Raw genomic sequence first — 56,715 nt, forward strand, 5'->3', positions numbered from 1 at the left:
GGCGCCGCCCGCACCATCGCCCGCAGCCGCGATCTGCGCCCGCGCCCGCGCGAGCTCGGCTTCGTCACGTGCGCAGATGGCCACCCGCGCGCCGGCCCGGGCCAACTGGCGCGCCAATACCAGGCCCAGGCCGCGCGAGCCGCCGGTCACGAGCGCCACCTTGCCGCGGAAACTGAACCACCGTCGCGCCCGCCGCTCCGCGGCGAATGCGGCACCGGCCGCGCCCGCAAGCACCAGCCCTGCGGCAGCGGCGCCGGCGGCGAGCATCCGTCGGCCGTTCATCGTATCTCTCCCGGTCTGAGGTCCATGCGCACGGTCGCGCAACGTTGAACATGCGTCGGTGACTTCGGTCACGCCCTACCCCGCGCGCCGCATGCGGCCTTATCTTTCGCGTCCGGTTCCCCCAAGCCGCTTCGCCTGTTTCCCCACTGCCGCATCGAGCCGCGCCATGCAGTTCACCGATGAATGGTTGGTGCCGATCGTCGAACCGTTGCTGGCGGCGGACGCGGTGCACGCGCTCCGCCAGGCCGACGGCACCGCACCGGTCTCCCTCTGGGAGCTGCTGCTCACGCGCCGGCTCGTAAGCGACGCAAAGATCCTCGCCGCCGTCGCGGCCCGGTTCCGGTTTCCCGTGGCCGACGTGACCAAGCTCGACCCGGCGCTCAAGACCGCCGTGCCGGAGCAACTGGTCCGCAAGTTCCACGTGCTGCCGGTCCGGATCACCGACGCCGTGCTCGAGGTGGCCACCGCCAACCCCTTCGACCTCGACGCCGAGAAGACGCTGGCGTTCGCCACCGGGCGCGAGGTGCGGCTGCTGCTCGGCTCGCCGCTCACCATCCGCGAGAAGCTCGACGAGCTGTACCGGGCGGAGGACGTGGTGAACAAGCTGCTCGAGGGCATCGGCACCACTTTCGACGTCGCGGAACTCAAGGACGACGACGAGGCGGCGGCCACCGCCGAGGAGGCGAGCCAGCGGCCCATCATCCGCCTGGTGGACATGATGCTCGCCGACGGTGCCACCAGCCGCGCGAGCGACATCCACGTCGAGCCGATCGAGGGCGGCGTCGCCGTGCGCTACCGCATCGACGGCGTGCTGCGCCAGGTCATGAAGCTCCCGCGCTCGGCCGGGCTGCCACTCATCTCGCGCATCAAGATCATGTCCGGCCTCGACATCGCCGACCGGCTGCGGCCCCAGGACGGCCGCGCCCGAATTTCGGTGAACGGCGAAGCGCTCGATCTCCGCATCTCGACCCTCCCGGCCACGCTGGGCGAGAAGGTCGTGATCCGCATCCTGAGCAGCCGCACCACCGTGCTCGCGCTGGATGGCCTCGGCCTCCACCCGGACGAGGCGGAGCAAATCGCGCGGCTCCTGCGCCACAAGGAGGGCATCGTCCTGGTCACCGGACCCACCGGCTCCGGCAAGACGACGACGCTCTATTCGGCGCTCCGGCTGGTGCAGCACGAGGGCGTGAACATCGTGACGGTGGAGGACCCGGTCGAATATCGGCTGGGGCAGAACATCGTCCAGGTGCAGGTGCAGGAGAAGACCGGGCTCACGTTCGCCTCCGCGCTCCGGTCGATCTTGCGGCAGGACCCCGACGTGCTGCTGGTGGGCGAGATCCGCGACCGCGAAACCGCGCAGATCGCGCTGCAGGCGTCGCTGACAGGCCACCTGGTGCTCTCGACGCTGCACACGAATGACGCGGCCAGCTCGGTCACCCGCCTGCTCGACATGGGGCTCGAGGCGTACAAGATCGCCTCCGCGCTACGCGGCGTCGTGGCGCAGCGGCTGCTCCGCCGACTCTGCACCTCGTGTCGGGCGCCGAGCACCGAGCTGCCGCCGGACCGGGTGGCGCGTCTCCTGCCGCCCGGTACCACGCTCTTTCGCGCGGTGGGATGTCCCGAGTGCACTATGACCGGATACAAGGGCCGCTTCGGCGTAGTCGAGGTGCTCACGATGACGCCCGAGCTCGAGCGGGAGATCGGCGCCGGCGCCGGCGCGGACCGCGTCGCGGAGTTGGCCGGGAAGGGGGGGATGCGGAGCCTCTGGGAGAGCGCGCTGCGCCACGTGATATCCGGCGAGACGAGCGTGGACGAGTTGCTCCGGGTCACGGACGTGCCGGAGCCCGACGCTCGCGCGGCCCAAGCTCCCGTGCCGGCAGCACCCCCACGCCCGCGGCGCAACGCGCCGGCTTCGCCCGGCAACGGACCGGCCGCCCCGGTTTCCGCGGCCCCTCCGGCGCCGGCTCCCCCGCTCTCCGGCGTCTCTATGGAGATGGAGCTGCTCGACGAGCCGGTCGAGCCGGCGGAGCAGGCTGACGGGCGTCGGCGCGGCATCTCGGTGTTGCTGGTGGACGACGAGGACCAGTTGCGCCGCGTAATGCGCGATCTGCTCGAGCGCGAGGGCTACACGGTGTACGAGGCGGCGGACGGCGTGCGCGCGCTCGACGAAGTGGATCGCCGCGCCCCGGACATCATCGTGCTCGACCTCAACCTCCCGGGGCTCGACGGCTATGACGTCCTCGCGCGCTTGCGCTCGCGTCCCGCCACCCGCGAGATCCCGGTCGTGGTGCTCACCGCCAAGGGAGACGAGGATAATGAGGTCCGCGTCTTCGACCTGGGCGCCGATGATTTCCTGAGCAAGCCGTTCCGCGCGCGCTCCCTCGCGTCCCGGCTGGAGGCCGTCCTCGGCCGCCGCGGCCGATGAAAGCCCCGCTCACCGACGCCGGCGCCGGTCTCGCGCAGATCAAGGCCGCCGTGCGCGGCCAGGCGGCCTACACGCTCACCGCGCCCGGCTCCCGCCGCAAGCTCAACCAGAACGAAAACCCGTACGACCTGCCGGCCGCGCTCAAGCGCGAGATCCTCGACCGCGCGGCCGCGCTGCCCTGGAACCGCTACCCGGAGTTCGCGCCGACGAGCCTCCTCGCCGCACTCGCCGCGCGCTACGACTGGCCGGCTGACGGCATTCTCACCGGCAACGGCTCGAACGAGCTGATCCAGGCGACGCTCGCGACGGCGCTCGACGCCGGCGACCGCGTCGTGGCTCCGACGCCCACATTCTCCCTCTACCGGCTGCTCACCAACGTGCTCGGCGGGCGCTACGTGCCCGTCGCGTTCGGCCCGGAGTTTCGCTACGGAATCGAGTCGCTGATCGCCGTGGCAGTGCGCGAGCAGGCGCGCGTCATCGTGCTCAACTCGCCCAACAACCCCACCGGCTCCGCGCTCCCCGACGACGGCGTGGAGCGCATCCTCGATGCCACCGACGCGCTCGTCGTCTGCGACGAGGCGTATCAGGATTTCGGCGGCCCCACGGCGCTCGGACTGCTTGCATCGTCGCCGCGCGTCGTCGTGCTGCGCACGTTCTCGAAGGCGTATGGTGCGGCCGGGCTCCGGTTCGGCGTGGCGCTCGCGCACCCGGCCGTCGCGCGCGAGATCGCCAAGGCCAAGCTCCCCTACAACGTGAACACGATCACGCTCGCCGCGGCCGAGGTGCTGCTCCGGCATCCCGAGGTGCGCGAAGCGCAGATCGGTGAGATCGTCGCCACGCGCGACCGGACGGTTGCGCGGCTCCGCGCCATCGGCGGCCTCACCGTGTATCCCTCGGCCGCCAACTTCGTTCTCATCCGCTGCCACGCGGTGCCGGCGGCCGAGGTGTTCCGCCGCCTGGTCGAGGAGCACGGGATCCTCGTGCGCGACGTGTCCGCCGCGGCGGAATTGGCCGAGTGCCTCCGCATCTCGATCGGCACGCCGGACGATATGGACGCCGTGGTCGCGGCGCTCACCGCGGTTTTCGAGGGGGGCCCGTGAGCGCCGCCGCGCCGCGCGTGGCGGACATCACCCGCACCACCAAGGAAACCGATCTCCGCGTGCGGCTCGACCTCGACGGACGTGGCAAGGTCGAGGCGCGCACCGGTATCGGCTTCTTCGACCACATGCTCGAGGCGCTCGGCCGGCACGCGCTGCTCGACCTGAGCATCGTCGCCGAAGGCGATCTACACGTCGATGGGCACCACACCGTCGAGGACACCGGCATCGCGCTGGGCCAGGCCATCGCGCGGGCGCTGGGCTCGCGCGCCGGCATCCGCCGCTACGCCGACGCGCTGGTGCCGCTCGACGAAGCGCTGGTACGGGCGGTGGTCGACGTCTCCGGCCGGCCGTTTCTCTCGTACAACATCGACATCCCCAAGTGGCAGATGCTGGGCGACTACGACGTGTTTCTCACGCCGGAGTTCTTCCGCGCCCTCGTGCTCAACGCCGGGCTCACCTGTCACCTCGACCTCATCCGCGGCGACAACCCGCACCACATCGTCGAGGCCGCGGTCAAGGCGTTCGCGCGCGCGCTCGACGGCGCCACGCAGCTCGATGCGCGCGTCGAGGGCATCCCGTCGACCAAGGGCGTCCTGTGATCGCGGTGGTGGACTACGGGGTGAACAACCTGCGCAGCGTCGTGCGGGCGCTTGCCGCTGGCGGCCATCCGGCCGAGCTCACTACCGACCCGGCCCGGGTGCGTGCCGCGGACCGCGTGGTGATTCCCGGCGTCGGCCACTTCGGCCAGGGCTCGCGCAATCTCCGCGACTCAGGGCTGGGCGACGCGGTGCGCGAGGTGGCGCGCGCCGGACGCCCTGTGTTCGGCATCTGCCTCGGCATGCAGCTTTGCTTCAGCGAAAGCGAGGAGGCGCCGGCCGCGCGCGGCTTGGGACTCCTGCCGGGACGCGTCCGCCGCCTTGCCGTGGATCTGCCGATCCCGCACGTGGGATGGGCCCGGGTGACGCCGACGGATGCCGGGCGAAAGCATGCGCTCGTGTGCGCCGCGCTGCCCGATGGGGAGTTCTACTACCACGTGCACAGCTACCACCCCGCGGAACTGCCTGACGACGAGGTGCTCGCCACGGCGGACTACGACTACGCGTTCCCCACGCTCGTCGGTCGCGACAACGTGCTCGGCGCGCAGTTCCACCCGGAGAAATCGCAGCGCGCCGGCGTCGCCCTCCTCGCCGCGTTCGCCGGATGGACTCCGTGACCACGACCCGCGTGTCGCTGGTCGATGTGTACGTGGTCCGCGCCGCTGCCGCCGGACTCGAGCTGCTGGCACTCCGGCGCGCGCCCGGCGGGCGCTGCCCGGGCTCCTGGGAGACGGTGCACGGCCACATCGAGGCCGGTGAGACCCCGGCCGACGCGGCGCGGCGCGAGCTCACGGAAGAGACCGGCTTCGCGCCGCTCCGGCTCTACAACCTGAGCCGGGTGGAGCTGTTCTATCAGCACCGGATCGACGAGGTGGCGCTGGTGCCGGTGTTCGCCGCGTTCGTCGAGGCGGCCGCCGCCGCGCGGCTCGGGCGCGAGCACGATGCGTCGGCCTGGCTCACGCCCGATGCGGCCCGGCAGCGGTTCACCTGGCCGCGCGAGCGGCGCGCCGTGGACGATGTCCTCGTCCTGCTCGGCGGTGGCGACGCGGGCGCGGTGGAGGACGTGCTCCGCGTGGGCGGCGGCCGGCGCGGCGCGTAAGGTCGCATGCTCGCGCGCCGGATCATCCCCTGCCTCGATGTGGCGGGGGGACGGGTGGTGAAGGGCGTGCACTTCGAGTCGCTGCGTGACGCCGGCGATCCCGTCGCCCAAGCCGCGCGGTACGACGCCGAAGGCGCCGACGAGCTGGTCTTCCTCGACATCTCCGCAAGCCACGAAGACCGTCGCACCACGCTCGACATGGTAAGCCGGGTGGCGGATAGCATCTTCATCCCGTTCACCGTGGGCGGCGGCATCCGGTCGGTGGACGACGCCGGCCGTGCACTCCGCGCCGGCGCCGACAAGATCGCCGTCAACACCGCCGCGGTGCGTGACCCCTCGCTGGTCGACCGGCTCGCCGCGAGCTTCGGCTCGCAGTGCATCGTGGCCGCGGTCGACGTGAAGCGGGTCGACGGAAAGCTCACGGTGATGGTGACGGGCGGCCGGGAACCGACGCCGCGCGAGGCCGTCGAGTGGATCGGCGAGCTGGAGCGCCTCGGCGCCGGCGAAATCCTGCTGACCTCGATGGACCGCGACGGCACGCAGTTGGGCTACGACCTGCCGCTCCTCGAGACTGCGGCCGCCGCGGTGCGGATTCCGGTGATCGCGTCGGGCGGCGCCGGGTCGCTCGCCCATCTGGCAGACGCACTCGAGGCGGGAGCACATGGCGTGCTCGCCGCCTCGATCTTTCACTTCGCGGGCTCGACTATTCCCGAAGCGCGCGCCTATCTCAGGTCGCGCGGGTTCGCCGTCCGCCCGTAGGCGGCGCCGGGCCGCGCCGCGCTCACTCGAGCGGAATCCGCTCCTTGTTCTCGGCGAGCCACTCATCGAGGGTCTGCAACGCGGGATTCAGCGCGCGCGACACGCCGGGGTCGCGCGACGCCATGAACTCCGGCTCGAACTCGGCGTAGTACTGGAACATGTTGCCGAGATCCTCGGCGCCCGGAAACCCGAACCCCCGGTACGTCGCCGGCGACACCGCGTTGTAGCGCACCTCGCGGCCGAGCGCCTTCCCGAGCGACGCCGCCATCTGCGTCCCCGTCAGGAACTCGCCCACGATACCGACGGTCTTGCCGATATACCTGCGGCCGGCCTTGAAAATGCCGTAGGCGCACCGGCCGATGTCCTCCGAAGCGATGCCCGCGAGGCGCTTGTCGGCCATCGGCATCGTGAGCAGCAGCGTCCCATCCGGCCCGGGCTTCGGGCCCGAGCCGAAGTAGATGAAGTTCTCCCAATAGAACGACGTGAGCAGAAAGGTCACCGGCACGCCGAGGTCGGTGAAGTAGTGGTTCGACGCGCCCTTGGCATCAAAGTGCGGCACCTTGTAGTGCTCCATGAGGGTTGGCATCCTGTTGTCACTGAGTGGGACCAGGATCCGGGTGTCCTCGAGCGTCGACCAGATGGCGTGCTGAACCCCGGCATCCCTCGCTGCCGTCGCCATCGTCTTCGCCTCGGCGGCTTCGCGCTCGGGCGAAAAGTGATCCCAGAAAAACGTCACGCAGAACGCGCCGTACGCGCCGTCGAATGCGCGCCGCACGCTGGCGGGATCGTCGACGTCGGCCGCCACCACTTCCGCGCCCAGCTTGGCGAGCGCGCGCGCCTTCTCAGAATCAGTGTTGCGGGTGATGGCCCGCGCCCGGAACCCGCCGCCCGGGTCCGCCTGAATCGCGCGGACCAGTCCGCCGCCCTGCGCGCCCGTCGCACCTATCACCGCGATGATCTTCGGCTCGGCCATGATCGCCTCGTCAAGTCAATGGAAGCTGGATGTAGGGATCCATCCTAGCCCTCCAGGATGCGTCCCGCCAGCGCGCGCAGATCGCGCAGGTTGAACGGCTTGGCCATCCAGTGGATCACGGCAGCCGAATGTGCCCCCGAGGCGCGCGGATCTCCGGTCACGACCAGGCGTTCGCGCCACTCGGGCCGGAGCTCGAGCAGCGCGCGCACGAACGAGCGGCTGCCGTCGGCCGTGAGCTGACCATCGGCGATCACCAGATCGTAGGATTGCGCGCGCGCGAGCCGCAGGGCCTGCTCACCCGTGCGCGCCGCTTCGATGATGTGGCCGTCGGGAGCGAGCAGCGCGCCCACCGTCCGCTGCACGCCAACATCGTCGTCTGCCACGAGGATCCGACGCCGGCCACCCTCGGCGGTCCCCGCGGCACCAGCCGCCTGCGCCCGCTCCAGTGCGCCGCCCTCGTGCGCCGGCAGCGTGACGACGAATTCGGCGCCGCCTTCCGGTGCCGGGCCGTAATCCAGACGTCCGCCGTGCGACTCGATCAATCCGTAGCTCAGCGATAGCCCGAGCCCGGTGCCGTGGCCCGGCGCCTTGGTCGTGAAGAACGGCGTGAAAAGATGCGGCACGTGCGCGGCTGGCACGCCCGGTCCGGTGTCGGCCACGCGCAGCTCCGCGCGGCTGTCGCTGCCGGCGGTGACGAGCGTGATCCGGCGCGCGCGGCCCGGCGCGAGCTCGCTCACGGCCTGCACGGCGTTGGTGAGCAGGTTGAGGAGTACCTGCTGCAGCTCATAGCGGTCGGCCAGCACTAACACGGGCGCCGGCGCGAGGCGCGCGTCCAGCTCGATGCCGCGCAGCTCGAGCTCGTACGCGACGAGCAGCGAGGTGCGCGCGACCACGTCGTTCAAATCGACGGCGGTCTTCTCCGGCGTCCCCTTCCGCGCAAAGGTGAGCAGGTTCCGCACGATGCGGCTCGCCCGCTCGGCCTGCTCGTGGATCACGCGCAGGTGCTCGCGCGGGGCCTCGGGCAGGCGGTTGGGCTCGAGCAGCAGCTCCGCGAGCCCGGCGATCGAGGTGAGCGGGTTGTTGAGCTCGTGCGCCACGCCCGACACGAGCTGGCCCACCAGCGCCATCTTCTCGTTCTGGATCACCTGAGCCTCGAGCGCGCGCTGCTCGGTCACATCTTCGACCAGGATCACGGCCGCGCCCCCCATGGCCGAGCCGGCGATCGGCGCGGCGGTGAGCCGCAACGTGTGCCGGTCGCGCTCGCGCCGCACCTCGACCGGCGCCGGACGCTCGGGGCCGGCGGCACGCTGCAAGAGCCCGTCCTTCAGTTCCGCCGAGCCACCCACGATTTCGAAAAAGTTGCGGCCGACCAGCTCCGCCTCGCCCACGCCGGCAAGCGCGGCAAGGGCGCGATTCGCCCGAATCACCGTGCCGTCGTTGCCCACCACGGCGATCCCCTCGGCGAGGGCGTTGAAGGCCGTTTCCCACGCCTCGGTGCTGCGCCGGACCATCTCGAACAGCCGGCCGTTGGCGGCCACGACCGAGGTCTGCGTCGCCACCGTCGAGAGGAGCCAGAGGTCTTCGGTGGTGAACGGCCCCTCGCGCCGGTCGACCACCGCGAGCGCACCCAGGCTCACGCCCTGCGCCCGGAGCGGGGCGACGGCCGCCGAGCGCACCGTGATCCCGCCGAGCAGGTGGACGTTCGGAGCGGCCACGCCCTGGGCCACTTGGATCCGCTCGAGCGCAATCGCGTGCTGCACGAGCGCCGTGTCGGACGGCTCAGCGAGGCGGCCCTGAAAGCGCGCGAGCGAACCTACGGCAGCCGCAACGCGCAGCCGTCCAGCTTCGGCATCGTCGGCGAGGGCCACGAGCGCGCCGTCAGCTTGCAGGAAGCGCGACGCATAGCGGGCCACCTGGTCGGCGATGCGGTCGAGTTGGATGGATTCGGAGAGGACGAAGCTCAGCTCCTGGAGGGAGAAGAGCTCGCTGATGCGGCGGTCGAGTTGGCTCGCGGCGGCGTCGCGGCGCGCATCGGCCGCCTGAGCGTGGGTCCAGTGCCGGTACGCAAAGGCCGCGGCTCCGCCGGCCACGAGGGCGGCGCCGACGAGTGCGAGCACCACGCGAGCGGCTCCGCCCGTGCCTGACGCAGCGAGCGCGAGCAGCAGGCAGCCGGCGATGGCGCCCGCGGCCGCAAAGGCGAGGGCCGGGGCGGAGGCGGAGGCGGGGCGGGATTGAAATGGGAGCTGCACGCGGCCGGTTCCCAGAAGTGTGTCAGCAATTTCGGCGGGTGGCGAGTTGACAGGCAAGGGAATGGGGAATACGTTGTTAGGGAATATACTTGCAGTTGAGTTTCATTCTCACTCAATCAACTCCAGTCGATGCGCCGACTCGACCGTCTCGCAACGCTCCTCGCCGCCGCAGCGATCACCCTTGCGCGCCCCGCACACTCGCTGGCGCAGCGACCCGCGCAGCAGCCGGCGCCCGGCGCCATCGAGGGCGTGGTGAGCGGTCCGACCGGCGCGGTCAGCGACGCGGAAGTGGTGCTCGACCGCACCGTCGCGGCAGCCCGTACCGACAGCACCGGTCACTTCCGCATCGAAAACGTCGCCCCCGGCTCCTACCGCCTCTCGGTCAATGCCATAGGCTTGGCACCGGTGCAGACGAAGGTTCAGGTGACCGCCGGCGAATCGGCGCACGTCGACGTCGCCCTCGCGCGCGCGGTGCAGCGGCTTGCCGATCTCAGCGTCACGACCGACGCGCCCGCTCGGCGCCGGCCGGAGCACGCGGTCGGCCGAATGGACGACGTGAGCGGCGGCGCGATCTACGCCGGCAAGAAGACCGAGGTGCTGGCACTCGACTCGCTCGACGTGAACGCGGCGCAAAATGTCTCCCGCCAGATCCTGGGCCGCGTGCCCGGGCTCACCGTCGCGGAAACCGAAGGTGCCGGATTCCCGTCGAACGGCATCGGCTTCCGCGGGCTCAACCCGACGCAGTCGGTCGAGGTAAACGTTCGGCAGGACGGCTACAACATCGCGGCCGATCCGTACGGCTATCCCGAGACGTACTTCCTTCCGCCCGCCGAAGCGCTCGACCGGGTCGAGCTCGTGCGCGGCGCGTCGTCGCTCGACTTCGGTTCCCAGTTCGGCGGCATGGTAAACTACGTGATCCGCGACGGCGTGCCCGGGCCGCCTGAGATCCGGACCCGGCTCACCGGCGGCAGCTTCGAGACGCTGAACGGCTTTGCCGATGTCGGCGGTGGCGCCGGGTCGGTCACGTACTACGGCTTTCTCCAGGCGCGGACCCAGGACGGCTGGCGCCCCAACAATTCGACGCGGCAGATCACCGGCTTCGGCCGCATCCGCTGGCGGCCGTCGCATAATTGGAGGCTGGGCGCCGAGTACACGCTGTTCCGCAACCGCATCCGGATGCCGGGCGGGCTCACCAACGCGGAGTTTGCCGCCGACCCGCGCAGCTCCTTCCGCTTCCGCAACTGGCTCGGGAGTCCCTGGAACATCCTCGCGCTCACGGCCGACTACTCGCCCAATCCCAACCTGACCCTGCATACGACGGCGTGGGGCAACCTGAGCCAGCGCTACCTCGTCTGGCGCAACGAAGACGGCGGCGCCGGCGCCGTGGACGCCGTGGACCCAAGCACCGGCCAGTTCGTTCCGCGCGAAGTCGAGCGTGAGCGGTTCACCAACGCGACGCTCGAGTCGCGCCTCGCGTACTCGTTCCCGCTTCTGGGCCGCACCGGCACCTTTGCCGCCGGTGTGCGCGCCTTCACCGGCCGGATGCACCGGCAGAGCGGTGGGCCGGGCTCGACCGGGTCCGACTTCGACCTCGGCCTCTACGGCGGGCCGTTTGAGAAAGACATTCAGTTCTACAACACCAATCTGGCGGCTCACGTCGAGCAGCTCGTGCGCCTGGGCGAACGCGTCACGGTGACGCCGGGTATCCGGTTCGAGTACCTCCGCTCCTCCGCGACCGGCTACACCGACACCACGTTTTCGGGACTTGCCCGGAGCCGGACCTTTGCGCTGCCCGGCGTGGCGGCCGAGGTCCGCACCACGCCCACGACGTCGCTCTACGGGAGCATCTCCCGCTCGTACCGCCCGATCGAGTACTCGTCGCTCACGCCGTTTGCCACGGTGAGCCGCATCGATCCCAACCTGCACGACGCGAGCGGCATGACCGCGGACCTGGGCTGGCGCGGCACGCTCGGCTCGCTGCTCAGGTTCGACGTCGGCCTCTTCCGCATCGAGTACGGCGATCGCATCGGGCTCGTCTCGGCTACCGACCCGGACGGTACGCCGTTCACGCTCCGCACCAACGTGGCGACCAGCGTGCACCGCGGCGTCGAGAGCTACATCGAGCTGAGTCCGATCGCCGAGCTGTCGCTCTTCGACGCGTTCGCCTTCACCGATGCCAGGTATGTCGAAGGCGAATTCGCCGGCAACCGGGTGGAGTACGCGCCGAAGTACGTGAATCGGGTGGGCGCACGCTACGCGCGCGGGTCGGCATCGGGCGCGGTGCAGCTTTCGACGGTGAGCCAGGCGTTCGGGGACGCGAACAACACGATCGGTGGCAACGATGCCAACGTGGGGCTCGTGCCGGCGTACGCGCTGCTCGATGTATCGGGCCAGATGCGCGTGGGCCCCCGCTACACGCTCGGCGCCGGCGTCAACAACCTGACCGACGAACGCTACTTCACCCGCCGCACCGACGAGTATCCGGGGCCGGGCATTCTGCCCTCGCCCGGGCGGAGCTTTTACCTCACCATCGGCGCGGACTTCTAGGGGCGCTCGAGCGGCGTGCGCCCGCTACGCCGCTCTCCGCACCAGCTCCACGATCGCCGATCCCAGCTCACCCAGCCCCTCGCCGAGCCGGGCACTCGTGAGCTGCACCTGGTCGTCGGGCAGGCCGAGATCCCGGGCAAGCGCGCTTGCCCGCGCGCGCTGCGCGCCCCGGCCCAGCTTGTCAGCCTTGGTGAGCGCCGCGAGCACCGGGCGCCCGCTCTCGATGAGCAGCGCCTGCATCGCGAGGTCCTGCGCCGACGGTGCGTGGCGCGCGTCGAGCAGCCAGACCACGCCGGCCAGGCGCGGGCGCTCGCGAAGGTAGCCGTTGACGAGGCGGGCGTAGCCCGCGCGCGCCGCCTTGCTCGCCCGCGCAAAGCCGTAGCCGGGCAAATCCACCAGATAAAACGCGGGCAGTCTGAAGGCGTTGAGCAGAGTGGTCTTGCCCGGCGTTCCGCTCACCCGCGCGAGCCCCGGGCGCCCCACCAGGGCGTTGAGCAGACTCGACTTGCCGACGTTGGATCGCCCGATCAGGGCGACCTCCGGCAGCGGCGGAACGAACGGTGTAAGGGGATCGGGAAAGGAGCCGACGAACTCGATCGGCAGGCCGGCGAGCGGGTTGCTCAAGCCTCCCGCTTGGTGCGCGCGCGCTCGGTGACGATCATCGGGGTGACCGATTCGTTGATCGACTCCCGGGTGATGATGACCTCGCGCACGTCGTCCCGCGTGGGCAGGTCGAACATGATGTCGGTCATCATCGTCTCGAGGATGGAGCGGAGCCCGCGCGCGCCGGTGCCGCGCTTGAGCGCCTTCTGCGCCACGGCGCGGAGCGCCTCGTTGTCGAAGGTGAGCCCCACGTTCTCCAGCTCGAAGAGCTTCCGGTACTGCTTGGTGAGCGCGTTCTTGGGCTCCACCAGGATCCGCATCAGCGCGTTCTCGTCCAACGCCTCGAGCGCCACCACGACCGGCAGCCGGCCCACCAGCTCGGGGATGAGCCCGAACCGGAGGAGGTCGTCCGGCTCGACGTCGGCGTAGGGGTTCTGCTTGTCCGGCTCGTGGCCCCGGCCATTGCCGTCGGTGCTGAAGCCGATCTGCTGCCGGCCGGTACGGGCCTGGATGATCTTCTCCAGCCCGTCGAACGCGCCGCCGCAGATGAACAGGATGTCCTTGGTGTTGATCTGGATGTATTCCTGCTGCGGATGCTTGCGGCCGCCCTGGGGCGGCACCGACGCCACGGTGCCCTCGAGAATCTTGAGCAGCGCCTGCTGCACCCCCTCGCCCGACACATCGCGCGTGATGCTCGGGTTCTCGCTCTTCCGGGCGATCTTATCGATCTCATCGATGTAGACGATGCCGCGCTCGCACTCGGCGACGTTGAAGTCGCCGGCCTGGAGCAGCCGAACCAGGATGTTCTCCACGTCTTCACCCACGTAGCCCGCCTCGGTGAGCGTGGTGGCGTCGGCGATGGTGAAGGGGACGTCGAGAATGCGGGCGAGCGTCTGCGCGAGCAGCGTCTTGCCGACGCCGGTCGGACCCAGCAGCAGGATGTTGGACTTGTCCAGCTCGACCTCGGCCTCCCGGCTGCCCGAGGCGTTGATGCGCTTATAGTGGTTGTACACTGCGACAGCCAGCGTCCGCTTGGCCCGCTCCTGCCCGATCACGTACTGGTCGAGGACGTCCTTGATTTCCTGCGGCGTCGGAACCTGGGTGATGCTGTCGGCGACTTCGCGCTCTTCATCCTCGGCCAGGATCTCATTGCAGAGCGTGATGCACTCGTTGCAGATGTAAACCGACGGGCCGGAGATGAATTTCCGGACCGAGTCCTTGGACTTCCCGCAGAAGGAGCACCGAAGATGCTTGTCGTTCGACATGACGCCGGGTCGTGCTCAGGTGGAAAGGTTCGGAGGGCCGGCCGGAAAACTGGCCGCCGCCCGCGGGAGCGTCAAGTCTCGTGTCCGTTGCCGTCGTGCGGCACCAGCTCCCGCCGCGGCGTGAACACGCTGTCGATGAGGCCGTACGCCTTGGCTTCCTCGGCGCTCATGAAGCGGTCGCGGTCCATGTCGCGCTCGATCGTCTCGACCGACTGGCCGGTGTGCTCGGCGTACAGCTTGTTGAGCTTGGAGCGGAGGTACAGGATCTCGCGGGCCTGGATCTCGATGTCGGCCGCGGTGCCCTGCGCGCCGCCCGACGGCTGGTGGATCATGATCCGCGAGTGGGGCAGGGCGCTCCGCCGACCCTTGGTGCCCGCCGCGAGCAGGAATGAGCCCATCGAAGCCGCCATGCCCATGCAGATCGTGTTCACCGGCGCGCGGAGGTGCTGCATCGTGTCGTAGATCGCCATGCCGGAGGAGACGATGCCGCCCGGCGAATTGATGTACAGGTAGATGTCCTTCTCGGGGTTGTCCGCCTCGAGAAAGAGCAGCTGCGCGATGATGATGTTGGAGACGTCATCGTTGATCGGCGCACCGAGGAAGACGATGCGGTCCATCAGCAGCCGGGAGAAGATGTCGTAGGTCCGCTCTCCGCGGCTCGATCGCTCGATGATGTACGGTGGATACAGCGTGGCCATTCAAGCCCCTGCCTCTTCAACGGTGGACTGCTGGAGGAGAAACTCGAACATCTTCTCCTCGGTGAGGGAGCGCTCGAGCTCGGGCAGCCGGTTGGCCTTCTGCAGGGTCGCGTACAACTCGCCCGCAGGCAGATTCCGTGCCGCCGCCATGCTCGCAATGCGCTGATCGAGGTCGGCCTCGGTGGCCCGCAGGTTCTGCTGCGTGGCGAGCGTCTCGAGCACCAGGTCGCGTTGCACCTGGCTCACGGCAACCGGCCGGAACTGCGCCTCGAACCCCGCGAGCTGGTCGGGCGGAACCTTGTACATGTCCGCGTAAGCATGGAGGAAGCGGTGGACCAGCGATTCCGGCGCCGGGACGTTGTTGGCGTCGACCACCTGCTTGATGAGCTGCTGGCGCACGCTCGCATCGGCTTCATGCTCGGCGGCACGCTCGAGGTCGGCTCGCACGGCGGCACGCAGGCCAGCGAGGTCCTCGAATTCGCCTACCTCGCGCGCGAAGGCGTCGTCGAGCGGAGCAAGCTCCTGGCGCTTCACCTCGTGCAGCGTGACGCGCACCCGCCGGGTCTGTCCCCGCCGGCTCGCGTCCGGATGGTCGTCGGGAAAGCGCACCTCGGCATCCACGCTCTCCCCGGGGAGAAGCGTCATGATCTTCTCTTCGAGATCGGGAATCGCCTGCCCCTGGCCGAGGATTACGGAGTATGGCTGCGAGGTGGCGCTCGGCTCCTGGTCGAGCGGCACGACGTCCACGCGCACGAGCTGGCCCGGCACCGGCTTCATTCCCTCGACCGGAAGCCATGCGGCCTTCTCCTCGCGCAACTGCTCAAGTTGCTCGTCGACCGCTGCATCGGTCACGGTGGCCGCCGGGCGCGTCACCCGGAAGCCGCCGGTGCGCGCGAGGTTGAGCTCGGGCCGCACCTCGACCAGAAGCTCGAACTCGACGGGCCTCCCTTCCTCGAACTTGAGATTCCGGATGGAGGGATCGGCGACGGGCTGGAGCGATTCGCTGTTGCGGGCTGTCTCCCAACTCTCACGAATGATTTCCTCGAGCACCGATTGCCGGATGGCGTCGGTGTATCGCTTGCGCACGACACCCTCCGGCGCCTTGCCCGGCCGGAACCCCGGCAGCCGCGCGCGCCGCGCGAAGTACTGGACCGCCCGGGTCTCCGCCTGGCGCACCCGATCCACCGGCACGGTGACGTGGAGCGACTTGGACGCGGCGTCTTCGGAGGTTTTTTCGACTAAGATGTCCGCCATGGGCAGGAATCTAAGCGGGAAGGGCGGGAAAGCGGAAAGGCGGTAGGGGCGTCCCTAACGCCTCTACCGCTTTACCGTCGTTGCTGCGCGTCCTCCCGAGCCTCTGCCTCGAGCAGCCGGCGGCGGTATGCGGCGAGCGGATCCGCGGGCGCGGCGCGCTCGGTGTTGAGCGCCCCGGCCTTGGCGAGCAGTGCCGCGCGCCGCGCGAGGCGGGTGCTGCGCGCGCGCGCGGCGCGGTCCTGGAACCGCTCGACCCGGTCGTAGATGGCGCGCACCGCGTACAGCAGCCCGAGACGAACCGGGTCCCATGCGGTGGCACCCGAGAACCGCATGGTGCGGCCCTCGTTGGTGAAGCGCCCCGCGCGGAGCTCGTCGAGGGGTTCGGCGTCCGGACGGTCGAGGACGACGCGGGTCTGGCGGTCGTTGCTGCCGTCGTGCTGGTCCAGGCCGGCAAACCCGACCACGTTGGTCCGTTCGCGCCGAATGCGCCTCAAGAGCGCGATGGCCTTGGGGTCGGGGAGGTACCTGGTGTTGTAGGCAGCGTTCCAGACCTCCACCGCATCCACGCCCGTCAGGACCGTCCTTGGCGGCTCGGCCCGGCAGAGCTTGGGGTGGGCCAGCGCAAGGAAGTCGGCGCGCGAGCGGGCGAGCGCCACGAACTCTTCCGGCGTGGCCGGCGCGATCCATTCGCGGAGCCCGAACGCGAGGAGGTGGAGGCCGCGGAACCCGGCAAAGCGGAACTCGAGCCCGGGGATGATCCGCACAGCCGAGTCGGATTGCTCCCTGCATTCGCGGCAGAGCTCGGCAAACCGCTGGGCGTCGAGGTCTTCGGCGTGATCGGTGAGACCGACGAACCCGATGCCTCGCGTGAGCGCCAGCGCGCGCAGCCGGGCGATGGAATCGCGCCCGTCGTGGGAATAGGTGCTGTGGACGTGGAGAATGCCGGTGCGGCGTGCGCCCGGCCGCGGCGAGCGTTGCATCAGGGAAACATCGGCGCGCTGCGTCACGCCGGATTGTTCGGCGTGTATCGCCTGAGTCACCGCCTCGCGCGGGTTGTCCGCGCGGAACGCCGGCTCCGACACCGTTACACCTATCCTGCCCGAAGTCCCAGCGCTCCACTACCGCCCCCGCCCTGGGTGCGTGTGGTGATCAGGCCACGACTAGCGCCGTACTACGACAACAATTGTTCGAGAGAATCAAGGAGTTCGTCCGCGCGACGCCGTTCAGTCATCGCTGCCGGCACCATACGACGCGGACGCAAATACTTTCAGCAGCTTCCATGCCTGCCGGCGCCGGAAAAATGGCGGTAAAGAGGGTACGTCCTTACCGCCTCTACCGCCCTTCGCATGCGAACGCCGGGAGTCGAACCCGGACCCCTTGCGGGACAGGATCCTAAGTCCTGCGCGTCTGCCGATTCCGCCACGTTCGCGCGCGGCGCCCAAAGATAGCTGCGCGTGCGCTGCCTCACCGCGCGGCGGCAGCGTGGCGCATGGCAACCCGGCGGCCCCCGGCTTACCTTGGCGACGTTGGTCGATGCATAAACGCAGGCGCAGGAGAAAAAATATGCGACCCCTCCATGGACTTGCTGCCCTCGCGAGTTTCGCTGCGGTCATGGCCGCCGGCCCGGCATGCGCGCGCAACCCCGATCCGCTCGCCTTCGGCGGCGCCCTCGCCGCCGGGGCGCCGATCCAGGTCGATGTCGCCAATCACGGCTGGGCCGATGCAGCGGTGTACGTGCTGAGCGGCGGTATCTCGCAGCGCATCGGTTTCGTGAACGGCTTTAGCGAGCAGACGTTCAACATTCCCGCAGCCTACCTGAGCGACAGCGGGGACTTTCAGCTCCAGGCCCACCCGATCGGGAGCCCCGGCGGGCTCACGACCGACCGGCTGACGATCCACTCCGGGCAGTTCATCCGCTTCACGATCGAGAATCAATTGGCGAATTCGAGCGCCGGCGTCTATTAGGCCTGGGCGGGCGCGGGATCCGCGCCCGCCGGTCGCTACCGCCTCCGCGCGGGCGCGCCTACAATTCCGCCGACTCGCTTCCGGGTCGGCGTTTTGATGATTTCGACACACGATACGGCGACATACGACCTCATTGTAATCGGCGCCGGGCACAACGGGCTGGTCACCGCTGCTTACGCCGCCCGCGCAGGACTTCGCGTGCTCGTGCTCGAGCGGCGCGAGGTGCTGGGCGGCGCGTGCGTCACGGAAGAACTCTGGCCCGGCTTCAAAGTGTCGACCGGCGCCTACGTCAACAGCCTGCTCCGTCCCGAGGTGATCCGCGATCTTGAGCTCAAGCGGCACGGCTTTGCCATGCTGCCGCGGAATCCCTCGTCGTTCACGCCCTTCCCCGATCAGCGCTACCTCCTGCTCGGCCCCGACAAGGCGCTCACCCGCCGCGAGGTCGCGAAATTCTCGGCCGCCGACGCAGAGGCGTTACCGGCCTACGAGGCGATGCTCGAGCGGGTGGCCGCGTTCATCGAGCCGACGTTGCTTCGGCCGCCCCCCAATCCCTGGTCGTATCACCCCCGCGACCTGGCACAGCTCGCGCGGCTCGCGTGGGGCTTCCGACGCCTCGGGCCCGACGCGCCGCGCGCCGCCGAAATCCTCACCGGCGCCGCGCAGCCCATCCTCGACCGCTGGTTCGAGTCGGAGCAGCTCAAGGTCACTCTCGCCACCGACGCGATCATCGGGGCGATGGCCTCGCCGTCGATGCCGGGCACGGCGTACGTGCTCTTTCACCACGTGATGGGCGAGTGCGACGGCGCGCGCGGCGTATGGGGCTACGTGCGGGGAGGCATGGGCGGGATCAGCCAGGCCATTGCCGCGGCGGCGCGCGAGCACGGCGCGGACATCCGGACGGGGAGCTCGGTGGCGCAGATCGCCGTGCGCGACGGGGTGGCCACGGGCGTCGTGCTTGCCGACGGCAGCAAGATTTCCGCAACGCGGGTGGCGTCCGGGGCCGACGCGCACACCACGTTTCTCCGGCTGCTCGACCCGGCGGAGCTCCCGGCCGATTTCGCCGCGGCGGTGCGCGCCATCGACTATGCGAGCGGGAGCTGCAAGATCAACCTCGCGCTGAGCGAGTTGCCGGACTTCTCATGCCTGCCCGGTGCCGCGCCGGGCCCGCAGCACCGCGGCACCATTCACCTCTGCCCCACGCTCGCCTACATCGAGGAGGCGTACGACGACGCGAAGCACGGCCGGCCCTCGCGCCACCCGGTCATCGAGGCGACGATCCCGTCGGTGCTCGACGACACCGTGGCGCCGCCAGGTCGCCACGTGATGTCGATGTTCACCCAGTATTTCCCGTACGAGGTGCGCGAGGGGTCGCACGACTACTGGAAGGAGCGCTACGCGGACCGCTGCATCGAGATCATGAACGACTACGCGCCGAACTTTGCGCGGAGCGTGACGGCGCGGCAGGTGCTCACGCCGAAGGACCTCGAGGCGCGCTTCGGGCTCACGGGCGGCAACATCATGCAAGGGGCGATGACGCTCTCGAGCCTCTCGTTCCTGCGCCCCGTCCCCGGCTACGCCGATTACCGCACGCCGATCCGGAACCTCTATCTCTGCGGCGCCGCAACTCATCCGGGTGGCGGGGTGATGGGCGCCTGCGGTTACAACGCGGCCCGCGAAATCCTGCGCGATGCGAAGCGCTATTCTGCCACGCGCCCCAGGGCCATGAGCACCTCGCGATCGACGCCGGCCGCGAGCCCCTCGCGCCGAGAGTAGGGCCCCGGACTGTAGGCGCGCGACTGTACCCCGAGCTGCGCGCGCTCGCAGATGTGCCAGTCCTGCCGATTGATCTGATCCCAGAACTCGACCGCGTCATCGGGCGAGAAACGCGCGTCGCCCAGAGTTTCGGGCGCAAACAGCCATTCGCACACCACCCGGGTCCGTCCAGGCGCCTCCGGCCACACCGCGTGGTACATGACATAGTCGGGGTGGAGGCTCAGGAGCAGGTTGGGAAAGAGCGAGTAGTAGTACACCCGGTGCCGGTCCTCCGGGGGGAGCGGTCCGACCGGCAGCCCGGCCGCGCGACCGCTGAGCGAGAGGCTCTCGCAGCCCTCCACGATCTCCATGTAGCCGCCGAGAAAGGGCCCGCTCACGAGGTCATTCTCGCCGCTCGTGGGCGGCGAGAGCTTGACGAGCGGCGGATGGACCGTCGGGCAGTGATAGCACTCGGAGTAGTTCTGGAGGATGAGCTTCCAATTGCAGGCCACATCGTAGGTCGTTCGGCGCGCCGGCACGAGACGCGGCAGGCGGAACCGGCTGAAGCGGGTGAGCACCGGCGCGAACGCGTTTTCGAAGGGCTCCGGGTCGCGGGCGAGATTGATGAAGACGAACCCCTCCCAAGCCGCGCTCGCCACCGGATGCAACGGCCAGTCCCCCGGCTCGAAATTCTCGATCGTTTCGGCCGAGGGCGCCGCCACGAGCCGTCCGTCGAGCGACCAGGTCCAGCCGTGGTAGGGGCACTGGATCGTGGCGCCGAGTCGGCCGCGCGGCGCCTCGCAGAGGCGGGTGCCGCGATGCCGGCAAACGTTGTGGAAGGCTCTGATCGCGCCGGCCCGGTCCCTCAGCACGATCACGCTGTCGGGCCCCACCTCCTGGAGCAGGTACTCACCGGCGGCCTCGAGCTCGGCCGCGCGGCCGACGCAGAGCCAGCGGCGGGCGAAGATCCGCTCTTCCTCCTCCGCAAAAATTTCCGGCGAGCTGAAATACCGGCCCGGCAAGGTGCGCGCGCCGCCCAGCGCCACGTCCGTGCGCTTGACGAACGGCGTCACGCGGCGGTGCTCACCCGAGGTTGATGCGGCCCTCGACGACGATCTCCGCGTCGAGGCCGGCGATCGTCATCGTGGCGCGCGCCGGCAGCGATTCGATGCCGCGGATCGCGCCCGATTTGATTCCGGCGTCGACCGCGCGCTCGACCTCGCGCTGGGCGGTGACCCCGAACTGCTTGAGCAACTTGCGCAGCGATAGGTTGAATGCCTCCTCGTTCATGGGCGGCACTCCTCGGGTTATGGGGTGGTGTCGATCCGGCGCGTCCGGGCTGCTGCCCGTGCGGCTATTGCCAGCTTCGGACGTGCCCGTCCCAGAAGAATACCGAGACCGTGGGATAGAGCCACTGCTCGACCGGCCGCAGGCCGTCGAGCGACGGCACGATGTGGCGCGGCGGCCCGAGCGCCGCCCGGACCTGCGCGGGTGTCATCCACGGGGCCACGCGCCGGCATGCGGCGGCGGAGAGCATCCCGTCGTCCCACTCGGGAAAGGAGTCGAGCAAGGTGTTGATGCGGACCCGCGGCGCATTGCTGCAGTTGTGGGCGAGCGCAGCGGCGCGTTGTCCGCGCAGCGCCGCGAGCTGGCCCGGGGGGGCGCCATCGGCAACCGCGGTGTGGTAGGCGAACCCCACATCCATCGGAGGCAGACCTTCGAAGGGGCGCCCGAAGTTGGGCAGGGATGCGTAGTGGAGCACCACGCCCGCAGCCGTGGCGACGATGGTCGCCGCCACAAACGTCTTCACGATCGAAAATGTCCTGGGTCGCGAACGGCGGGTCCGACCGCTCGGGATGAGCATCGCCGGCATGGCACTGAACTTACGCCGTGCCGGACGCCTCCTCGGTGACTGCGCTCACGCGACGCGTTACTGGGCGTCGCTCAGCTTGATTCGTTCCACCCGCCGAAGATGCGCGCTCGGGCTGTAGACCCGGAGTGAAATCACGCTGCCGGGCTTCTGCGCCTTGACGGCCGCCCGAAGATCGGCCTCCGATTTTACCGGCTTGCCCTCAACCGCAACGATCACGTCGGGCCCACCGGTCTCCTCGTCGAACAGCACGTCCCACGACGGGCCGCCCGGCACGACGTTGGTGACCAGCACGCCGCGCGCGTCCGCCGGAATCTGCAGCTCCTGGGCGATCTGGGGTGTCAGCGCCTGGACGCTCACGCCCATCCGGCGGGTGAGCAGGCTGCCGCCCGCTTCCACGGCCTCGGTGTCGATGGTGGGCGCGTTCATCCGATCCGCGACCTGCGGCTCGTCCTCCAATGCCTCCAGCTTCACATCGAACGTCTTCCGCACGCCGCCCTTCCGCGCCACCTCCACCTTCACGACGTCGCCGGGCTTGCGGAAGCCGACCACCTGCTGGAGCTGGCCGACGTACTCGACCGGTTTCCCATCGATCGCGATGATGATGTCCCCCGCCTCGATGCCCGCCTTCTTTGCGGGCGAGTCCGCGTTCGGGATGTCCTTCACCACGACGCCGCGGATCTCGGGCAGACCGACGTACTGCGCGTCGTTGAGCGAGACGTTGGCGATCGAGACGCCGAGTGCCGCGCGGTGCACCTTGCCGTCGGTGATGAGCTGATTCATCACGGTGCGCACGAGGTTGATGGGGATCGCGAAGCCGTACCCCGAGTAGAACCCGGTCTGGCTCGCGATCGCCGAGTTGATGCCGATGACCTCGCCGCGCACGCTCACGAGCGGGCCGCCCGAATTGCCCGGGTTGATCGCGGCGTCGGTCTGGATGAAGTCCTGGATGCTCCCGACCCCGCGGTTCGGCAGGCTCTGCAGCGCGCGCCCCTTGGCGCTTACGATGCCGGACGTCACCGTGAAGGTGAGCCCCTCACCGAGCGGATTGCCGATGGCCAGCACCCAGCTCCCCACCCGGGCATCGTCGCTATTGCCGAGCGCCACCGGGGGGAGTCCCTTGGCATCGATCCGGAGAACGGCCACGTCGGTGTTGGGGTCCGTGCCCACGACCTTGGCCTTGAACTCCCGGTGGTCCAGCAGCCGGACGATCACCGTCTCGGCGCCTTCGACCACGTGGTTGTTGGTGAGGATGTATCCGTCGGAGGAGACGATGAAACCCGAGCCACTCCCTTGCTCGAGCTCGGGGTGCTGGGGTTGGCCGAAGTGCGGAAAGAACCGCTCCATGCCGGGCGGCAGCCGTTGCTGAGTCGGCTTTTCGGTGTGCTGCGCCTTGATGTAAACCACGCTCGGCCGCACGTGATCGGCGACGGCGGCAAACGCCTCGCTCAGATCGATGAGCGGCTTGGCGGCCGGAATGCTCGGGGCCTGCACGGTGGGGATGGCGCTGGCGAGCCGGGCCTTCTCCTGGGCGGAAGTGCGGCTGGGTAAATCGAGAAGGCCGGCAAAGAGGAGGCCGAGCGCGAAAGCAAATGCGACCAGACCACCGAACTTGAGCCAGTTGAGGGAGCGAGTGGACATGGAGCCCTGAGGGGAAAGGTGGAACCGCATGGCTATCTAAGATATCGGGGTTTGTGGGCCCTTGGGGTAGAGGAGGGGGTAAAACGGACGGTAAGGGCGGTACAGAACGGGCGGTAAGGGCGGTAAAGGCGGTAAAGGCGGTAAAGGCGGTAAAGTGCTCGCCGGCCGAGTCCTTACCGCCTTTACCGCCCTTACCGCCTACCTATCTCCCCCATTACACACTCTTGCTCACTTCTTCCCCTCATCCACTATCTCGTAGTCTGCATCCACCACATCCCCCTGGGCCGCGGGTTCCTGTGGCTGGCCGCCGGCTTCGGGGCCGGCGCCAGCACCGGCGCCCTGACCTGTGCCCCCACCCTGCGCCTGGTAAAGCGCGGCGCCAGCCGCCGAGTAAGCGGCGTTCAGCTCGTCCAGCGCGCGGCGGATGCCATCGGCCTCACCGGTGCGGAGCGCCTGCTTGCCGGCGTCGAGCGCCGAGTCGAGCCGGGTCTTGGCGTCGGCCGGGAGCCGGTCGACCCACTCCTTGCTGTCCTTCTCGACCCGATACAGCATGCCGTCGAGTTGGTTGCGGGCCTCGATCTGGTCGCGCCGCTGCTGATCCTCCGACGCGTGCTGCTCGGCGGCCTTCACCATCTTGTCGATCTCGGTCTCGCTCAGGCCCGACGAGGCCTCGATCCGGATCTTCTGCTCCTTGTTCGTCGCCTTGTCCTTGGCCGAGACGTGGAGGATGCCGTTGGCATCGATGTCGAACGCCACCTCGACCTGCGGCATGCCGCGGGGTGCCGGCGGGATGCCGGTGAGCTGGAACTTGCCGATGGTGCGGTTATCCGTCGCCATCTGCCGTTCGCCCTGGAGCACGTGGATTTCGACCGTGGTCTGGTTGTCCTCCGCGGTCGAGAAGGTCTCCGACTTCTTGGTCGGGATCGTCGTGTTCCGCGGGATGAGCACGGTGGTGACGCCGCCCAGCGTCTCGATGCCGAGCGAGAGCGGGGTCACGTCGAGCAGGAGCACGTCCTTCACCTCGCCGCCGAGCACGCCGCCCTGGATTGCGGCGCCGATGGCCACGACCTCGTCCGGGTTCACCGAGCGGTTGGGCTCCTTGCCGAAGAAGTCCTTCACGATCTGCTGGATCTTCGGGATGCGGGTCGAGCCGCCGACGAGGATGACTTCGTCGATCTGATTCGGCTTGATGTTGGCATCCTTGAGCGCCTGCTCCATCGGCGGAATGGTCCGCTGGATCAGGTCGTCCACCAGTTGCTCGAACTTGGCCCGGGTGAGCGAGTAGTTGAGGTGCTTGGGCCCGCTCTGGTCCGCCGTGATGAACGGCAGATTGATGTCGGTCTGCTGGGTGCTCGACAGCTCCATCTTGGCCTTTTCCGCCGCCTCCTTGAGGCGCTGGAGGGCCATGGGGTCCTTGGAGAGATCGATGCCCTGGTCGCGGCGAAACTCGGCCACGAGCCAGTCGATCACCCGCTGGTCGAAGTCGTCGCCGCCCAGGTGGGTGTCGCCGTTGGTGCTCTTCACCTCGAAGACACCCTCGGCCAGCTCGAGGACGGAGATATCGTAGGTGCCGCCGCCCAGGTCGAACACCGCGACCTTCTCGTCCTTTTTCTTGTCGAGCCCGTAGGCGAGCGCCGCGGCAGTGGGCTCGTTGATGATGCGCTTCACCTCGAGCCCGGCGATGCGGCCGGCATCCTTGGTGGCCTGGCGCTGGGCGTCGTTGAAGTAGGCCGGCACCGTGATGACGGCGTCGGTGACGGTGCTGCCGAGGTAGTCTTCGGCGGTCTGCTTCATCTTCTGGAGGATCATCGCGGAGATTTCGGGCGGCGTGTAGGTCTTGCCCGCGATCTCGACCGCAGCCATGCCGTTGGGGCCGGCCGCGATCTTGTATGGGACGCGCTTGGTCTCCTCGGTCACCTCATTCATTCGGCGACCCATGAAGCGTTTGATGGAGAAAATGGTCTGCTTGGGATTGGTCACGGCTTGGCGCTTGGCCACCTGGCCCACGAGCCGCTCGCCGTCCTTGGTGAAGGCGACGACCGAAGGTGTGGTCCGTCCGCCCTCGGCGTTCGGGATCACTACCGGGTCGCCGCCCTCCATGACGGCGACAACCGAGTTGGTCGTGCCCAGGTCGATGCCGATGATCTTGGAAGCCATGTTGCTCTAGGTCCTTTCGTTTGAGCGTGCGCCGCGCCGGGCGGCCCGGGGCACGCGACGCGGGGCCCACGGGCAAGTGCCGTACCCCCAATCGCTGCCACATTGGCAGCTGAGAGGCATATCTCTGATGGCTGGCAACGTCAAAGTGAGGGTGACGCACCCGGAGCGGGTGCTCTTTCCGGCTGACGGGATCACCAAGGGCAATGTGGTTTCCTACTACCTCGCCGTGGCACCGGCGATGGTGCCGCACCTGCGCGATCGGCCGGCCAACCTGCAGCGATTTCCCGGGGGGATCGACGAGCCCGGATTTTTCCAGCAGGCGCGGCCGGACTATTTCCCCTCGTGGGTGCCCGGTGCGGTGGTGAAAAAGGAAGGTGGCCGGATTGAGCATCCGCTGATTCAGACGGCGGCGGCCCTGGCGTACGTGGCCAATCAGGGGTGCATCACGCCGCACGTCTGGCTGAGCCGAGTGGACCGGATCGATCGGCCCGATCAGCTCATCTTCGATCTCGATCCGTCGGAGAAGACCCTGGCGCGGGTGGGCGAGGCGGCGCGGCGGGTGCGCGAGCTGTTGGCGGAGCTCGGGCTCACCGCGTTCCTCAAGACCACGGGCTCGCGGGGCTATCACGTCACGGTGCCGCTCGACCGGCGGGCGGATTTCGAGGCCGCGCGGGAGTTCGCGCAGGCGGTGGCGGCGCTCCTCGTGCGGCGACATCCCGCTCTCCTCACGGTCGAGCCGCGAAAAGCCGACCGCGGCGAGCGCATCTACATCGATACGCTGCGCAACGCGTACGGTCAGACGGCGGTGCCGCCCTATGCGATTCGCGCCCGGCCCGGTGCGCCGGTGGCGACGCCGATCGCGTGGGACGAGCTGGGCGCGCGCGGGATGCGCGCGGACCGGTTCACCATTCGCGACGTGCCGAGTCGGCTTGCCGCCGGCATCGATCCGTGGCGCGGGTGGCGGCGCGCGGCGCGGGGGGTGGCGGGGGCTGCGCGGCGGCTGGCCGCGTTGTAATCGATATATTGACCCCATGTTCCCCTACCGCGACGACAACCCCACGCTGCGGACGCCGGTCGTCACCCTCGCGATCATCGCACTCAACGCGGCGGTGTGGGTGCTGGTGCAGGGGGCGGGCACCGAGCCGGCGCTCTCGCGCTCGGTCTGCGAGCTGGGCCTCATTCCGGCCGAGTTCCTCCACATCGTGCGGCCGGGCTCCACGCTCCGGCTCGCGCCCAACGTGGCCTGCGTGCTGGGCTACGGCGAGTCGTGGTACACGCCGCTCACCTCGATGTTCCTCCACGGAAGCTGGTTCCACATCCTCGGCAACATGTGGTTCTTCTGGATTTTCGGAAACAATGTCGAGGACTCGATGGGCCGCGGGCGCTTCTTTGCGTTCTACACCATTTGCGGGCTCGCCGCGGCGGCGGTGCAGACGTTCCTCAATCAGGGGAGCGCCATCCCGATGATCGGCGCCTCGGGGGCGATCAGCGGGGTGATGGGCGCCTACGTGCTGCTCTATCCGCGCGTCAAGGTGCACATGCTCGTGATCCTCGTCGTGTTCGTCACCACCATCGCGGTGCCGGCGTATCTCATGCTCGGCTACTGGTTCTTCATTCAGCTTCTGGGCGGCACGGCGGCGCTCGGCTCCGACCAGGGCGGCGTGGCGTTCTGGGCGCACGTGGGCGGGTTCATCGCGGGGGCGCTGCTCATCGTGCCGTTTCAGGACCGCGCGCTCGTGGCGCGGCACCGCCAGCTCGCGCAGACGTTTTGAGCCCGCTGCCGCCGTGGCTGAGTGCGGGGGCGGGGCGCGCGCATGGCATCGGACGACTGCTGGACTACACGCTGCTCAAACCGGATGCGCGCCGAGACGATCTGCTCCGCTTGGCCGATGAGGCAGTGCGGATCAGCGCGTGGGCGGTGTGCGTGAACGGGGCGTGGGTGGCGACCTGCGCCGAGCGGATAGCCGGGACTGACGTGCGTGTGGTGTCGGTCGTCGATTTCCCACTCGGCGCGGGCAGCGCTGCGGCGAAGGCGGCGGAGGCGGCGGAGGCGGTGGCGGACGGGGCAGCCGAGATCGACGTGGTGCTCTCGCCGTTACACGCGCGAAGCGGCAACTGGGCCGCGGCGGCTGACGAGGTAGGGCAGGTCGTCGCGGCGACCCACGGTGCCCTCGTCAAGGTCATCATCGAGAGCGCAGCGTTGGATGCACACGAGATCGAGCGGGCGTGCCGCGCGGCGGTGGCCGGCGGCGCAGCGTTCGTGAAGACATCGACCGGTTTTCACGCCGCTGGTGGTGCCACGATTGACGCCGTGCGGCTCATGCGCGGGGCGGTGGGATCGGGCGTTGGCGTCAAGGCGTCGGGCGGGGTTCGTGGCCGGGAGCAGGCGCTCGCGATGATCGCGGCGGGCGCCAACCGGCTCGGGCTCTCGAGCCTCGCCGGGCTCGAGGCGATCGTCGGGCCGGGCGCGCCGCCGTTCGGCGAGCTGTTGGGCCGGCATGCGGAGGAAGTCACGGGATGAGCGACGTCGTCTGTCTCAATGGCAATTATCTCAGGCGCGACGAGGCGCGGGTTTCGATCGACGACCGCGGGTTTCTCTTCGGCGACGCCGTGTACGAGGTGATCCGGGTGGCGCGGGGGCGATTCGTCGAGGCCGAGCGGCACCTCACGCGCCTCGCAAATAGTCTGCGCGAGGTCATGCTCGCGCCGCCCGACCTCGATCTGCTTGCCGTCGCCACCGAGCTGCTCGGCCGGAATGGCCTCGCCGGCGGCGACGCGGTGGTCTACGCGCAGGTAAGCCGCGGCGCGGCCCCGCGCCAGCACAGCTTTCCGGCGGCCGGCGTGCCGCCGACGGTATTGGTGGCCGTCTCGCCGTTCTCGCCGCGCGCCGACCTCGCGGAGCGGGGCGCCAGGGCAATCACGCACCCCGACCTCCGCTGGTCGCGCTGCGACATCAAGTCGGTGAACCTCCTGCCCAACGTGCTCGCGGGCCAGCGCGCGAGCGAGCAGGGTGCGTTCGAGGCGATCCTGGTGCGTGACGGGCAGGTCACCGAGGCGACGCGGAGCAACATGTTCGCGGTGGCGGGCGGCGTGCTGTTCACGCACCCCACGGGGCCGCGCATCCTGCCGGGTGTGACACGCGCGGTAGTGCTCGAGCTGGCGCGGGCGGCTGGGGTGCCGGTGCGCGAGGAGGCGATCGCGGCGGAGGCGCTCGCCGATGCAGACGAGGTCTTTCTCACGGGAACGACGGCCGACGTGCTGCCGGTCGTGGAGATCGATCGTCGGGCGGTGGGGAAGGGAGAGCCGGGGCCGGTGGCGCGGCGGCTCGGGGGGATGCTGGTTGAACGACTGGGAATCGGCTAACGCGAGCTCGGCTCGACCGGGCCGACCACCACCACGCGGCCGAGCAATTTGCCCAGCACATCTGCTTTCCGCTCCGCGCCCCAACACTCAAGCGAGACATCACCCTCCGGCGCGCGCGGCGCCACCCCGAGCACGAGCCGCTCCGGCTCCAGCCGCGCGCATACCCGCTCTACCGCCGAGGTGTGGCCCCGGTCGAGCCCATCGGCCACGCGGAGCAGCGCGCTCATCCGCCGCACCACGGCCTGATCCGCCGCGGTTAGCGCCGCGAACTCCGCATGCTTCCGGCGGGGTCCGCTCTTCCGATGATACCGGCTCACCAGCGCGACCAGCCGGCGATCGCGCGCGGAGAGATTGAGCCGGTCGGCGTGCATGATGAGCTGATAACTGTGCCGGTGATGCGTCCGGTAGCTCACCAGTTGCCCCACATCATGCAGCAGGCTCGCCGCCTCGAGCACCGCCCACTCCTCGGGCGCCGCGCCGAGCGGCTCCGCGAGTTGATCGAACAATTGCCGCGCCAGCACCCGCACCTGCTCCACATGCCGGCGGTCGCCCTGGCAGCGCTCGACGAACTCGCGCATGAGCCGGAGCGGGTCGGCCGCGGGCGTGGCGCCATTGCCCGTCATCGCGAGCAGGAGTCCCTCGCGCAAACCGAACGCGCTCACCGCGAGGGTGCGCGCGCCGATCAGTGCCAGTAACTCCGCCGTCACCGCGAGCCCCGCCACGATGATATCGGCGCGCGTCGGAGAGAGGCCGGGGACCGCCCGGCGCTGCTCGGGCGTCAAGGTGACCAGCCAGTCGAGCAGCATCTCGACTTCCCCGGCCGCCACGCTCACGCCGTGGATCGTCTCGGGCACCGGGAGCCCGCGCCGCGCCACCGCCATGCGGCCCAGGCTCGTGAACGTGCCGCCCGAGCCGATGACCGTGGCGGCGGTCCACTCGCGCGCGCTGAACGCGCGCTTGAGCAGCTTCCGCACCTGGGTCCGGAGGCGCGCCACTGCACGCCGCTGGTCGGAGCGCCCCGTGAGGTGCAGCTCGGTGAGCCGCACCGCGCCGAGCGGGAGCGAGAGTGTCAGCTCGACCAGCCCGTCGACCGCGCCGATCAGCTCCAGGCTCCCACCGCCGATGTCGGCCACGAGCGCGCGCGCGCCGGTCAGCGCGAAGTGGTGCGCGACGGATCGGTAGCTGAGTGCCGCCTCGGTCTCGGCGTCGATGATGCGAAGGGGAAGGCCCAGCTCGTCGCGCACCCGGCGCACGAACTCCTCGCCGTTCACGGCCTCGCGCACGGCCGCAGTGGCGACGGCCGCGATACGGCTCACCTCTCGGCGCCGGCAGACCTCGGCCATACGGGCGAGCACCTCGAAGGCGCGCGCCATCGCGTCGTCATCGAGGCGGCCGGTGGCGGCGAGCCCTTGCGCGAGCCGCGGCTGAGCCTTGACCTCGTCGACCACGGTGAGCCCGGCGGCCGGGTCCCAGTCGGCGACGAGCAGGCGAATGGAATTGGAGCCCACGTCGAGCGCGGCGAGGCGCTCGCGGGCGTCGGTCACCGGCCGCTCGTGGCCGGCGTGGGGCCGGTCGGCCGACCTTCGTCGCGGTCTTCGCCGCGATCTTCCGCGTGATGCTTGATCGACTTCCCCTCGACCAGAAACACCACGTCCTCGCCGATGTTGGTGGCGAGGTCGGCCACGCGCTCGAGATTCCGGCTCACCAGAAACAGCTCCATCCCCGCGCCGATCGTGTGCGGGTCTTCCATCATGTGGGTGAGCAGGATGCGGAAGACCGACTTGTGCAGCACGTCCACCTTGTCGTCCCGGCGGCAGACCTCGCGGCCCGCGGCGGCATCGCCGCGGATGAAGCTCTCCAGCGCATCGGCCAGCATCTCGCGGGCGAGCCGCGCCATCTCGATGATCTCGGGCTCCGGCGCGATCGGCCGGCTCTGGATCAAGCGCTCCGCCGACTGGGCGATGTTGACGGCGTGATCCCCCACGCGCTCCAGGTCGTTCGCGATCTTGAGCGCAGAGAGGAGCATGCGGAGGTCGCGCGCCATCGGCTGCTGCAAGGCGAGCAGGTTGGCGCACATCTCTTCGATCTCGACTTCCATGCTGTCGATCACGCGGTCGCCGTGGATCACCTGCGCCGCCTTTTCCTGGTCTCGCTCGAGCAGCGCCTCGACCGCAAGGCCGAGCGCCGCCTCCGCCTCGCCCGACATGGTGAGGAGACGGACCTTCACATGGCTCAGGTCGTCGTGAAAATGGCGATGAACGTCGAGGCTCATCCGAACCTCCCAGTGATGTAGGCCTCGGTCCGCTCGTTGGCGGGCGCCGTGAAAATACGGTCGGTCTCGTCGAATTCGACGAGGTCGCCGCGGTCGAAGAACCCGGTCCAGTCGGAGACGCGGGCCGCCTGCTGCATGTTGTGGGTGACGATCACGATCGTGTAGTGCTGCTTCAAGTCCACGATCAGCTCCTCCACCCGCTGGGTCGCGATCGGGTCCAGCGCCGAGCAGGGCTCGTCCATGAGGAGCACCTCGGGCTGGTTGCCGAGCGCGCGCGCGATGCAGAGCCGCTGCTGCTGGCCACCCGAGAGCCCCGTGCCCGGCTTGTCCAACCGGTCCTTCACCTCGTCCCAGAGCGCCGCCTGCTGCAGGCAGCGCTCGACCAGGTCGGGGAGATCGCGCCGGGAGACGAGCCCGTTGAGTGCGGGGCCGTACGCGACGTTGTCGAAGACCGACTTGGGAAACGGATTCGGCCGCTGGAAGACCATGCCGACGCGCTGCCGCAGCGCCACCAGATCGGTGCCGGGCGCCGTCACCGAAACACCTTGCACCCGTATGTCGCCGGTGTGGCGCGCGCCGGGAATGAGGTCGTTGAGCCGGTTGATCGAGCGGAGAAACGTGCTCTTGCCGCACCCCGAGGGGCCGATGATGGCGGTCACGGCCTTGTGCGGAATCGCGAACGTAAGGTCGCGGAGCACCTGCCGCGGCCCGTACCAGAAATTGAAGTCGCGCACCTCGATGGCGGGCGGTCCGTCGCCGGCCACGCGGGGCGCGTCCGGACGGCGCGCGAGCGTGGCGCGCACCACGGGCGCGAACGGACGCGGGCCCGCATGCGCGTCGAAGCCGTGCGTGCCCGGAGGCTCGGTGCCTGAAGCGTGGGTTCCGAACGTAAAGCTCATCCGAAGCGCCCCGTGATGTATGCCTCGGTCTGCGCTTCCCGGGGCGCCGTGAAGATCTGGCGGGTGGCGCCGGTCTCGATCATGGATCCAAGATAGAAGAGCGTCGTGGTATCCGAGACCCGCGCGGCCTGCTGCAAGTTGTGGGTGACGATCACGATGGTGTAGTCCTGTTTCAGCTCGAACAACAGCTCCTCGATGCGCTGGGTTCCCTGCGGGTCGAGTGACGCGGTGGGCTCGTCGAGCAGCACGACTTCGGGCGACGGCGCGATGGTGCGCGCGAGGCATAGCCGTTGCTGCTGCCCGCCGGAGAGGCCGGTGGCCGGCGCCTTGAGGCGATCCTTCACCTCGTCCCAGAGCGCGGCCTGGCGCAGCGAGCGCTCGACGATTTCGCTCAGGGCCGACCGCGCGATCCGCCCGTTCACCCGGAGCCCTGCCGCGACATTGTCGAAGATCGACATGGCGGGAAACGGCGTCGGGCGCTGGAACACCATCCCGACCCGGCGCCGCAACTGCATCGCGTTCACCCGCGGGTCGTAGATGTTCTCGCCGTCGAGCAGCACCCGCCCCGTGATCCAACCCCCCTCCGACAGCTCGTGCATCCGGTTGAGCGTGCGAAGAAAGGTGCTCTTGCCGCAGCCGGAGGGGCCGATGAGCGCGTGCACCCGGTTCGAGCGGAAGCGGAGCGAGACGTTCTTCACCGCGGTGAACTTGCCGTACATGGCGGTGAGGCGGTCGGTCTCGATCCGGACCGGCGGTGCCGCGACGGCACCGGCGGGCGCGGGTTGGCCGAACGCAGCGGGGGTCGGACCCGTCGTCACCGGCTCAGCCATGCGCCCGACTCCGGATCGCGAGCCGCGCGCCTACGCTCAGCACCAGCACGATGATGATGAGGACCAGCGCCGCCGCCCACGCATACGCGTGCCACTGCTCGTACGGTCCGGTGGCGTAGTTGTAGACCACGAGCGGGAGCGCCGCCGTGGGCTGCGAGAGCCGGAAGGAGAAGTACTGGCTGCCGAGCGCGGTGAAGAGCAGCGGCGCCGTCTCGCCCGCGATGCGCGCCACCGCGAGCAGGCTGCCGGTCACGATACCGGGCATCGCGGTGCGGATCACGACGGTGAGGCTGGTGCGCCAGCGCGGATAGCCGAGTGCCAGCGCGGCCTCGCGCAGCGAGTTCGGCACCAGCGTGATCATCTCCTCGGCGGTCCGGAGCACCATCGGGATCATGAGCAGCGCCAGCGCCACGCTCCCGGCGAAGGCAGAGAAATGCTTCTGCCGAGCGACGATCCAGGCCCATGCGAAGACGCCAACGACGATGGACGGCGTGCCGTTCAGCACGTCCGCCACGAAGCGCGTGGCCCAGGTGAGCCGGTGCGCCGGGTACTCGGCGCAGAAGACGCCGGCCGCGATGCCGACCGGGAGCCCGATGAGCGCGGCGGTGCCCACGATCTCGAGCGTGCCCACGATCGCCTGCGCCACGCCGCCACCCGGCTCCCCCGGGGGCGCCGGAAGCCGGGTGAAGAATGCCCACGAGAGGCTGCTCGCGCCCCTGGCCACGAGGTCTGCGAGGATGATGAACAGCGGCAAGAGGGCGATGATGACCGCAACCACCATGAGCCCCACCATGATGCGGCTCCGTGCCCGGCGCACGATTCGCCGCCTCACAGCGCCTTGCTCCCGACGGCCGACCCGCGCGCCACCCGCCAGATGAGGAGCCGCGCGCCGGCGTTCACGATGACGGTGAGCCCGAAGAGCGTCAGCGCGACGTAGGCCAGCGCGGAGAGATGCAGGTCGGTCACAGCCTCGGCGAACTCGTTGGCGATCGCCGCCGCCATCGTGTAGCCGGGCGCGAAGAGCGACGCGGCGATGGCGTGCCGGTTGCCGATCACCATCGTCACCGCCATCGTCTCGCCCAGCGCTCGGCCCAAGCCCAGGATCACGGCGCCGATGATGCCGGAACGCGCGTAGGGAAGCACCGTCGTCTGAACGGCCTCCCAACGCGTGGCGCCGAGCGCGAGCGACGCTTCGCGCTGGCTGGAGGGCACCGCGAGCAGCACCTCGCGCGAGACCGACATGATGTACGGCATCACCATGATGGCGAGAATGATGCCGGCCGTGAGCATCGACGGGCCGTAGATCGGCCCTTGAAAGATGGGCAGCACGCCGAACGTGCTGCGGAGCAGGGGGAACGCCGTCGTCCGGAGCAGGGGGATCAACACGAAGATGCCCCAGAGTCCGTACACTACGCTCGGGATCGCCGCAAGAAGGCCGATGAGAAAGGCGACGGGCTGCCGGAGTACGTTCGGTGCAAACTCGGTGAGATAGATGGCGACGCCGAGCGAGAGGGGCACGGCGATCACGAGCGCGATGAGCGACGACACCACCGTACCGTAGATGAGCGGCAGGGCGCCGAACTCGCCGGCTACCGGATCCCATGCGCTCGAGGTGATGAACTGGAGCCCGAACTTGCCGATGGCGAGCCGCGAGCCTGAAATGAGCTCCACGAGCAGGAACGCGAGGATGATCGGCAGGAGCGCCGCGCCCGCCGTGAGCACCAGTTTGAACACCTGGTCGCCGTAACTCGCACCGTGGAGCGACAGCGGCAGTCGCGCCCGGGCGGTGCCGAGGCGAGTGGCGCCCTCGGGAGGAGCGGTGATCATCGCGGGAGTGTAGATCCGGCCGGCTCCGGAGCCGTCACGGACTTGTAACGGAGAGGTCACAGCGGCCGCGCCGGCCGGAGCGCCGGGGGGCTCGCCCGTTCAGGGCACGGTGATGCGGCGGCGCTCGAGTGCGATCACGTCCGTGGGGAGCGGTGCGTAGCCGATCGCCAGGGCCATCTGCTGGGCTTCGGGCGTCAACATCCACGCGAGAAAGCCATCGAGCTTCCGCGCCTTGGCGGTGTCCACCGGCGTGGGGCGCACGAGGAGCCAGGTGAAGGAGGAGATCGGGTACGAGTCCGCGCCCGGCGCGTTGGTGATGGACACACGGAAATCGGTGTCGGATCCGAGATGCGCACTCGCGGCGGCGGCGGTGACCGACTTGAGCGTGGGTTCGACAAAGTTGCCCGCGCGGTTTCGCACCGTGGCCACGGGCAGGTGATTCGACTGCGCGTAGATCAGCTCGACGTAACCGACGGCGCCCTCGAGCTGCTTCACCTGCTGGGTCACGCCCTCGTTACCCTTGCCACCGAGCCCGATGGGCCAATCCACCGACGTGCTCCGGCCGACGGACGTGGCCCAGCGGGGCGAGACCTTGGCGAGATAGTCGGTGAAGATGAAGCTCGTGCCCGAGCCGTCGGAGCGGTGGATCACGAGGACGTCGGTGGTGGGGAGCGTGACGCCCGGGTTGAGCGAGCCGATGTGCGGGTCGTTCCAGCGGGTGATCTCGCCCTGGAAGATGGCGGCGATCACGGGCCCATCGAGCCGGAGGCGCGTGGCTCCAAGCGACGGCAGGTTATAAGTGAGCACCACCGCGCCGAGCACCGTCGGCAGGTGGCGCACGTTGCCGTGCACGGCGGCGACCTGCGCGTCGGTCATCGGGCTGTCGGTGGCGCCGAAGTCGATGGTGCCCTCGGTGAACTGCCGGATGCCGCCGCCCGAGCCGATCGCCTGGAAGTTGATGCGCACGCCGATCTGCTTGGCGTAGGCGTCGAACCAGCGGGCGTAAATGGGATAGGGAAACGTGGCGCCGGCTCCGGTGAGATCGGCGCCGGTGCGGTTGCCGGACGCGGCGCCCGGCGCGTGCCCGCCGCCTTCGCCGGCGGGGCCGCACGCGAGGGGGCCGGCCAGCGTCACCGCGAGAAGGCCGCGAAGTACTCGGCTCCACAACCGGGAACGCCGGCGCGGCATCACTGCTCCGGAGGAAGGGCGGACGGAAGGCAATGTCGCCGGCGCCACCGGGCCTTGGCCAGCGGCGCCAGGCCAGCGAGGATGCCGGCCGCGAGCGCGATGACGATGGCAAGGTGCTTCTGCATGGCGTTCATCCTTTCCGGTCGGGGTCAGAAGGCGAACTGCATCTGGAAGAGCCCCTGCGTGCGGGTGGACTCGATCGCATTGGGGTACACGCGCGACTCGAACGAGAGGTCGTCCACGTCCGCGAGGACGCGCAGGTTCTGATTGAGCTGGTATGACGCCCCCGCGATGAAACGGGTCTGGCGGTTGTTGGCGACGGAGATATCTGGCTTCTGCACGTCCACGCGCCCGATGAGCGCGGCGCGTGTGTGCGGGATGTGGAACACGCCAAAGAAGCTCCAGATGTCGGCGTCGGTGGTCGGGACCGGTGTGCCGCTCGCCGGCGGCAGGTTGTCGAGGCGGTCGCGGGTGCGGGCGTACTCGCCGGCAAGGGTGAAGAGTCTGGACTTGTACGATAGCATCGCGATGTAACGGTTGCGGCGGCCTCCGCCCGTGGGCTCACCGATCTGGCCGTAGCCGGTGACGCGGAGGCCGCCCATCCGGCTGCTGTCGTCGCTTTCGAGCAGGCGGACCGAGAGCCGCCCGCTCACGTCCTTGTGCTGGTCGCCCTCGCTCGACTTGTAGGTCTCGCCGTTGTACGCACCGAGCTCAAAGCTCACGCGCTCGGAGGCGAACTTGCCGTCCACGCCGAACCCGAGGTCGGACGACGAGAGATACGATCCACTCGGTCCCCTGAACCGCTCGAGCGCCATCGTGCCCTGCATGCGGTAATCCCAGAGCGCCTCCTCCCAATCCAGCCACGGAGTGTGAATCTGGCCCAGCTCGAGCGTGAGCGGGCTTGGCCCGGGGGTCCACGTCGCATAGGCGTACTTGAGGCGATACGCGAGCGAGCCGTCGGTGCTGCGGTAGATGTCCGGCGTGATGCGCGCGCCGACACCGAGCGGAAACCTGGCCGTGATGGTGATGTAGGCGCGGGTGATGTCGAACGCGTTCAGGTGACTGCCCGTCACCGAGTCGCCGTGGAACTGGTAGGCGTACTGCGCGTATGCGAGTCCGCCCACGCTGACGGTGGGAATCTGCGCGCGCGCGGCGCCAGCGCCGCGCGTGACGCCGAGGGCGAGGAGCAGCACTCCGACAGCGAGGCGACCAGCAAGGGGATGCATTTCCTTTCCTCGTGAGCCGCGTTGTGGCGCGGGCAGCGCATTGGGAATCGCACGACGCGATCGAGTCTCAACACACCTCGAGTGCATGGCGCACGTGAAAGAGCGCGCCGGCCGGTCACGGCGGCTCGCGCGCGCGGTAACGGCCGCGTCACAGGCTTGTTTCGATGGGTCGTCGGGGGGATACGCCCGGAGGATTACTCCGGATGGGAGGCAGACGCGTCAGCGCCCATGCGGCTCAGGCATCGGGAAACCAGCAGCGCACCGTCGTGCCCCGGCCGCGCTCGCTCTCGGCCGTCACGCGACCACCGTGCGCCTCGACCAGGTGCTTCACGATCGCGAGCCCGAGCCCGGTGCCGCCCTCACCACGCGTGCGCCCGGGGTCGGCGCGGTAGAAGCGCTCGAAGATGCGCGGCAGGTGCTCGCGCGCGATGCCCCGGCCGGTGTCCTGCACTGCGATCGACACACCGGCGCCCTCACGTCGGGCGATGCACGCGATCCTGCCGCCGGCCGGCGTGTGGCGCAGCGAGTTGTCCAGCAGGTTGCCGAGCACCTGGCGCAGTGCATCGGGATCGGCGCTCACGGTGGCGGCGTCGGGCGCCACGTCGACGGCAAAGGCGACGCCGCCCTGCGCCGCGCGGTCGGCCAGCGGGCTCCATGCTTCCTCCGCGGCGGCCGCGACGTTCACCGGCTCGACCGCCGGCTGCCAGCCGCCCCGCTCGATGCGCGAGAGGTCGAGCAGATCGTCCACCAGCCGCTGCATGCGGCGGGCATTCGCGAGAATGGTCGTGAGAAAGCGGCGCGACGTCTCTCCGTCCGGCGCGTCGGTGAGCAGCGTCTCGGCGTAGCCCGAGATCGAGGTGAGCGGCGTCTTGAGCTCGTGGGAGACGTTGGCGACGAAGTCGCGCCGGACCGCCTCGAGCCGGCGCAGTTCCGAGAGATCGAGCAGCACGAGCAGCGCGCCGCGCGACGGCATCGGACGCGCGGTCACCAGGAGCGCGCTGCCGGCCAGCTCGATCTCCCGGCCCTCGACCGCGCGGCCCGCGAGGGCGGCGTCCACAATTTCGCGCGCCGCCTTGGCGCGGAAGAGCTCGGGCAGATCGGGCAGCGGCTCATCGGCCTCGTAACCCAGCAGGCGCCGGGCGGCCTCGTTGGCGGTCACGATTCGCCCGCGCCCGTCAGCGGCGATCACACCTTCGATCATCGATTCGCTCAGCGCCGCGATCTCGCCGCGCTCGCGCCGCAACTCCTCGAACCGTTCGGCGAGCTGGCGGTGCATGTCGCGCAACGCCGAAACCAGGCCGTCGATCTCGGGAATGCCCGAGCGGGGAAACCGGGGCAACGAGCCGGCTGCGATGTCACGAGCCGCGCCCGCGAGTCCGGTGAGCGGTAGTGTGATCGACCGCGCCGCGACGAAGGCGAGCAGCGTCCCGACCACGAGTGCCAACACCGCGGCGCCCAGCATCGCGGCCCGCGCCCGGTGCACGGCATCGTCCACCTTGTCGAGAGCGGCGGAGACGCGGATGACACCGGGGCCGCCGGGCAGCGTCACACGGAGCGTCGGCCGTCCCGACGATCCGCGCCGGATGTCCACGCCGTGCCCGCCTGCCAGAGCGGCCTTCACGTCGGGCGCCGCGAGCAGCGAATCGGCGCGCGCCGAATCGGCAGCGGGCGGGAGCCCGCGCGGATAGTCGCTATCGGCGCGCACCCGCCCGGCCTGATCGATGAGCGTGATGCGGATCCCATTCTCGCGGGCGAAACGGCGCACGGCCGCGGGCCACGAGAGCGAGTCGGGTGAAATCGCCGCGCGCACGAGCCGGGCCGAGCGCTCGAGCGAGCTTGCGAGCTCCGCCTCGAGGCCGTGCCGGAGCGAGCGCTCGGCGCCCCAGACGAGCACGGCGATGGTGGAGATGAGGACGAAGAGTGTGCCGAGGATCAGCCGCTTGGCGAAGCTCACCGGGCGCGGCCCGCCCGCTCGAGGGCGCGCAAGCGATAGCCGAATCCGCGCACCGTTTCGATGAGCGCCCCCGCCGCGCCGAGCTTGGTGCGGAGCCGCTGCACGTGCATGTCCACCGTGCGGGTCTGGATGTCGGGCTGCGCGTCCCACACCGCCTCGAGCAGTTGGGGACGGCTCTGCACCCGCCCGCGGCGCTCGACCAGGGTGAGCAGCAGGCGGTATTCGGTGGCGGTGAGGGTGAGCTCCGCGCCATCCACGGTGACGCGATGCTCCGAGCGGTCGATGGCGATGGGGCCGGCGGCGAGCGTGGCCCCCGCGGCGACCGCGGGCGCGCCGAGGCGGCGGAGCAGTGCGCCCACGCGGAGCGTCAGCTCCTGAGGCGAGAAGGGCTTGGTGAGATAGTCGTCCGCGCCGAGCGAGAGGCCGCGGATCCGGTCGACCTCCTCGCGGCGCGCGGTGAGCAGGATGACGCCGACATCGCGGGTCTCGTCGCGCCGGCGCATCTCGGCGAGGACATCATAGCCCGAGATGCCCGGCAGCATGAGGTCGAGCACGACGAGGTCGGGGCGCTCGTCGCGCGCGGCCTTGAGCGCGTCGGCGCCGGTGGTGGCGGTCGAGACGCGGAAGCCGGCCTTGGCGAGGTGATACGCCACGAGCGCGGTGATGTCGGGCTCGTCGTCCACCACCAGGATGCGATGCGTCATGCGCCTCCCGGCGCCTCGTGGTCAGCCGCCGATGATGGCTTGGAGATCGGAGATGACGAGCGGCGCCGTGGCAGATGGTGATCGGTTCGGGGGGACATATATGCGGGCGTGGGGGGTGGCGCAAGGAGGAGCGTCGCCCGACCGGCGGCCAAAGGAGATCGCCCACACGGATCAGTCGATGTTTGCGCTCTCAATGGCTGCCCGCCCGCGGCTGCCCGCCCGCATATATTTGGCCATGCTTCATGACAGCATGCGGGTGTATGTGAACGAGCGGCCGCTCGAGATGCCGCCCGGGGCTGACGTGCGGGCGGCGGTGCGCACGGCCGACGCCGCGCTCGCGGACGCGGTCGAGGCGGGGCGCGCCCGCGTGAGCGACGGGCGCGGCATCGACGTCGCGCTCGACGCACCGCTCGCCGCCGGCAGCATTCTCCGCGTCGTCCTCTCCGCCCGTCGCGCCGATGCCGACGCTCACGCGTGAGTTGGTCGCTCGGCTGCCCAAAGCCGAGCTGCACGTGCATCTCGACGGCTCGCTCCGGCCCGAGACGATGCTCGAGCTCGCGCGGAAGGCGCGGGTGACGCTTCCGGCGAGCGATCCCGAGGCGCTCCGGCGGTTCATGGTGGTGAACGACGGACGCGATCTCGAGGACTACTTGCGCCGCTTCGACCTCACCGTGGCGCTCCTGCAGACACCGGAAGCGATCGAGCGGGTCGCCTACGAGATGGTGGAGGAGGCGGCGGCCGACAACGTCCGTTACCTGGAGGTGCGCTACTGCCCGGCGCTGAGCCGCGGGCAAGGGCTTTCACTCGACGACGTCACCGCCGCCGAGATGCGCGGCCTCGCGCGCGGGGAGCGGGATTTCGGCGTCGTGGCCCGCGCGATCCACTGCTCGCTGCGCCACTTCTCGCCGGAGGTCTCGGACGAGATCGCGCAGCACGCCGCTGGATGGCACGGCCGCGGGGTCGTGGGCTTCGACCTCGCGGGCGGCGAGGCGGGGCGGCCGCCGGAGCCGCACCAGCAAGCCTTCGAGTTCGCGATCGAAGGCGGCCTCGGCATCACCTGCCATGCGGGCGAGGCGGCGGGCGCGGAGTCGCTCTGGGAAGCGATCCACATCTGCCACGCCAACCGGCTCGGCCACGGCACGCGGCTGTGCGAGGATCCCGATCTGCAGGACTGGGTGCGCGACCGGCGCATCCTCCTCGAGATCAACATCACGAGCAACGTGCAGACCCATGTGGTCGATCGCGCCGAATGGCACCCGGTACGCCGCTACTTCGACGAGGGGCTCGCGGTCTCGCTTTCGAGCGACAACTGGCTCATCAGCGGCGTTCGCCTGAGCGACGAGTACTGGCTCGCGCACACCGCGCTCGGGTTCACCCGTCCCGAGATCGATCGCATGATTCTCGACGGGTTCGCCGCGTCGTTCCTGCCGTGGCCCGAGCGCGCGGTGCTGCTCGAGCGCGCGCGGGACGAGCTGGCGTCGCTTGGGTGAGAGCGCGGCGCCGGCCGGCGCTCCGGTCGCGCTGCATTCCGCGGCCGATGCGATTCGCCGTCGACTCGATCCGCTCGCGCCATCGATCGCCATCGTGCTTGGCTCCGGACTCGGCGGCGTGGCGGAACGGATCGCGGGGGCAATCCGGATTCCGTTCGCCGGCGTGCCGGGCCTCCCGCCGGCCACTGTCGCCGGGCACGCGGGCGAATTCATCGCCGGGAATCTCGCGGGGCGGGCGGTGCTGGCGCAGCGCGGGCGCACTCACCTCTATGAAGGAAGCGCCGCCATGGCCCTGCCGCCGCGGCTCTTTGCGGCGCTCGGCATCGGAGTCATGGTCGTCACGAACGCCGCAGGCGGCATCCGGCCCGGATTTGCGAGCGGCACGCTCATGCTCATCGCCGATCACCTGAACCTGAGCTTTCGCAATCCGCTGCTCGGCGCCGTCTGGTCGGGCGAGGCGCGGTTTCCCGACATGTCCGATCCCTACGATGCCGATCTCCGGAACAGCGCGCGCCGCATCGCGTGCGAGCGGGCGATCGCGCTCGAGGAGGGCGTGTACGCCGGCGTGCTGGGCCCGAGCTACGAGACGCCCGCCGAAATCCGGATGTTGGCGCGGCTCGGCGCCGACGCGGTCGGGATGTCGACGGTGGCCGAGGTGATCGCCGCGCGCGCAGCGGGGCTCCGGTGCCTCGGCCTCAGCGTCGTGACCAACCGCGCGGCGGGCCTCGGCGCCGGCATCACGTCGCACACCGAGGTCGTGGACGCCGCCGGGCGCGCGGGTGCCACGCTCGGTGCGCTGCTGGAGGCCGTGGTTGCCGAAATCGCGTGAGCCCGCGCGGCGCGGGATTCTGTCCGCGCAGGTCGGGTTGCTGGTCAATACCGCGCTCGCGGCCATCAAGATCGTGGCCGGCATCGCCGGGCGCTCGCAAGCACTCATTGCCGACGGGATCGAGTCCACGGCCGACGTCTTCTCGTCGATGGTCGTCTGGAGCGGACTGCGCATCGCTTCCCGCTCGGCCGACGAGGAATATCCCTTCGGCTACGGGAAGGCCGAGGCGCTGGCCGCCGCCGTCGTCGGGCTGCTGCTGCTCGCTGCCGCGCTCGCCATCGCGGTCGAGTCTATTCGCCAGATCATGATTCCGCACCTCACGCCGAGGCCGTTCACCCTCGGAGTGCTGGTGGGCGTGATGCTGGTGAAGGAGGTGCTCTTCCGCCGCGTGCTCCGGGTGGGCGCGGACGTGGGCAGCACGGCGGTGCAGGCCGACGCCTGGCACCACCGGAGCGACGTCATCACCTCCGGCGCGGCGTTCATCGGCATCAGCATCGCGCTCATCGGCGGCCCCGGGTGGGAGTCGGCCGACGACTGGGCCGCGCTCGTCGCCTCGACCATCATCGCCTACAACGGGATCGGCGTGCTGCGTCCAGCGGTACACGATCTGATGGACCGCGCGCCGGGCGAAGAGATGCTCGCGCGGGTGCGCCACGCCGCGACGGCGGTGGGGGGCGTCCGCGCCATCGAGAAGCTCAAGGTGCGCAAGGCCGGCCTGGGCTACTGGGTGGACCTGCACGTGCAAGCCGATCCGGGCATGCCGCTCGAGGACGCGCACGTGCTGAGCGGAATGGTGAAGTCCGCGATCCGCGACGCGGTGCCCGAGGTCTCGGGCGCGCTCATCCACATGGAGCCGTTCGAGGGAGAGGGCAGCGGCGCCGGCGAGTAGCTACTGTTCAGCCGGCCCGGCGCTGCGCGGTGTGCGCGGAGGCACGGTGTGGTCGAGCGGCGTTGCCCCGGAGCCGAGTCCCGGCGCAGAGGCGATGGCGCGGCGGACAAAGTCGAGGCCGTCGGCCACTGCGGTCTCGAGATCGCGGCCGAGCGCGAGGCCGGCGGTGATCGCGGCGGAGAGCGTGCAGCCGGTGCCGTGGAGCGGGCGCCTGCCGTGGCGCGGCGCGGTGAAGCGACGGACGCCGGTGCTCGTCACCAGCACGTCGGTGACCACGTCGCCGGCGAGGTGGCCGCCCTTGACGAGCGCGGCACGCGCGCCAAGGGCGAGGAGGTCGGCGCCGGCTCGTTCCATCGCGGCAACGTCCTCCACCGCGTGGCCGGTCAGCGCCGCGGCCTCGTCGAGGTTGGGGGTGACGAGCGCGGCGAGCGGCAGCAGCTCGTCGCGCAACGTGTGCGCGGCCTCGGCGGTGAGCAGCGCGTGGCCCGAGGTGGACACCATCACCGGGTCCACGACGAGCGGCCGCCAGCCGTTCGCGCGCACTGCGGCGGCCACGAGCCGCACGAGCCCTGCCTCGGCAAGCATGCCCGTCTTGAGGGCATCGGGCGGGAGGTCGCCGGCGAGCGCATCGAGCTGCGCGGAGACCATTGTGTCCGGCACCGGCTGGGCCGCGAGTACACCGCGGGTGTTCTGCGCCGTGAGCGCCACGACGACCGACGTGCCGAACACACCGAACTGATGAAAGGTCTTGAGGTCCGCCTGGATTCCCGCGCCGCCTCCGGAATCGGAGCCGGCGATGGTGAGCGCGATTTTCACGCGGCCCCGAGCGGCGGGGCGCTCGCGACGGACGAGTTCCGGGGGACGACGCGCGGCATGCCTCACTCCTTGCAGACGGTGATTCGCGACCTGCACCGGCGCCGCGGGCGCGAGCGGCGCGGGCTCACGCTGGCGGAGGGTGTGCGCCTCATCGAGGATGCGCTCTCGGCGGGCATCGCGATTCGCGGTGCCGCCGTGTCGCCTGCTCTCGAAGCTACCACCCGCGGGCGCGCGCTCAAGACGGCGCTCGAGCGCGACGCGGTGCGGCTCGAAGCGGTGACGGACCGGGAGCTCGCCGCGCTGGCCGACACCGATTCACCCCAGGGTGTCGTCGCGCTGATCGAGCCGCGGCGCTGGACGTGGAGCGATGTGCGCCTCGAGCGCGGAGCCATAGTGGCGGCGCTCGCCGGCGTGCAGGACCCCGGAAACGTGGGCACGATTCTGCGCACCGCGCTCGGGCTCGGCGCCGCGGCCGTCGTGGCGCTCGAAGGAACGGCCGAATTGCACAACCCGAAGGTGGTGCGCGGCAGCATGGGCGCGCTCTTCCGGCTCCCGGCTGTCGCGGCCCGTAGCGACGAGTTCCTCGCATGGGCGGCCGAGCACGGGGTTACGCTCTGGGCCGCGGCGGCTGACGGCGAGCCCGTGGCGCGCAGCGCGGCGCCCGCGGGCCCGCTCGCGCTGGTGGTGGGCAACGAGGGCGCGGGTATTGCTCCGGCGCTCGCCGAGCGTGCCGCCCGGCGCGTCGCCGTGCCGCTCGCGCCGGGCGCCGAATCGCTCAACGTGGCGGTGGCGACCGGCATTCTCCTGCATGAGGTGACGCGTGGCCGATGAGCTGGTGGGGCTCGGACCTCTCGTCGTGATCTTCGCCGCTCTCTTCGGCGCGATGTTCGGCAGCTTTCTCAATGTGTGCATTCTGCGGCTCCCCGCCGACCAATCGGTGGTGCGCCCGCCGTCGCGCTGCCCGAGTTGCGGCAAAGGCGTCGCGTGGTACGACAATGTTCCGGTGCTCTCCTGGCTCGCGCTCCGGGGACGCTGCCGCCACTGCGGCGCGCCGATCTCGATGCAGTATCCCCTGGTCGAGCTTGCGACGGCGGCGCTCTGGGCGCTCGCGTTCTGGCGTCTGGGCCCGACGCTCGAAGCGCTTCGCGCCGCGGTCTTCGGCACCATCCTGCTCGGCATCGCGATGACCGACGCGCGCGAGTACATCATCCCCGACGAATTCACCTGGGGCGGACTCGCCATCGGACTTCTCTTCAGCCTCGCCGGCGGGCTCGCCGGGTTGGGCCATGCCGTGCTCGGCGCGGCGGTCGGGTTCGGGTTGCTCTGGGCATTCGGTGCGCTCGGCACCTGGATGCTCAAGCAGGACGCGATGGGGGGCGGCGACGTGAAGATGATGGCGATGGTAGGCGCGTTCCTCGGTTGGCAGGGCGTGCCGGTGACGGTGTTCCTCGGCGCGCTGATCGGCAGTCTCATCTACGCGCCGCTCGCGCTGTTCGGGCGGAAGCGGCTCGTGCCGTTCGGCGTCTTTCTCGCACTCGGCGCGGCGGCGACGTACGTCGCGGGGCCGGCGATCTACGCCTGGTACATGGGGGCGCTCTGGGGGCCCGCATGAGCGCGGGCACGCGCGGGTCGGCTGCCGTTGCCTGCGCGGCCTCCCTGGCAGTTGCCTGCGCCGCGCTCGTGAGCGCCACCGCCTGCCGCGGCGAACCGGTGCAGCGCCCCGGCGACGTCGCCATCAGCCGACTGGTCGACAGCCTCAAGGCGCCGGTGGAGCGCGCCGCCGGGCTCCGATTCAAGTCCACGCCGCGCTCCGCCATGCGAAGCAAGGCGCAGGTGCACGACTATCTCGTGCGCAAGCTCCACGAGGAGCTGCCGCCCGAGCGAATGCACGGGGTCGAGTCGACGTATCGGCTCTTCGGCCTGCTGCCCGACACGCTCGAGCTCGAGCCCTTGCTGGTGAACCTCTACACCGAGCAGGTCGCCGGCTACTACGACCCGGACTCCACAACGTTCTTCGGCGTCGCCGGCAGTGACCCGACGCAGCTCCGACTCGTGCTCGCCCACGAGATGGTGCACGCGCTGCAGGGGCAGTACCTCCCGCTCGATTCGATCCTGCACGCGGGCCGCAGCAACGACCGCATGTCCGCCGCGCAGGCCGTGCTCGAGGGGCAGGCGACGCTGGTCTCGATCCGCGTGCTCTCGCCCGACATGGACGTGACGGCGCTGCCCGGCTTCTGGGAAACCTATCGCTCGCAGGTGGCGCAGCAGCAGACGGCGATGCCGGTCTTCGCCCGCGCGCCGCTCATCGTGCGCGAGACGCTGCTCTTTCCCTATCTCGACGGCGCGGAGTTCATGCAGTGGTGGGGGACGTCGGCGCTCAAGGACACGGTGCCGTTCGGTCCGCGCATGCCGCTCTCGACCGAGCAGATCATGCACCCCGATCGCTATCTCGCCGCCGACCGGCCGGTCGAGCTCAACTTCACCTCGGGTCCGAAGCCCACGTACGAGGACGGGCTTGGCGAGGTCGAGATCCGGGTGCTCGAGGCCCGGCTCGGGGGCGCCGATACGCTCATCGGCGGCGGCGACGCGATCGGCTGGGGCGGCGATCGATATCGGCTCTACGACACGCCGGCGGGGCCGGCGCTCGTGTGGTACGCCGTGTGGGACGATGCCGGCGCGGCCGACCGCTTTGCCCGCGGCCCCGCGGCGCGCCTCGCAGCCAATCCGCGGCGGGGCTATCGGGCCGCCGCCGATCGCCTCGACGTGAGCGGAAGGCCCGGCGTGCGCCTGATCGTCGCGCCGGCGGCGTGGAGCGGCTGGGCCGACCCGCCGCGCGCCGGCATCGCATCCGGCGGCGCTACCGCACGGCCAGGTTGACGAGAAAGGCGAAGAGCCCCACGATGCCGCCCAGCACGTAACCGAGCTGCACGATGAGGTCCAGCTCGCGCTGGGTCACGGTACGCACGATCTCCTCCATCCGCTCGGTCGAGAAGCCGAGCACCTTCTGCTCCACCATCTCGTGCACGTCGAGCTGCTCCACGATCCTCGGCACCTGCTGCTGCACGCCTTCCCACGCGGCGTCGGCCACCGCGCGGCGGAGCGCGCGTCCCGTATCCGCCTCGAGCCACGCTTCACCCTGGCCGAGGGGCCGGTCGAGCAGATGGTCGGCGATCTGGCGCACCGCGCGCACGACCGACGCCTGGCCCTCGGCGCCCGCGAGCGCTTCGCCCATGAGCCCTGCCACCTGCGCCGGCGGCACCACGCCCAGCAGCTCACCCCAGGTCCGCCCCTCCGCGGCGTCGAGCACCCGGCCGAGGGTGCGCGCGATGACGGCGCGCGTCGCAGGCTCGCGGGTGACGCGTACGATCCAGTCGCCCACGGTCGCGGCCAGCGCATCGCGGCGCGCGGGGCTCATGGCGCGGAGCCGCTCGCCGAGCGGGCGCCGGAGGAAGCGCACCACGGCCTCGTTCACCGCGCGGCTCACGTGCGCCTTCATCGCCGGATCGGACACGGCGAGCGCGAACCGGTCGAAGCCGTCGCGCTCGAAGCCGTCGACCAGCCGCTCGATCGTGCGGTCGGTCACGACGAGCCGCGCGAGCAGCCGCTCGTGCAGCAGCAGGTCGCGCACGGCCTGATCGAAGGCGTCGCGCAGCGCGTCCTCGACCAGTTGCCGCGCCCCGGGATCGGCGAGCAGCGCGCCGAGCCGCTCGAGTGCGACCGGGAGATAGTCGCTGATCGCCTGCTCCACCGCGTCCACCACGCCGGGCGGGAGACGGTCGAGCAGCGGGCGGTTGTCAGCCGCGAGATGGTCGAGCCGATCGCGAACGAAGTGACGGAGCGCCGCCTCCAGCTCCTCGCCCTCGGTGAGCTGCGCCACCCAGCCATCCACCGCGTCGCGCAGCGCGGCGCGGCGCGGCTCGGTGAGCGCGGCGCCGATCGGCTTGCCGTCGAGGTCGGCGCGGAGGCGGGTGAGCCAGTTCGTCGCCAGCGTCTCGAACCCGGGCGATGCGGCGTAGCGCGCGAGTGCGGATGCGAACCGCGGTGCCATCTCATCCGTGGTCTCGTCCAGGGAGCGCACCAGCGCCGGGCTCAATCGCGCGCGGAGCGGCCCGCCCTCGCGCGCCAGCATGTCGCCCAAGATTCCATCGAGCGCGCCCGCAAAGGTCTCCCGCGCGGCGGGCGTCGAGAGCCGGCCGGTCAGGTCCTCCGCCGTGAGCAGCCGGTCGCCCACCGTGCGGCCGATCGCCTTGGCCAGGCGTGCCTTGTTCTTGGGAATTGCGCCCTGGATCACGAACGGCCCGATGCCCCGCCGCTCGTACGGATGGAAGAGCATCCAGATCGCCACGGCGTTGGTGATGCCGCCCGACAGGATCCCGCCGCCGATCGTAAAGACGGCGGAGAGCAGGGTCTGGTGGTCCATGGGGGAGAAGGGTAGCCGAAGCGTTTCCCCGTCGGTATCCTTGTGATTCCTCCGGCGGATCACCTCGTGGACGCGCTCTCGGATCAGCTTCGCGGTACGCTCGCCGGTCGCTATGCGATCGAGCGCGAGCTCGGCCGTGGCGGCATGGCCACGGTCTATCTCGCGCGCGATCTCAAGCACAGCCGGCCGGTCGCGCTCAAGGTGCTGCACCCGCACCTCGCCGCGAACGTCGGGTCGGACCGCTTCCTGCGCGAAATCGAGATTGCCGCCCGGTTGAGCCACCCGCACATCCTGACGCTCATCGATTCGGGCGCAGCCGGCGCCCTTCTCTACTACGTCATGCCCTACGTCGAGGGCGAATCGCTTCGCAGCCGGCTCGAACGTGAGCCGCGCGTGCCGCTCGCCGAGGCGCTCGCAATCATCCGGCAGGTGGCGGGCGCGCTGGCCTACGCCCACGCCCGCGGCGTCGTCCATCGCGACATCAAGCCGGAGAACGTGATGCTGCACGAGGGCGGCGCCATCGTCACCGACTTCGGCATCGCGAAGGCGCTGAGCGCGGGCGCCGCGGAGAGCCTCACCCAGACCGGCACCGCGCTCGGCACGCCGGCGTACATGAGCCCCGAGCAGGCCGCGGGCGAATCGGAGCTGGACGGGCGGAGCGACGTGTACAGCCTGGGATGCATGGTGTTCGAGATGCTGGCGGGAGCGCCCCCGTTCACCGGCCCCACCGCGCAGGCGGTGATGGTCCGGCGGATTACCGATTCGGCGCCGTCCATTCGCACGGCGTGGGCCTCGGCGCCCGCGGAAATCGATCGCGCAGTGAGCCGAGCGCTGGCGCGGGAGCCGGCGGCGCGCTTCGCCACGACGCTGGAGTTCGCCCAGGCACTCGCGGCGGCGCCCGAGCGGCCGCGTTCGACGCCCACGGTGCTCACGGCGCACACCGCCGGCCCGCGATCCATCGCCGTGCTTCCGTTCGCGGACATGAGTCCCCAGAAGGATCAGGACTACTTCTGCGAGGGGATCGCGGAGGAGATCATCAACGCGCTCACCAAGATCCAGGCGCTCCGGGTGGCGTCGCGGTCATCCGCCTTCGCGTTCAAGGGCAAGAATCAGGACATCCGGCAGGTGGGCGAGCAGCTCGGTGCCGGAAGCGTGCTCGAGGGGAGCGTGCGCAAGGCGGGCAACCGGATCCGGATCACCGCGCAGCTCATCAATGTGAGCGACGGTTATCACCTCTGGTCCGAGCGCTACGACCGCGAGCTGGAGGACGTATTCGCCGTGCAGGACGAGATTGCGGAGAACATCGTGCGCGCGCTTCGCATCGTGCTCACCGAAGACGAGAAGCGCGCCATCGAAAATCCGCGCACCGAAAACGTTCAGGCGTACGACTACTACCTGCGCGGCCGGCAGTTCTTCCACCAGTTCCGCGAGAAGGGCATTCAGTTCGCCCGCCGCATGTTCGCCCGCGCGATCGAGATCGATCCGCAGTTCGTGCTGGCCTATGCCGGCACCGCCGACTGCAGCTCGTTTCTCTACATGTACTGGGACGCGAGCGCGGCGAATCTGGAGCAGGCCAACGCGGCGAGCCGCCAAGCGCTCGAGCTGGACCCCGGAGTGGCCGCGGCCCACGCATCGCGGGGGCTGGCGCTCACCCTGAGCAAGCGGTTCGATGAGGCGCAGCAGGAGTTCGAGACGGCCATCCGGCTCGATCCGCGGCTCTTCGAGAGCTACTACTTCTACGCCCGCGCCTGCTTTCAGCAGGGCCGCCTCGACGAAGCGGCGCACTGGTTCACCCGCGCTGGCGACGTCCGGCCGGAGGATTATCAGACGCGAAGCCTGCTAGCGGCCACCTACAGCGGGATGGGCCGGGAGACGGAGGCGAACCAGGCGCGCCGCGAGTCGGTGCGCATCATCGAACAGCATCTCGAGCTCAATCCCGATGACGCGCGCGCCCTGTACTTCGGCGCGATCGATCTCGCGGCCCTCGGCGAGCGAGGCCGCGCCCTCGACTGGGCCAATCGCGCGCTGGCCCTCGACCCGGAAGACTCCGGCGTGCTGTACAACGTCGGCTGCGTGTACGCCAAGCTCGACCGCAACGACGAGGCGCTCGACTGCCTGGAGCGCGCGGTGCAGAATGGGTTTGGGCATCGCGAGTGGATCGAGAATGACAGCGATCTGGCGGGGTTGAAAGGGGAGGGGCGGTTCCAGGCTTTGTTGTCGAAGTTGTAAGGCCTTACCGCCTACCTGCTCGCCTTGCTCCAACCCTCACCCCTGATTACTTTTGCGGGCTTATGTTCGACCAGCTGTCCGCGAACCTGAACGCCACGCTGCGCAGCCTCACCGGCCGCGGCGTCCTGACCGAAGATGCGGTGCGCGAAGCTCTTCGCGAAATCCGCCGCGTGCTCCTCGAAGCGGACGTGAGCTTCGACCTCACGCGCCAGTTCTTGGAGCGCGTACAGGAGCGGGCGGTCGGCGTCGCGGCGCTCAAGCAGGTCAATCCCGGCCACCAGGTCGTGAAGATTGTGTACGACGAGCTGGTGGCGTTGCTCGGCGAGCGGCAGGCGCCGCTCACCTTCGCGTCGGTGCCGCCCACGGTCATGCTGATCGTCGGCCTGCAAGGCTCCGGCAAGACGACGACGGCCGGCAAGCTCGCGCGCCGGCTCAAGGCCGAGCAGAAGGCGCCGTTCCTCGTCGCGGCGGACGTCTATCGCCCTGCCGCCGCCGACCAGCTCGCCACGTTGGCGGGACAGGTCGACGTGGGTGTGCACACGGAGCCCGGCGCGAAAGAGAAGGACGTCGTCAATCTGGTGAAGCGCGGCATCGAGGCTGCCGGCCGCGCCCGTGCCCGCACGGTCCTGGTGGACACCGCGGGCCGCCTGCAGATCGACGACGAAATGATGGACGAGCTCAAGCGGCTCAAGGCGGCGGTGGCGCCCCAGGAAATCCTGCTCGTCGCCGACGGGATGACCGGCCAGGACGCGGTGCGCATCGCCCAGGGTTTTCACGACGCCCTCGGGATCACCGGCGTCATCCTGACCAAGATGGACGGCGACGCCCGCGGCGGCGCCGCGCTTTCCATCTACGGGGTGACCAACGCGCCGATCAAGTACGTGGGCGTGGGCGAGAAGCTCGATGCGCTCGAGCCGTTCTACCCCGACCGCATGGCCGGCCGCATCCTCCAGCAGGGGGACATCCTCTCGCTGGTGGAAAAGGCGCAGGTCACGGTTGACGAGAAGGAAGCCGAGCGGCTCGCGAAAAAGGTGCGCTCGAAGAAGGGCCTCGATCTCGAGGACTTCCTCGGCGCCATGCGCCAGATGCAGAAGATGGGGCCGCTCAAGAACGTGCTCGGCATGCTGCCGGGTGTGAACCCGGCCATGCTGCAAGCGGCCAAGATCGACGACAAGAAGCTCAAGCACGTCGAAGCCATCGTGCTCTCGATGACGCCTAGGGAGCGCACCGATCCCGACGTGCTGAACGGCCAGCGCCGGCTCCGCATCGCCAAGGGCTCAGGCCGCACGGTGCAGGAAGTGAATCAACTGCTGGCGCAGTTCAAGCAGATGCAGAAATTCATGAAGACGGCGGGGAAGACCGGGGGCATGCGCATGCCGTTCGGACGAGGATTCCCCGGCTAACCCGCGACCCAAGAGACACGAACCATGGCCACCCGCATCCGCCTGCGCCGCATCGGCCGCACCAAGCTGCCCCTCTACCGCATCGTCGTGGCCGACAAGCAGTCGCCCCGCGACGGGCGCTTCATCGCGGTGCTCGGCACCTACAACCCGAAGGGGCGCACCGCGGCGGACAAGGTGCAGGTCGACATCGAGAAGGCGCGGAACTGGCTGGCCCGGGGTGCCACGGCCACCGACACGGTGGAGTCGCTCCTCAAGGCCGCGGGGGTGATTCCGCCGACCGCGGTGTGAGCGGTCCGGCGCCCGGCACGACGCCCCACTCGGCGCCGTGACCGACGCGGCGCCGCCGCTCGTCGCGGTGGGGCGGCTCAGGAAGCCGCACGGGCTCAAGGGCGAGATGACGCTCTTTCCGCTCACCGATGATCCGGCCATGGTGCTCGCCGCCGGACGCACGGTGTGGGTCATCGATCTCGAGGGGCGCACGGTCGGCGGGCCGCTCGAGATCGAACGCAGCCGGAGCTACCACCGCGCGTGGCTGCTCAAGTTTCGCGGCGTGGACGAGCGCGATGCGCTGGACCCATGGCGAGATCGCTTTCTCGGCGCCCCGGCCGCCGAGCTGGCGCCGCCGGCCGACGGCGAGGTGTACCTCCACGAGCTCGAGGGCTTTGCCGTGAAGCTCGCCGACGGCACGCCGCTCGGCCTCGTGAGCGGCGTGTACGACCTGCCGGCCGGCGTGATGCTCGAGGTGCAGGGGCCGGAGCGCGAGTTCCTGCTGCCGTTCAAGCGGGAATTCGTGCGCGAGGTGGATCGCGCGGGGCGCCGCCTCGTGGTGGCGCTGCCGGACGGGTTGCTCGACCTCTGACCCTAGGCCGCGTGCCGCTGCCGTGCTGACGATCGACGTGGTGACGCTGTTTCCCGAGACGATCGCGCCGTTCGTCTCGACCAGCATCCCGGCGCGGGCGGCGGCGGCCGGGCTGGTGCGGTTCCGCCTGGTGCAGCTCCGGGATTTCGCCCGCGACCGGCATCGCACCGTGGACGACGCGCCGTACGGCGGCGGCGCCGGCATGGTGATGAAGCCCGAGCCGTTCTTCGAGGCGGTGGAGACGTTGAGGCCCACGGGGCACGTCGTCCTCCTCTCCGCCCGCGGCCGGCGGTTCGGCCACGACGACGCGGTGCGGTTCTCGCTCGGCGAGCGGCTCACGCTCCTGTGCGGGCACTACAAGGACGTGGACCAGCGCGTGGCCGGCGGGCTCGCCACCGACGAGATCTCGGTTGGCGACTTCGTGCTCTCGGGCGGCGAGCCGGCGGCGCTCTGCGTGCTCGATGCGGTGGTGCGGCTGCTGCCGGGCGCGCTGGGCGATCACGAGTCCGCGAGCGGCGACTCGCACTACGACGGGCTCCTGAGCCCGCCGAGCTACACCCGGCCTCCCGAATATCGGGGGCTCGCCGTGCCCGAGGTGCTTCGCTCGGGCGACCATGCCGAAATCGCCGCGTGGCGCGAGGCCGAAGCTGAACGATTGACGCGGGAACGCCGCCCGGATCTGTGGGCGCGGTACGAAGAAGGGCAGTCATCCTGAGGCAGCGCCCGACGGCGCGGAGGGTAATGCGATGGAGCGATTGGCAGAGGCGGCCCGCACGGGCCTCCGATCGGACATCCCCCCGTTCGAGCCGGGCGACACGATCCGCGTGATGGTGCGCGTGCGCGAGGGCGACAAGGAGCGGATTCAGGCCTTCGAGGGTCTCGTGATCGCGCGGCGCGGCGGTGGCATCAGTGAGAATTTCACGGTGCGAAAGGTGTCGGCCGGCGTCGGCGTCGAGCGCATCTTCCCGCTGCACAGCCCGACGATCGCCGCCGTCGAGGTGGTGCGCCGCGGCCGGGTGCGCCGCGCCAAGCTCTACTATCTCAGGGCGCTGAGTGGCAAGGCCGCGCGCATCCGGGAGAAGCGCGAAGGCTGAGCCCCGGAGCCCCGCGATGGCGCCCCTGGTTCCCACGCTCGCCCGCGAAGCGGCGGCGTGGGCCCAGGGACAGCTCCTCGTCGGGGTGGATGAAGTCGGCCGCGGCCCGCTGGCGGGACCGGTGGTGGCCGCGGCCGTGGTGTTTCCGGCCGGCTGCCCGTGCATCGAGGGGCTCCGCGACAGCAAGACGCTTCCTGCCAATGCCCGCCAAACACTCGCCGCCGCCATCCGCGCCGCGGCGCTCGCTATCGGGCTCGGTGCCGCGTCGGCCGCGGAAATCGACCGGCTCAACATTCGCATCGCCTCCGCCGTCGCGATGCGGCGCGCGCTCGGCCGGGTCTTGCCACGGGTCGGTACCGCGTGCGTACTTATCGATGGGCTTCCGCTTCCCGAGCTCGGCCTCACGCACGACGCGCTGGTGGACGGTGACGCGCTCTGCCACTCGGTCGCGGCGGCGGGCGTCGTCGCCAAGACGGTGCGCGACGCACTCATGCACCGCCTCGCCGTTCGGCACCCGGGCTACGGGTGGGAGACCAACGTGGGCTACGGAACCGACGCGCACCACGCCGGATTGGCTGCGCTCGGCGCCACGCCCCATCACCGCCGCAGCTTTGCGCCCGTGGCGCAGCTTTTCCTCACGCTCTGATTCGCTGATCGGCCGCCGATGCAATTGCGTTCGTCTCTCGCCGTCTTGATCGCTCCGGGTCTCTTCGCCGCCGTCCTTGCCGCACCGCTTGCAGCGCAGACCAACGCCGACCTGATCCGCGGCGGCCGCTATGGCCGCGCGCACGACTACGATCTCGTACATCAGCGGATTGAGCTGCGCAACTTTTCCTGGGACTCGCTATCGTTCGATGGGCGGGTGACCACCACGCTGGTCGCGCGCCGCGCGGCGATGCGCGCGGTGGCTCTCGACGCCGGCGCGCTGCTCGACGTGCGCCGCGTGACCGACGCCCGCGGCCGCCGGCTCGCCATGACGCATACGGCCGATACGCTGCGGATCACGCTCCCCCGCGCCGCGCATCGCGGGGACACGCTGCGCTTCACCGTCGCCTATCACGGCCGAGTGAAGAACGGCCAGGGGCTCACGTTCATTCCGGCCGACGGGCGTCCGCACCGCCCCGAGCAGCTCTGGAGCATGGGCGAGACCGACGGCAACCACCGCTGGTTTCCCACGTACGACTTTCCCGACGATAAGGCCACCTGGGAGCTGGTCGCCACCGTGCCGGAATCGCTCACGGCGGTCTCCAACGGCCGGCTCGCGAGCGACCGGCCCGGCGCCGGCGGCACCCGCACGTTCACCTGGGCGCAGGAGCGGCCGGCGTCCACCTACCTCGTGTCGCTCGTGGTGGCGCCGCTCGTCCGCCTCACCGGCCGCTGGCACGACGTTCCGCTCGACTACTTCGTGTATCCCGACGACAGCGCGCGCGCCCGGCGCCTCTTCGCCATCACGCCCGACGTGATGGACGTGTACGCCCGTCTCACCGGCGTGCCGTACCCGTGGGCCAAGTACGCGCAGACCACGGTCGCCGACTTCTTCGGCGGCATGGAAAACGTGAGCGCCACCACGCTGGTCGACTGGCTGCCGGATTCACGGGCGTACGTCGACCGGCCCTGGTATCAGCGCGTGCTCATTCCGCACGAGCTGGCGCACCAGTGGTTCGGCGACCTCGTCACCCTTTCGAACTGGGCCAACATGTGGCTCAACGAGGGCTTCGCCGAGTTCATGCCGGGGCAGTTTTGGCGGGTGAAAGAGGGGCAGCACGCGGCCGACGACTACTATCTCGAGGAATACAGCCGCTACCTCGCGCTCGACGCGCGCCGCGCGATGCCGCTCGCGTCGATGGGCTCGAACAACATCTATCCCAAGGGCGCACTCGTGCTCCGCATGCTGGAGCGCACGCTGGGTGAGCAGCAGTTCTGGAAGTCGATCCATCTCTATCTCACCCGGCACGCCTACGGCAACGCCGCGAGCGACGATCTCCGGCGCGCCATCCTCGATGCCACCGGCCAGGATCTGAACTGGTTCTTCGACCAGTGGGTCTATCAGGCGGGTTATCCGGAGTTCACGGTTCGCTCGACCTACGACAGCGCGGCGCGCGCGCTCACGCTGTCGATCACGCAGACGCAGCGCGATTCGCTCGCGGCCGACAGCACCGGGCTTCGCTTCACCGTGCCCCGGGTGTTCCGCGGCCGCATCGCGATCCGGGTGGGCCAGGGTGACGCGGCGAGCGGTGGGGCCGGGGACGTGGTCCGAGAAGTCGAGCTCACCGCGCGCGAGCAGAGTGTCACGATCGACAGCCTCGCGGGCCCGCCCACCATGGTCGTGTTCGACGACGGCAACCGCATGCTCAAGACGCTCGACTTCGAGCAGCCCACCGCGTGGCTCGCCACCCAGCTCGCGCGCGACCCGGACCTCTGGAACCGCGCGTGGGTCATCGGCCGCCTCGCCGAGCGCACCGACGATGCGGGAGCGGCGGCGGCGCTCGCCCGCGCCGCGCGCGCGAGTGACTTCGACCTCACCCGCGCGCAAGCCGCCCAGGCGCTGGCGAGCTTCCCGGCGGCGGAGGCCGGGCCCCCGCTCGTGGCAGCCGCGGCCGACACCTCGGCCCGCGTGCGCCAGGCCGCCGTCTCGGCGCTCGCGGCCAACGTGAGCGGAGGCGGCGGCACGGGCGGCGCTGGGGTCACGGCCACCGCCGTCGCCGATGGCGATACCGCCGGTGCCCCGTCCGCCGAGTCGCGTACCCGCGCGCTCGGCGTTGCCCGCGCCGCCTGGACCGCCGACTCGAGCGACCAGGTGCGTGCCGCTGCCCTCCTCGCCATCGTCGCGCTCGACTCGGCCGGCGCGCGCGCGGCGGTGCTCGAAGGGCTCCGCACGCCGTCGTACCGCGACGCCATCCAGACCGCAGCGATCGTCGCTGCGGCGCGCTCCGCCGATCCATCGCTGGTTCGGGCGCTCGCCGACCGCGCCGGCGACCAGCAGCTCGTCACCGCCGCGCTCGCCGCCATGGCCGCCGGCGGCGACTCCGTAGCGCTCGACCAGCTCGCCAGCGAACTGGACGACGATCGCCCATGGGTGCGCCGGTGGGCGCTCGAAGTATTTCGCGGGGAGTTCGGGCGGACGGTCGGGCGGGCCCGGCTCCAGGCCGTGGCCGACGGGCTCAAGCACGCCGACGCCCGAACCGGGG

Annotated in this window: 54 protein-coding genes and 1 tRNA gene (1 of these 55 only partly in view); 28 read left to right on the forward strand and 27 right to left on the reverse strand. The window is 70.1% G+C overall.

Features of this window, described 5'->3' with window-relative positions; translation table 11 throughout:
* Positions 1 to 282, reverse strand: a 282-nt coding sequence (locus tag VFW66_03845) for an SDR family NAD(P)-dependent oxidoreductase (protein ID HEX5385813.1), incomplete at its 3' end; no start/stop codon positions are given.
* A gap of 166 nt (positions 283 to 448) precedes the next feature.
* Between VFW66_03845 and VFW66_03850 the strand changes: the two genes are divergently transcribed.
* Genes VFW66_03850 through hisF form a run of 6 tightly spaced genes read left to right on the forward strand, consistent with a single transcriptional unit; the run spans position 449 to position 6,261 of the window.
* Positions 449 to 2,707 (forward strand): type II/IV secretion system protein, encoded by a 2,259-nt coding sequence (locus tag VFW66_03850; protein ID HEX5385814.1) that lies wholly within the window; start codon positions 449 to 451, stop codon positions 2,705 to 2,707.
* The gene (gene hisC / locus VFW66_03855) at positions 2,704 to 3,807 is read left to right on the forward strand and encodes a histidinol-phosphate transaminase (GenBank protein HEX5385815.1); all 1,104 of its coding nucleotides are present in this window, start codon (positions 2,704 to 2,706) and stop codon (positions 3,805 to 3,807) included. Before VFW66_03850 ends, hisC begins: the two co-directional genes overlap by 4 nt.
* Entirely contained in the window at positions 3,804 to 4,406 is a 603-nt protein-coding gene (gene hisB, locus VFW66_03860) for an imidazoleglycerol-phosphate dehydratase HisB (GenBank protein HEX5385816.1), read from the forward strand. The genes hisC and hisB overlap by 4 nt, the downstream gene beginning before the upstream one ends.
* Positions 4,403 to 5,020 carry an imidazole glycerol phosphate synthase subunit HisH gene (hisH, locus tag VFW66_03865; GenBank protein HEX5385817.1) on the forward strand — a complete coding sequence of 206 codons (618 nt, stop codon included), beginning with the start codon at positions 4,403 to 4,405 and terminating at the stop codon, positions 5,018 to 5,020. Before hisB ends, hisH begins: the two co-directional genes overlap by 4 nt.
* Complete coding sequence (locus tag VFW66_03870) at positions 5,017 to 5,502, forward strand: NUDIX domain-containing protein (GenBank protein HEX5385818.1); 486 nt, start codon at positions 5,017 to 5,019, stop codon at positions 5,500 to 5,502. Before hisH ends, VFW66_03870 begins: the two co-directional genes overlap by 4 nt.
* A gap of 6 nt (positions 5,503 to 5,508) precedes the next feature.
* Entirely contained in the window at positions 5,509 to 6,261 is a 753-nt protein-coding gene (hisF, locus tag VFW66_03875) for an imidazole glycerol phosphate synthase subunit HisF (GenBank protein HEX5385819.1), read from the forward strand.
* Positions 6,262 to 6,283: 22 nt separating this feature from the next.
* Here hisF and VFW66_03880 read toward each other — a convergent pair whose 3' ends face one another.
* Positions 6,284 to 7,234, reverse strand: coding sequence for an NmrA/HSCARG family protein (locus VFW66_03880; protein HEX5385820.1), 951 nt, complete (start codon positions 7,232 to 7,234; stop codon positions 6,284 to 6,286).
* Between the two features lie 44 nt (positions 7,235 to 7,278).
* Complete coding sequence (locus VFW66_03885; GenBank protein HEX5385821.1) at positions 7,279 to 9,483, reverse strand: ATP-binding protein; 2,205 nt, start codon at positions 9,481 to 9,483, stop codon at positions 7,279 to 7,281.
* A 129-nt stretch (positions 9,484 to 9,612) separates the two neighbouring features.
* Here VFW66_03885 and VFW66_03890 point away from each other — a divergent pair, with 129 nt between their 5' ends.
* Complete coding sequence (locus VFW66_03890) at positions 9,613 to 12,030, forward strand: TonB-dependent receptor (protein HEX5385822.1); 2,418 nt, start codon at positions 9,613 to 9,615, stop codon at positions 12,028 to 12,030.
* 24 nt (positions 12,031 to 12,054) lie between these two features.
* On the opposite strand, the gene yihA is transcribed toward VFW66_03890, so the two are convergent.
* The 6 genes from yihA to VFW66_03920 form a co-directional block, all read right to left on the reverse strand.
* Positions 12,055 to 12,654, reverse strand: a complete 600-nt coding sequence (gene yihA, locus VFW66_03895) for a ribosome biogenesis GTP-binding protein YihA/YsxC (GenBank protein ID HEX5385823.1) — start codon at positions 12,652 to 12,654, stop codon at positions 12,055 to 12,057.
* Entirely contained in the window at positions 12,651 to 13,898 is a 1,248-nt protein-coding gene (gene clpX, locus VFW66_03900; protein HEX5385824.1) for an ATP-dependent Clp protease ATP-binding subunit ClpX, read from the reverse strand. Before clpX ends, yihA begins: the two co-directional genes overlap by 4 nt.
* 71 nt (positions 13,899 to 13,969) lie before the next feature.
* Positions 13,970 to 14,596 (reverse strand): ATP-dependent Clp endopeptidase proteolytic subunit ClpP, encoded by a 627-nt coding sequence (gene clpP, locus VFW66_03905; GenBank protein ID HEX5385825.1) that lies wholly within the window; start codon positions 14,594 to 14,596, stop codon positions 13,970 to 13,972.
* Positions 14,597 to 15,850, reverse strand: a complete 1,254-nt coding sequence (gene tig, locus VFW66_03910) for a trigger factor (protein HEX5385826.1) — start codon at positions 15,848 to 15,850, stop codon at positions 14,597 to 14,599.
* Between the two features lie 71 nt (positions 15,851 to 15,921).
* Complete coding sequence (locus VFW66_03915) at positions 15,922 to 16,830, reverse strand: PHP domain-containing protein (protein ID HEX5385827.1); 909 nt, start codon at positions 16,828 to 16,830, stop codon at positions 15,922 to 15,924.
* Between the two features lie 367 nt (positions 16,831 to 17,197).
* Positions 17,198 to 17,279 (reverse strand) — tRNA-Leu (locus VFW66_03920).
* A gap of 134 nt (positions 17,280 to 17,413) precedes the next feature.
* Between VFW66_03920 and VFW66_03925 the strand changes: the two genes are divergently transcribed.
* Both VFW66_03925 and VFW66_03930 read left to right on the forward strand, forming a co-directional pair.
* The gene (locus tag VFW66_03925) at positions 17,414 to 17,815 is read left to right on the forward strand and encodes a hypothetical protein (GenBank protein ID HEX5385828.1); all 402 of its coding nucleotides are present in this window, start codon (positions 17,414 to 17,416) and stop codon (positions 17,813 to 17,815) included.
* 96 nt (positions 17,816 to 17,911) lie between these two features.
* The gene (locus tag VFW66_03930; protein ID HEX5385829.1) at positions 17,912 to 19,588 is read left to right on the forward strand and encodes an NAD(P)/FAD-dependent oxidoreductase; all 1,677 of its coding nucleotides are present in this window, start codon (positions 17,912 to 17,914) and stop codon (positions 19,586 to 19,588) included.
* Here the strand turns inward: VFW66_03930 and VFW66_03935 are convergent.
* From VFW66_03935 to dnaK, 5 genes are all read right to left on the reverse strand, one after another.
* The gene (locus tag VFW66_03935; protein HEX5385830.1) at positions 19,513 to 20,640 is read right to left on the reverse strand and encodes an aromatic ring-hydroxylating dioxygenase subunit alpha; all 1,128 of its coding nucleotides are present in this window, start codon (positions 20,638 to 20,640) and stop codon (positions 19,513 to 19,515) included. The two genes, VFW66_03930 and VFW66_03935, sit on opposite strands and share 76 nt — an antisense overlap.
* A gap of 10 nt (positions 20,641 to 20,650) precedes the next feature.
* A complete protein-coding gene (locus VFW66_03940; protein ID HEX5385831.1) occupies positions 20,651 to 20,857 on the reverse strand; it encodes a DUF6494 family protein in 207 nt (68 codons plus the stop codon).
* Positions 20,858 to 20,921: 64 nt separating this feature from the next.
* Positions 20,922 to 21,377: a hypothetical protein gene (locus tag VFW66_03945; protein ID HEX5385832.1), complete on the reverse strand. Its 456-nt coding sequence runs from the start codon at positions 21,375 to 21,377 to the stop codon at positions 20,922 to 20,924.
* A 120-nt stretch (positions 21,378 to 21,497) separates the two neighbouring features.
* Positions 21,498 to 23,078: a trypsin-like peptidase domain-containing protein gene (locus tag VFW66_03950; GenBank protein ID HEX5385833.1), complete on the reverse strand. Its 1,581-nt coding sequence runs from the start codon at positions 23,076 to 23,078 to the stop codon at positions 21,498 to 21,500.
* A 228-nt stretch (positions 23,079 to 23,306) separates the two neighbouring features.
* A complete protein-coding gene (gene dnaK / locus VFW66_03955; protein HEX5385834.1) occupies positions 23,307 to 25,235 on the reverse strand; it encodes a molecular chaperone DnaK in 1,929 nt (642 codons plus the stop codon).
* 127 nt (positions 25,236 to 25,362) lie between these two features.
* Between dnaK and ligD the strand changes: the two genes are divergently transcribed.
* The 4 genes from ligD to VFW66_03975 are packed head-to-tail and all read left to right on the forward strand — an operon-like array spanning position 25,363 to position 28,598.
* Positions 25,363 to 26,250: a non-homologous end-joining DNA ligase gene (gene ligD, locus VFW66_03960; GenBank protein ID HEX5385835.1), complete on the forward strand. Its 888-nt coding sequence runs from the start codon at positions 25,363 to 25,365 to the stop codon at positions 26,248 to 26,250.
* Between the two features lie 16 nt (positions 26,251 to 26,266).
* Positions 26,267 to 27,007, forward strand: coding sequence for a rhomboid family intramembrane serine protease (locus tag VFW66_03965; protein ID HEX5385836.1), 741 nt, complete (start codon positions 26,267 to 26,269; stop codon positions 27,005 to 27,007).
* Positions 27,004 to 27,756: a deoxyribose-phosphate aldolase gene (deoC, locus tag VFW66_03970; GenBank protein ID HEX5385837.1), complete on the forward strand. Its 753-nt coding sequence runs from the start codon at positions 27,004 to 27,006 to the stop codon at positions 27,754 to 27,756. The genes VFW66_03965 and deoC overlap by 4 nt, the downstream gene beginning before the upstream one ends.
* A complete protein-coding gene (locus VFW66_03975) occupies positions 27,753 to 28,598 on the forward strand; it encodes an aminotransferase class IV (GenBank protein HEX5385838.1) in 846 nt (281 codons plus the stop codon). The genes deoC and VFW66_03975 overlap by 4 nt, the downstream gene beginning before the upstream one ends.
* On the opposite strand, the gene VFW66_03980 is transcribed toward VFW66_03975, so the two are convergent.
* From VFW66_03980 to VFW66_04030, 11 genes are all read right to left on the reverse strand, one after another.
* Positions 28,595 to 30,142 carry a Ppx/GppA phosphatase family protein gene (locus VFW66_03980; GenBank protein ID HEX5385839.1) on the reverse strand — a complete coding sequence of 516 codons (1,548 nt, stop codon included), beginning with the start codon at positions 30,140 to 30,142 and terminating at the stop codon, positions 28,595 to 28,597. The two genes, VFW66_03975 and VFW66_03980, sit on opposite strands and share 4 nt — an antisense overlap.
* A complete protein-coding gene (phoU, locus tag VFW66_03985; GenBank protein ID HEX5385840.1) occupies positions 30,139 to 30,870 on the reverse strand; it encodes a phosphate signaling complex protein PhoU in 732 nt (243 codons plus the stop codon). Before phoU ends, VFW66_03980 begins: the two co-directional genes overlap by 4 nt.
* Positions 30,867 to 31,769 carry a phosphate ABC transporter ATP-binding protein PstB gene (pstB, locus tag VFW66_03990; protein ID HEX5385841.1) on the reverse strand — a complete coding sequence of 301 codons (903 nt, stop codon included), beginning with the start codon at positions 31,767 to 31,769 and terminating at the stop codon, positions 30,867 to 30,869. The genes phoU and pstB (VFW66_03990) overlap by 4 nt, the downstream gene beginning before the upstream one ends.
* Positions 31,766 to 32,599 (reverse strand): phosphate ABC transporter ATP-binding protein PstB, encoded by an 834-nt coding sequence (gene pstB, locus VFW66_03995; protein ID HEX5385842.1) that lies wholly within the window; start codon positions 32,597 to 32,599, stop codon positions 31,766 to 31,768. Before pstB (VFW66_03995) ends, pstB (VFW66_03990) begins: the two co-directional genes overlap by 4 nt.
* The gene (gene pstA / locus VFW66_04000; GenBank protein ID HEX5385843.1) at positions 32,592 to 33,431 is read right to left on the reverse strand and encodes a phosphate ABC transporter permease PstA; all 840 of its coding nucleotides are present in this window, start codon (positions 33,429 to 33,431) and stop codon (positions 32,592 to 32,594) included. The genes pstB (VFW66_03995) and pstA overlap by 8 nt, the downstream gene beginning before the upstream one ends.
* Positions 33,428 to 34,426, reverse strand: a complete 999-nt coding sequence (gene pstC, locus VFW66_04005; protein ID HEX5385844.1) for a phosphate ABC transporter permease subunit PstC — start codon at positions 34,424 to 34,426, stop codon at positions 33,428 to 33,430. The genes pstA and pstC overlap by 4 nt, the downstream gene beginning before the upstream one ends.
* Positions 34,427 to 34,525: 99 nt before the next feature.
* Positions 34,526 to 35,560: a phosphate ABC transporter substrate-binding protein PstS gene (gene pstS, locus VFW66_04010; protein HEX5385845.1), complete on the reverse strand. Its 1,035-nt coding sequence runs from the start codon at positions 35,558 to 35,560 to the stop codon at positions 34,526 to 34,528.
* A 53-nt stretch (positions 35,561 to 35,613) separates the two neighbouring features.
* Positions 35,614 to 35,739 carry a hypothetical protein gene (locus tag VFW66_04015; GenBank protein ID HEX5385846.1) on the reverse strand — a complete coding sequence of 42 codons (126 nt, stop codon included), beginning with the start codon at positions 35,737 to 35,739 and terminating at the stop codon, positions 35,614 to 35,616.
* A gap of 24 nt (positions 35,740 to 35,763) precedes the next feature.
* On the reverse strand, positions 35,764 to 36,840 hold the full coding sequence (locus tag VFW66_04020) for a hypothetical protein (protein HEX5385847.1): 1,077 nt from the start codon (positions 36,838 to 36,840) through the stop codon (positions 35,764 to 35,766).
* A 235-nt stretch (positions 36,841 to 37,075) separates the two neighbouring features.
* Entirely contained in the window at positions 37,076 to 38,794 is a 1,719-nt protein-coding gene (locus VFW66_04025) for an ATP-binding protein (GenBank protein ID HEX5385848.1), read from the reverse strand.
* Positions 38,791 to 39,498 (reverse strand): response regulator transcription factor, encoded by a 708-nt coding sequence (locus VFW66_04030; protein ID HEX5385849.1) that lies wholly within the window; start codon positions 39,496 to 39,498, stop codon positions 38,791 to 38,793. The genes VFW66_04025 and VFW66_04030 overlap by 4 nt, the downstream gene beginning before the upstream one ends.
* Positions 39,499 to 39,733: 235 nt before the next feature.
* Between VFW66_04030 and VFW66_04035 the strand changes: the two genes are divergently transcribed.
* The 4 genes from VFW66_04035 to VFW66_04050 are packed head-to-tail and all read left to right on the forward strand — an operon-like array spanning position 39,734 to position 42,706.
* Positions 39,734 to 39,976: a hypothetical protein gene (locus tag VFW66_04035; protein ID HEX5385850.1), complete on the forward strand. Its 243-nt coding sequence runs from the start codon at positions 39,734 to 39,736 to the stop codon at positions 39,974 to 39,976.
* On the forward strand, positions 39,957 to 40,988 hold the full coding sequence (gene add / locus VFW66_04040; GenBank protein HEX5385851.1) for an adenosine deaminase: 1,032 nt from the start codon (positions 39,957 to 39,959) through the stop codon (positions 40,986 to 40,988). The genes VFW66_04035 and add overlap by 20 nt, the downstream gene beginning before the upstream one ends.
* Positions 40,981 to 41,817 (forward strand): purine-nucleoside phosphorylase, encoded by an 837-nt coding sequence (locus VFW66_04045; protein HEX5385852.1) that lies wholly within the window; start codon positions 40,981 to 40,983, stop codon positions 41,815 to 41,817. The genes add and VFW66_04045 overlap by 8 nt, the downstream gene beginning before the upstream one ends.
* On the forward strand, positions 41,801 to 42,706 hold the full coding sequence (locus VFW66_04050; GenBank protein HEX5385853.1) for a cation diffusion facilitator family transporter: 906 nt from the start codon (positions 41,801 to 41,803) through the stop codon (positions 42,704 to 42,706). Before VFW66_04045 ends, VFW66_04050 begins: the two co-directional genes overlap by 17 nt.
* On the opposite strand, the gene thiD is transcribed toward VFW66_04050, so the two are convergent.
* Positions 42,707 to 43,522 carry a bifunctional hydroxymethylpyrimidine kinase/phosphomethylpyrimidine kinase gene (gene thiD, locus VFW66_04055; protein ID HEX5385854.1) on the reverse strand — a complete coding sequence of 272 codons (816 nt, stop codon included), beginning with the start codon at positions 43,520 to 43,522 and terminating at the stop codon, positions 42,707 to 42,709. It abuts the gene before it with no gap.
* A gap of 57 nt (positions 43,523 to 43,579) precedes the next feature.
* On the opposite strand from thiD, the gene VFW66_04060 reads away from it, so the two are divergent.
* The 3 genes from VFW66_04060 to VFW66_04070 are packed head-to-tail and all read left to right on the forward strand — an operon-like array spanning position 43,580 to position 46,399.
* Entirely contained in the window at positions 43,580 to 44,353 is a 774-nt protein-coding gene (locus tag VFW66_04060; protein HEX5385855.1) for an RNA methyltransferase, read from the forward strand.
* Entirely contained in the window at positions 44,343 to 45,134 is a 792-nt protein-coding gene (locus VFW66_04065) for a prepilin peptidase (protein ID HEX5385856.1), read from the forward strand. The genes VFW66_04060 and VFW66_04065 overlap by 11 nt, the downstream gene beginning before the upstream one ends.
* Positions 45,131 to 46,399 carry a hypothetical protein gene (locus tag VFW66_04070; GenBank protein HEX5385857.1) on the forward strand — a complete coding sequence of 423 codons (1,269 nt, stop codon included), beginning with the start codon at positions 45,131 to 45,133 and terminating at the stop codon, positions 46,397 to 46,399. The genes VFW66_04065 and VFW66_04070 overlap by 4 nt, the downstream gene beginning before the upstream one ends.
* Here VFW66_04070 and VFW66_04075 read toward each other — a convergent pair.
* A complete protein-coding gene (locus tag VFW66_04075; GenBank protein HEX5385858.1) occupies positions 46,380 to 47,942 on the reverse strand; it encodes a DUF445 family protein in 1,563 nt (520 codons plus the stop codon). The genes VFW66_04070 and VFW66_04075 overlap by 20 nt on opposite strands.
* A 42-nt stretch (positions 47,943 to 47,984) precedes the next feature.
* On the opposite strand from VFW66_04075, the gene VFW66_04080 reads away from it, so the two are divergent.
* From VFW66_04080 to VFW66_04115, 8 genes are all read left to right on the forward strand, one after another.
* Complete coding sequence (locus VFW66_04080; protein HEX5385859.1) at positions 47,985 to 50,171, forward strand: protein kinase; 2,187 nt, start codon at positions 47,985 to 47,987, stop codon at positions 50,169 to 50,171.
* 62 nt (positions 50,172 to 50,233) lie between these two features.
* Positions 50,234 to 51,574, forward strand: coding sequence for a signal recognition particle protein (gene ffh, locus VFW66_04085; protein ID HEX5385860.1), 1,341 nt, complete (start codon positions 50,234 to 50,236; stop codon positions 51,572 to 51,574).
* A gap of 24 nt (positions 51,575 to 51,598) precedes the next feature.
* Complete coding sequence (gene rpsP / locus VFW66_04090) at positions 51,599 to 51,862, forward strand: 30S ribosomal protein S16 (protein ID HEX5385861.1); 264 nt, start codon at positions 51,599 to 51,601, stop codon at positions 51,860 to 51,862.
* Positions 51,863 to 51,899: 37 nt separating this feature from the next.
* On the forward strand, positions 51,900 to 52,433 hold the full coding sequence (gene rimM, locus VFW66_04095; protein ID HEX5385862.1) for a ribosome maturation factor RimM: 534 nt from the start codon (positions 51,900 to 51,902) through the stop codon (positions 52,431 to 52,433).
* Positions 52,434 to 52,455: 22 nt separating this feature from the next.
* Positions 52,456 to 53,148 (forward strand): tRNA (guanosine(37)-N1)-methyltransferase TrmD, encoded by a 693-nt coding sequence (gene trmD / locus VFW66_04100; GenBank protein HEX5385863.1) that lies wholly within the window; start codon positions 52,456 to 52,458, stop codon positions 53,146 to 53,148.
* 31 nt (positions 53,149 to 53,179) lie between these two features.
* Positions 53,180 to 53,527 carry a 50S ribosomal protein L19 gene (rplS, locus tag VFW66_04105; protein ID HEX5385864.1) on the forward strand — a complete coding sequence of 116 codons (348 nt, stop codon included), beginning with the start codon at positions 53,180 to 53,182 and terminating at the stop codon, positions 53,525 to 53,527.
* Between the two features lie 16 nt (positions 53,528 to 53,543).
* On the forward strand, positions 53,544 to 54,173 hold the full coding sequence (locus VFW66_04110) for a ribonuclease HII (GenBank protein ID HEX5385865.1): 630 nt from the start codon (positions 53,544 to 53,546) through the stop codon (positions 54,171 to 54,173).
* An 18-nt stretch (positions 54,174 to 54,191) separates the two neighbouring features.
* On the forward strand, positions 54,192 to 56,715 hold the 5' portion of the coding sequence (locus VFW66_04115) for a M1 family aminopeptidase (GenBank protein ID HEX5385866.1). Its footprint extends 32 nt past the window's final position; the window shows 2,524 of its 2,556 coding nt (coding positions 1-2,524); its start codon is at positions 54,192 to 54,194; its stop codon lies beyond the right edge, outside the window.

Source organism: Gemmatimonadales bacterium (genome assembly GCA_036279355.1).
In the GTDB taxonomy this organism is placed as follows: Bacteria; Gemmatimonadota; Gemmatimonadetes; order Gemmatimonadales; family GWC2-71-9; genus DASQPE01.

Excerpts from the sequence above, each read along its gene's own strand:
- VFW66_03850 (HEX5385814.1), top strand. The coding sequence starts at position 449 with ATGCAGTTCACCGATGAATGGTTGGTGCCGATCGTCGAACCGTTGCTG.
- hisC (HEX5385815.1), top strand. The coding sequence starts at position 2,704 with ATGAAAGCCCCGCTCACCGACGCCGGCGCCGGTCTCGCGCAGATCAAG.
- hisF (HEX5385819.1), top strand. The coding sequence starts at position 5,509 with ATGCTCGCGCGCCGGATCATCCCCTGCCTCGATGTGGCGGGGGGACGG.
- VFW66_03880 (HEX5385820.1), bottom strand. The coding sequence starts at position 7,234 with ATGGCCGAGCCGAAGATCATCGCGGTGATAGGTGCGACGGGCGCGCAG.
- VFW66_03890 (HEX5385822.1), top strand. The coding sequence starts at position 9,613 with ATGCGCCGACTCGACCGTCTCGCAACGCTCCTCGCCGCCGCAGCGATC.
- clpX (HEX5385824.1), bottom strand. The coding sequence starts at position 13,898 with ATGTCGAACGACAAGCATCTTCGGTGCTCCTTCTGCGGGAAGTCCAAG.
- clpP (HEX5385825.1), bottom strand. The coding sequence starts at position 14,596 with ATGGCCACGCTGTATCCACCGTACATCATCGAGCGATCGAGCCGCGGA.
- tig (HEX5385826.1), bottom strand. The coding sequence starts at position 15,850 with ATGGCGGACATCTTAGTCGAAAAAACCTCCGAAGACGCCGCGTCCAAG.
- VFW66_03915 (HEX5385827.1), bottom strand. The coding sequence starts at position 16,830 with ATGCAACGCTCGCCGCGGCCGGGCGCACGCCGCACCGGCATTCTCCAC.
- VFW66_03925 (HEX5385828.1), top strand. The coding sequence starts at position 17,414 with ATGCGACCCCTCCATGGACTTGCTGCCCTCGCGAGTTTCGCTGCGGTC.
- VFW66_03930 (HEX5385829.1), top strand. The coding sequence starts at position 17,912 with ATGATTTCGACACACGATACGGCGACATACGACCTCATTGTAATCGGC.
- VFW66_03940 (HEX5385831.1), bottom strand. The coding sequence starts at position 20,857 with ATGAACGAGGAGGCATTCAACCTATCGCTGCGCAAGTTGCTCAAGCAG.
- VFW66_03950 (HEX5385833.1), bottom strand. The coding sequence starts at position 23,078 with ATGTCCACTCGCTCCCTCAACTGGCTCAAGTTCGGTGGTCTGGTCGCA.
- dnaK (HEX5385834.1), bottom strand. The coding sequence starts at position 25,235 with ATGGCTTCCAAGATCATCGGCATCGACCTGGGCACGACCAACTCGGTT.
- ligD (HEX5385835.1), top strand. The coding sequence starts at position 25,363 with ATGGCTGGCAACGTCAAAGTGAGGGTGACGCACCCGGAGCGGGTGCTC.
- VFW66_03965 (HEX5385836.1), top strand. The coding sequence starts at position 26,267 with ATGTTCCCCTACCGCGACGACAACCCCACGCTGCGGACGCCGGTCGTC.
- VFW66_03975 (HEX5385838.1), top strand. The coding sequence starts at position 27,753 with ATGAGCGACGTCGTCTGTCTCAATGGCAATTATCTCAGGCGCGACGAG.
- phoU (HEX5385840.1), bottom strand. The coding sequence starts at position 30,870 with ATGAGCCTCGACGTTCATCGCCATTTTCACGACGACCTGAGCCATGTG.
- pstB (HEX5385841.1), bottom strand. The coding sequence starts at position 31,769 with ATGAGCTTTACGTTCGGAACCCACGCTTCAGGCACCGAGCCTCCGGGC.
- pstB (HEX5385842.1), bottom strand. The coding sequence starts at position 32,599 with ATGGCTGAGCCGGTGACGACGGGTCCGACCCCCGCTGCGTTCGGCCAA.
- pstC (HEX5385844.1), bottom strand. The coding sequence starts at position 34,426 with ATGATCACCGCTCCTCCCGAGGGCGCCACTCGCCTCGGCACCGCCCGG.
- VFW66_04015 (HEX5385846.1), bottom strand. The coding sequence starts at position 35,739 with ATGCAGAAGCACCTTGCCATCGTCATCGCGCTCGCGGCCGGCATCCTC.
- VFW66_04020 (HEX5385847.1), bottom strand. The coding sequence starts at position 36,840 with ATGCATCCCCTTGCTGGTCGCCTCGCTGTCGGAGTGCTGCTCCTCGCC.
- VFW66_04030 (HEX5385849.1), bottom strand. The coding sequence starts at position 39,498 with ATGACGCATCGCATCCTGGTGGTGGACGACGAGCCCGACATCACCGCG.
- VFW66_04035 (HEX5385850.1), top strand. The coding sequence starts at position 39,734 with ATGCTTCATGACAGCATGCGGGTGTATGTGAACGAGCGGCCGCTCGAG.
- add (HEX5385851.1), top strand. The coding sequence starts at position 39,957 with ATGCCGACGCTCACGCGTGAGTTGGTCGCTCGGCTGCCCAAAGCCGAG.
- VFW66_04060 (HEX5385855.1), top strand. The coding sequence starts at position 43,580 with ATGCCTCACTCCTTGCAGACGGTGATTCGCGACCTGCACCGGCGCCGC.
- VFW66_04070 (HEX5385857.1), top strand. The coding sequence starts at position 45,131 with ATGAGCGCGGGCACGCGCGGGTCGGCTGCCGTTGCCTGCGCGGCCTCC.
- VFW66_04075 (HEX5385858.1), bottom strand. The coding sequence starts at position 47,942 with ATGGACCACCAGACCCTGCTCTCCGCCGTCTTTACGATCGGCGGCGGG.
- ffh (HEX5385860.1), top strand. The coding sequence starts at position 50,234 with ATGTTCGACCAGCTGTCCGCGAACCTGAACGCCACGCTGCGCAGCCTC.
- rpsP (HEX5385861.1), top strand. The coding sequence starts at position 51,599 with ATGGCCACCCGCATCCGCCTGCGCCGCATCGGCCGCACCAAGCTGCCC.
- rplS (HEX5385864.1), top strand. The coding sequence starts at position 53,180 with ATGGAGCGATTGGCAGAGGCGGCCCGCACGGGCCTCCGATCGGACATC.
- VFW66_04110 (HEX5385865.1), top strand. The coding sequence starts at position 53,544 with ATGGCGCCCCTGGTTCCCACGCTCGCCCGCGAAGCGGCGGCGTGGGCC.